Genomic DNA, 55,833 nt, shown 5'->3' with positions numbered 1-55,833 from the left:
CGCTCCGCCTTGTGCCGCAGCGGGAGTTGCAGCTCGGCCGGGAAGAGAGCGAGCGCGGTCGGCGCGGTGGAAAATTCGGTGGGCCGGGCCGCCCGCCCGCCCGTGGCGTGGGCGCGCTCGTAGTAGATCCGGGCCGCCGAACCGGCGGTCCCGGTCAGCCAGTAGAGCATCACGTTGGTCAGCAGCCGGTCCCGGTCCACGGCCTCCTCCGGCAGTTCGGCGGAGTCGGTCCACTCCTGGAACTTCTCGACGATCCAAGCGAGTTGGCCGACCGGCGAGTCGGTGAGCGCGTAGGCGAGGGTCTGCGGCCGCGTCGAGTGCAGGACGGCGTACCCGGTGCCTTCGCTCGACCAGGCGCTCCACCGCCGCCAGGACTCCAGGGCGCGCTCGCGTTCCGCGGGCCCGAGCGCGGCGAGCTCCTCCTCGGTCGGTTCGTGCGTGGCCTGCGCCCCCGGCAGCAGGTTGAGGTGGACGCCGATGATCCGCTCGGGGTGGGCGCGGCCCAGTTCCCGGGAGATCGCCGAGCCCCAGTCACCGCCCTGCGCGCCGAACCGCTCGTAGCCGAGGCGCGTCATCAACTCGGCCCACGCGTCCGCGATCCGGCCCGCCTCCCAGCCCGTGTCCGCGGGCGGCCCGGACAGCCCGAAGCCGGGGATGCTCGGCACGACGACATGGAAGGCGTCGGCCGGGTCGCCGCCGTGGGCCGCCGGATCGGTCAACGGGCCGACCACGTCCAGGAACTCGACGATCGAGCCCGGCCAGCCGTGGGTGATGATCAGCGGGGTGGCGTCCGGCTCGGGGGAGCGGATGTGGGCGAAGTGGACCGTCGACCCGTCGATGACGGTCGTGAACTGCGGCCACTCGTTCAGCCGTGCCTCGGCCGCGCGCCAGTCGTAGGAGTGCCACCAGTGGTGCACGAGTTCGCGCAGGTAGCTGGCTGGCACGCCGTACGCCCAGCCCGTGGCCGACAGGTCGTCGGGCCAGCGCGTGCGGTCGAGCCGATCGTGGAGGTCGTCGAGGTCGCTCTGCGGAATGTCGAGGCGGAAGGGCCGGACCAGGCCGGTGTGCTCTGTGGGCGCAGACGTCATGCCCGGATGCTAGTTCGCACAGGTGTATCGGCCACCTGGATCAGTGGCCCCCCGACCGATGAGTTCCGGGGCGAGGATCGGTCGACACAGGTGACGGACGTTCCCATGACCCAGGAGGTACGCATGGCCACCGACGGTTTCACCACTTGTCTCTGGTTCGACGGCCAGGCGGAGGAGGCCGCCCACTACTACGTCTCCGTGTTCAAGAACTCCAGCATCGGCGAGATCGCCCGCTACCCGGAGGGCGCGCCGCAGCCCGCCGGGTCCGTGCTGACCGTCGAGTTCACGGCGAACGGCCGGCAGTTCCTCGCGCTGAACGGCGGCCCCGAGTTCAAGTTCACCGAGGCGGTCTCCTTCATGATCTTCTGCGAGAACCAGGAGGAGATCGACTACTACTGGACCAGGCTCACCGAGGGCGGCGGCGAGCCCGGCCCCTGCGGTTGGCTCAAGGACAGGTACGGCTTGTCCTGGCAGGTCGTGCCGGACCGGCTCCAGGCCATGATCACCGACCCGGACCCGGCGAGGTCGGCCCGCGTGATGAAGGCGTTCATGGCGATGAGCAAGTTCGACATCGCGGCCCTGGACAAGGCATACGCGGGCGAGTGAGCCGCGAGCGGGCTCGGATCCCGGGGTTCGGATCCCCTGGACTCGGATCTCCCCTCAGGACGAGCCGATCACCCGTGTGATCTCCCGGGCCATCCGCAGGATGCCGGGGGAGCGGACCGGGCAGGGCCGGGGCGTGGACGTCGTGGGCGCCAGACAGAAGTGCAGGTAGTCCTTGTCGAGGTGCAGGGCGGTCCGGTCCCGGTCCGGCTGGGTGCAGTAGCCGGCGTGCTCGCGCTCGTCGGAGGTGCAGGGCAGGTACTGCACCCAGGTGTACCGGGATCCGCCGGGCGCCACCGTCGCACCCGCGTCCGCGACCACGTCCCCCGAGGCGGCCGCCTGCTCCTCGTAGAGCTCGTTCACACGCCGGACCCGGTCCGGGGTGATCGGGTCCGGGCCCTGCGCCACCCACACGATCCGCGGCCGATGCCCACCGCCCGCCGCCGCGATCTGGTCGGTCAGCCGGCGAAGGTCGGCCCGGTACCTGCTGAAGTACCTCTGCGGCGAGGCGGCATGGCTGATCCCGTCCATGCACCACGTGTAGCCCCACGCGTTGCCCCAGAACTGCAGCACCACGACGTCCGGGTGCCGCGCCCGGACCAGCGCGGCCGCCTTGTCGCGGTCGGGCACCAGCGACTTCTTGCCGGTGCCCTCCAGGTAGTCGCACGGCGTGGTCCCCGAGTACGGCGCGCTCGTGTACGTCGCCCGCAGCTCCCGGCGCAGCTCCTGCCCGAGGACCTGCTGGGCCTCCGTGGCGAGCGAGTCGCCGAGGTACAGCACCTTGGGGGCGACGACGGCCGCGGAGGCGCTCGGCGCGGACTGGGCGCGCTGGTGCGTGGTGGCCGCTCGCGAGACGTCCGGGGTCGGCGGCGCGGTCTCCGGTCCGTCCGAGGGGTCGCCGCAGGCGCCGAGCAGCAGGACTGCGGCCAACAACCCCACGATCCACGGTGTCCGCATGCGCGACTCCCGCCCCGGTCGCCGAAAAACGGTTCCCCAGGCAAGCACAGCCGGGCCCAGGGGGGAAGACGCACGGCGCGGTTTCAGTCGCCTTCCGGACGCTCCAGGACGTCCATCAGCTCGGTCAGCGGCAGCGGCTTGGTCAGATGGGCGTCGAACCCGGCCGCCCGGGACAGCGCCCGGTCGGTGCCCTGGCTGAAGCCGGAGACCGCGATGAGCCGCGGCCGCTCACCGCCCGGCCGGCCCCGTACCCGGCGGGCGACCGTGTAGCCGTCGATGTCAGACAACCCCAGGTCGCACAGGACGACGTCGAACGCCTGCGCCTCGGTCGCGGCGAGCGCGGCGGTCCCGGTGTGCACGGTCGACACCCGGTGGCCCTGCCGCTCCAGCAGCGTGTGGTAGGTCGCGGCCAGGTCCTCGTTGTCCTCCACGATCAGCACGGACAGCCGGCGGTGCACGGACCGGGCGGCCGTGGGCCGGGGGCGCGGCGGGGCCGTGCAGTCGGTCGTCGGCAGGACCACCGTGAACGTCGCCCCCCGGCCGGGCCCGTCGCTGCGCGCGCCGATCCTTCCGTGGTGCAGTTCCGTGATCGTCCGCGCTACGGCGAGCCCCAGACCCAGGCCCTCCGGCGTGTCGGGGCCGGCGGGGGCGGCCCGCATGAACACCCCGAACAGTTCCTCGGCCTGACCGGGCTCGAAGCCGATGCCGTCGTCCCGCACAGCCAGCCGCGCCTGACCGCCCCCGGCCGCGAGCTCCACCTCGGTGCGGCCGCCCGGCCGGGTGTACTTGAGCGCGTTCGACAGCAGGTTCGTCAGCACCTGCGCGAGCCGCAGCCGGTCGCCGTCCACGACGAGGGGAGCCGCGGGCAGCCGTACGTCGAGGGTGCGGTGCTCGTGCGCGAACAGGCCGCCGATGTCCGCGCAGGCGCCGTCCACGACCGAGCGCAGGTCGACCGGTTCCCGCACCAGTTCCAGCCGCCCGGTCACCGCCCGGGTGCCGTCCAGGAGGTCGTTGCTCATCCGGGCCAGCGTGCCGAGCTGCCGCTCCAGGACGGCCAGCGCCGGATGCCCCTCCGGCATGTCGAGGGCGAGCAGTTCGGTGGCCGCGGTCGCGGCCGCGAGGGGGTTGCGCAACTCGTGCGAGAGGGTGGCGATGAAGCGGTCCTTGGCCCGCTGCTCCTCCCGCAGCCTGCGGCCCGCCGCGTCCAGCTCGGCGTTGACCCGGCTCAGCTGCTCGTTCACCTCGCGGATCTCCCGCGCCCGCACGAACAGGTCGATCTCCATGCCCTCCGCGCGCATCTGCGCGTCGGCCACGGCCCGCTGCTGCTCCCGCCCCACCCGCCGCAGATGCACGAACTCCGTGACGTCCTCGACCCGGTGGATGATGTGCGTCACCCGCCCCTCGTCGTCCAGGACCGGCGCGTTGACCGGGCTCCAGTACCGCTCGGCGAAGGCACCCTCCTCGTCGCCCGGGATGTCGTAGCGCTGCAGGGCCATGGTGTCCGTACGGCCGCTCGCCACGACCGTCTCCAGGGAGCGCCGCAGATTGGCCACGCCGTCGGCCGAGGGGTCCTCGGGATTGTCGGGGAACACCTCGAAGACCGGCCTCCCGACGATGCCGCGCCCGGTGCGCGTGGCCGCCAGATAAGCGCGGTTGACCTCGACGATGACGAAGTCGGGGGTCAGCACGAGCAACGGGGACAGGTTCGAGTCGAACAGGCGCCGGAAGTCCGGGGCGTCGGGCATGGGCGGACCTCCTGGCCGGGTGTCTCGGAGCGCGCCGTCTCAGGGGTCGAGGCGGTAACCGTAGCCGCGGACGGTGGTGATCCGCGGGGCGAGGACGGACAGTTCGGCGAGCTTTCCGCGCAGTCGGTACACGTGTTCGACCACGGTCGCGGGCTGCTGCCAGGACGAACCCCAGATCCGCTCCAGGAGCTGCTCCGCCGAGAACACCCGGCCGGGCGCGGCGGCCAGCATCTCCAGCAGGGCGAACTCCTTGGGGCGCAGGGTCAGCGGGGTGCCGTCGACAAAGGCCTGCCGCGCCGCCGTGTCGACGACGAGCGAGCCTGCCTGGAACACCGTCGGGACGTCGGGCGGCCGCGAGCGGCGCAAGACGGCGTGGATACGGGCCACCAGTTCACGCTGGGAGAACGGCTTGACCAGGTAGTCGTCCGCGCCGATCTCCAGCCCCGCCACCCGGTCCGCCTCCGCGGCGCGGCCCGAGACCACGATGACCGGGAGCCGGCTCGTCGACCTGAGCGCCCGCAGCAGCTCGAGGCCGCTGCCGTCCGGGAGACCCAGGTCCAGGATCGCCAGGTCGACGCCGCTCTCGTGCAGCACGGACTTTCCGGCGCGGGCGTCCATGGCCCAGGTGACGGTGAATCCGGCCCGCTCCAGATAGGAACGGCACATCAGTGCGAAGTCGGGCTCGTCCTCGATCAGGGCGAGGTGCGGGCGCATTCCGCATCACCTGGCCCGCCCGGCACCCGCCCGTTGTGTCGCTGATGAGCGGGCGTTGATGCCCAGACCATGTGGCGAAGGTAGAACAGTAAGCACCACGGTTCAAGGGGGAGCCGCCCGGGGGAGTTCCGGCGCGGACACGTGCGGTGCGGGGATCGCGAAACCGCCGCACGCGTCCGCGCCGGAGCCAGGCCCCGACGAGCGGCCGGCACGACAGCGGGGACGGCACTGTGCACGACAACGATCTGAGCCCCGTCGTCACCGCCTCCTGGCCGCCACCGCCCGCCGGCCACGGCCTCCTGCGCGACGCGGACGGCCTGGTCCTCGCCGAACTCCACGGTGAGATCGACCTCGCCAACGCCCACCGACTGCGCTGCTGGCTCGACTCCCTCGTGGCCCTCGCCGCACCGGCGTACGTCGTCGACCTGCGCCCGGTCGCCTTCGTCGACTCCACGGGCCTCAACCTGCTGCTGCGCCTGCGCCGCCGGGTGCTGGAGGGCGGCGCGACGTTCTCCGTGCTGTGCACCCCCGGCACTCGGCGGCTGCTGGCCGCCCACGGCACGCTGGAGCTGTTCGACGCGCGGTAGGGCGCACCCGTGACTAGCGTGTGGAGTCGGACCGACCACCGATTCGGGAAGGGCCGCGATCATGGCCGTACAACCTGAGGGAACCCCCTGTTGGGCCGATGCGATGTTCAGTGACGTCGAGGGAGCCAAGAGCTTCTACGGCGACGTCCTCGGCTGGACCTTCGGCGACGCGTCGTCGGAGTACGGCAACTACACGCAGGCCTACGCGGACGGCAAGGCGGTCGCCGCCGTCGTTCCGCCGATGCCAGGACAGGAGGGCCAGTCGCAGTGGTGCCTGTATCTCGCCTCGCCGGACGCGGCCGCCACCGCCGGCAGGATCCGTGACCACGGCGGCGAAGTGCTCATGGAGCCCATGCAGGTCGGCGACTTCGGCACGATGTGCCTGGGGCGCGACCCGAGCGGCGTCGTCTTCGGTGTGTGGCAGGCGGGCACCCACGAGGGCTTCGAGGCGCCGCCGGAGCAGCCGGGCGCTTACTGCTGGGCCGAGATCTACACCCGTGACCCCGAGAAGTCCGACACCTTCTTCCCGGCCGTCTTCGGCTACACCGCCCGGCAGATGCAGGACGACGCGATCGACTTCCGCATGTTCAACCTCGGTGACCACACCGTGCTCGGCCGCATGAAGATGACGGACGACTTCCCGCCCGAGGTGCCGGCCTACATCAACGTCTACTTCTCGGTCCCCGACTGCGACGACGCGGTGGCCCGCGCCACCAAGCTCGGCGCCGTCCTGAGGTTCGGGCCGATGGACTCGCCCTTCGGCCGGTTCGCGGCCCTCAGCGACCCGCAGGGCGCGAGTTTCTCGGTGATCGACGTGACCACGACCCAGGGCGACATGCCCCAGATCTCCGACGTGCCCTAGCCGGAGCGCACCGCCGAGTGCGTCGACGGCATCACCGGGGCGCCGAGCTTCCCGTCGGGCGACCGCCCGTGGTCGCCGGGAGCGGACCGGGTCCAGCCACGCCTCACGGCTGCGCGCCCGGTCCCACTCGCAGCGCCACTCCTTCGGCTCGACGGATCCGTGAACGCCTCGAGGGTCCCTCGACCGCCGGGCGACAGACGGCCGCACAGGCGCCCGGGCCGGTTGTCCGTCCGGCTCCGGCCGAACGACAGGTCGGCAGGGCGCGGGCGGAGGCCTCGGTGGACGCCCCGGCCACGTCGTCCGCCGACTGGAAGGCGCTCCGGAAGAGGGCGTGCCGGAAGAGGGTGTGCCGGCCTCCGCCCGCAGCACCGGGGCGGCACCGGCGACCGGGCTGATCCAGAGCCGGACGCTCCCCGCCACGACGCCGTCGAACTCCCGGCCCGCCGCGGCCCAGCTGGGTGTCCTCGCACCGACACCGGTGTGGACGACCATGCGGTAGCGGCGGCCGGGGGCCGACTGACCGCTGCGCACCTGGTGGGGTGAACGGGCGGCCGTCCGCTCATGGCATGATCGAGCGCATGCGTGAACGACTGGTGGCCGCGTGCGACGGGGCTTCGAAGGGGAATCCGGGACCTGCGGCCTGGGCCTGGGTCATCGCCGACGAGTCGCAGACGCCCGAGCGCTGGGAGGCCGGCCCGCTCGGCCGGGCGACCAACAACGTCGCCGAACTCACCGCCCTGGAGCGGCTGCTGACCGCGACCGACCCGGACGTGCCGCTGGAGATCCGGATGGACTCCCAGTACGCCATGAAGGCCGTCACCACCTGGCTGCCCGGCTGGAAGCGCAACGGCTGGAAGACCTCCGCGGGTAAGCCGGTCGCCAACCAGGACCTCGTCGTACGGATCGACGAACTGCTCGACGGCCGTTCGGTCGAGTTCCGTTACGTCCCCGCCCACCAGGTCGACGGCGATCCGCTCAACGACTTCGCCGACCGCGCGGCCAGCCAGGCGGCGATCGTCCAGGAGCCCGCGAGCAGCGAACTGGGCTCGCCCCCTCCGCCGCCGTCGCCGGACACCCCGAAAAAGACCGACCGCCCCGCCCGGGCCAAGTCGCCCAAGCGGAGCGGTGGTTCGTCCTCACGTACGATCAAGGCCAAGTTCCCCGGCCGGTGTCTGTGCGGACGTCCTTACGCGGCGGGCGAGCCCATCGCCAAGAACACGCAGGGCTGGGGGCACCCGGAGTGCCGTACGGAAGCGGCCGGTTAGCGCCCGGTCGCAGCGTCGACGGGTTAGATGACCGCCCCGCGCCACTCGCCGGTCTCGCGGCCGCGCTCCTCGATGAACGTCTTGAAGCGCTCCAGGTCGCTCTTGGTCTGGCGCTTCACGAAGCCGAGCTTGTCGCCCACCTTCTCGGTGATGCTGTCCGGATGGAAGTCCATCTGGAGCATCACCTTGGTGTGGGTCTCGTCGAGCCGGTGGAAGGTCACCGCGCCGGCCTGCTTGGCATCGCCGGTGATCGTGGTCCACGCGACCCGCTCGTCCGGGATCTGCTCCGTGATCTCCGCGTCGAACTCCTTGTGCACCCCGTGGACGTTGGTCACCCAGTGCGTGAGCGTGTCGGTGCGCTGTTCGATGCGCTCGACCCCGCTCATGAACTCGGGGAACGTCTCGAACTGCGTCCACTGGTTGTAGGCGGTGTGCACCGGCACGCCGACCTCGATGGATTCCTCGACCTGCGACACGGGTGAATCCCTCCTTCGTCTTCTCGGTGTGCGGCGCGGGTACCGCGCGGCCTGGACGGCAAACCGACGCAAGACGACTCTTATTCGGTGTCGAAGGTGTAGTGGGGTGTGTGGTCGAGGAGGTCGGAGGGGCGCACGTCGTTCCACGGCCTCATGGTCTCGTCGAGATCGACGACATCGGGTGTTCCGGCGGCCGGCAGATAGCGGGAGTCCGGATGCCTGCGCTGCCACCGGGCCCACAGCTTGTCCACGAAGGCGTGGTGGAGCCAGAACACCGGATCGTTGGGGGAGACCCCGGTCGCCATCTGCCCGCCCACCCAGACATGGACCCGGTTGTGCAGATTGACCCCGCGCCAGCCCTCCAGATGGTTGCGGAAGCCGTCCGACGCGCTGTTCCAGGGCGCCATGTCGTACGTCGCCATGGACAGCACCGACTCCACCTCGGCCCGGGTCGGCAGGTCCCGTACGCCGGCGCCGAGGGAGCGTCTGAGATACGTACGGGCGTCGACCCGCACGTTGATGGGCCAGTCGCCGCTGTCGGCGGCGAACGGGCCGTCCGTCACCCGCCCGTCCCGGCTGCGCCCGGTGCCGCCGAGGAAGTCGGGACCCCACAGCGAGGCGCGCGGGCTGCGGTCGGTGCTCCAGTCCCAGTAGGGGAGTGCCACCGAGGCGTCCACCGACTGCAGGGCGCGCTCGAAGTCGAGCAGGAACCTGCGGTGCCAGGGCAGGAAGGAGGGCGAACGGTGACCGGTGCGCTCGCCGTTGTCGGTGTCGGACATGATGAAGCCGTTGTGCGTGGTGACGAACGTGTCGTAGCGGCCGCTGCGCTTCAGCTCCAGGACGGCGGCGACGAACCGCCGCTTCTCGTCGGCGGTCAGGGTGGCCTGGTTCTTGCGGACGGTCATGTGCGGGTGCTCCAAAGAGGCGTGCGGGGCGGTCAGTTGGCGGGGAACGGCAGCAGCCGTGCGCCCTGGAGCTCGTCGACGGCGGCCCGTGCGGCGGCGCGCGGGGTGGGTACCGGGTCGTAGTGGCTGACGACACTGATCCAGGTGCCGTCGGCGTTGCGCATCAGGTGCAGCTCCGCGCCGTCGACCGTCACCCGGTAGCCGCCGTGGTGGCCCCCGGTGGAACGGCCCTGTATCCGGCGGCCCTTGTAGACCTCGTCGAAGGGCTCCGGGGATCCGTGGTGGTGCTCCTCGGCGGACGCGTGCGGGGCGGCCACGGCCGTCGCCGCGAGGGCGGCCGTGGCGGTGAGCGCGGTACGGCGGGTGAGTTCCGGCATGCGGTGTACCTCCTGAGTTGACGGACTCCGCATGCCTATCGGCCCTGCCGAGAGCGGGAGAAATCGCTCGTGACCGGTTGGCTCCGATTCAGACAATTACCAACATGTCGTACAGCGTTGAACAAAGATGATCTTGCTGCTGGGAGGGCTTTCGCGAACCCGGACGGAGGAATTCCTTCTCGCGCCGACCGCCGATCCGATGATCCTTTGCGCGTGAACGCCCTGGTAGTGGCCCGCGTCACGCGCGGAGATCGACGTGATCCGGAACCCCGGCCCCGCACCCCCGGGCTGCTACTCTGCGTTGCCAATCGACCGCTTTGGGTAATTTCTAGGGGTGCGTGTGAAGGTCGCCTGCGTCGGCGGCGGGCCCGCCGGCCTGTATCTCTCGATCCTGCTGAAACGGCAGGACCCGTCCCACGACATCACTGTCCACGAGCGCGACCCGGAGGGCTCGACCTACGGCTGGGGCGTCACCTACTGGCGCGGACTGCTCGACCGGCTGCACGCGCACGACGCCGAGTCGGCCCGCGCGATCGAGGAGGCCTCGGTCAGCTGGACCGAGGGCGAGGCCCGGGTGCGCGACCTGGTCACCCGGCGCGGCAGCGACCAGGGCTTCGGCATCGGCAGGCACCGCCTGCTCGAGATCCTCGCCGCACGGGCCCGCTCTCTGGGCGTGCGGCTGGAGTTCGAGCACGAGATCACCGACGGGAACCTCCCCGAGGCCGACCTCGTCGTCGCCGGCGACGGTGTGCGCAGTGCCCTGCGGACCGCGCACGCCGACCACTTCGGCGCCGAGACCAAGGAGGGCCGCAACCACTACATCTGGCTCGGCACCAGCAAGGTCTTCGACTCCTTCACCTTCGCCTTCGTCGAGACCGACCACGGCTGGATCTGGTGCTACGGCTACGCCTTCAGCCCCGAGCGCAGCACCGTCGTCGTCGAGTGCGCGCCGCAGACCTGGACCGGCCTGGGGCTCGACCGCGCCGACGAGGCCGACGGGCTGGCCCTGCTGGAGAAGCTGTTCGCCGACATCCTCGACGGCCGGCCCCTGATCGGCCGCTCCGCCGGCTCGGGCAGCGCCCAGTGGCTGAACTTCCGTACCCTCACCAACCGCACCTGGCACCGCGGCAACCTCGTCCTCCTCGGCGACGCCGCCCACACCACCCACTACTCCATCGGCGCCGGCACCACCCTCGCCCTGGAGGACGCCATCGCCCTCGCCGACGCTCTGCACGCGCACACCGGGCTGCCCCAGGCCCTCGCCCGCTACGAGCGGCAGCGCAAGGCGGAGCTCCTCTCCATCCAGAGCGCCGCCCGCTACAGCGCCCAGTGGTACGAGAACCTGCCGCGCTACATCGACCTGCCCCCGGAGCAGATGTTCGCGCTGCTCGGCCAGCGCCACTCGCCGCTGCTGCCCTATGTGCCGCCGCAGCTCTACTACCGGATCGACAAGGCCGCCGGGCAGCTGGAGGCGCTGCGCAGGTTCAAGCGCTGGCTCGGCCCGAAGGTGGCGCGCAGCGTCCACGCGCGCGAGCTGGCCTCCCGCAAGTAGCTCACCGGGCCTGGAAACGGTGTTGGGTGAATGGCGATTCACCGCTAAAGTGAATTGTCATTCACCACCGTTTTCCCGTTGAATCCGGAGTGCCGATGGACCAGCAGGGCCCGATATCGCCGCCGCGTGGAGCACGTCTGCGGACCCGGCTCACCGTGCCGGTCCTGGCGATGTGCGGCACGCTCATGGCCGTCATGCAGACCGTGGTCGTGCCCCTGCTGCCGGACCTGCCCCGGCTCACCCACTCCTCGCCCGGCGCCGTCTCCTGGATGGTCACGGCGACCCTGTTGTCCGGAGCCGTCCTCACCCCCGTGCTCGGCCGCGCCGGCGACATGTACGGCAAGCGCAGGGTGCTCACGGCGTCCCTGGTCCTGATGACCGTCGGCTCCGTGATGTGCGCCCTGTCGTCCGACATCACCGTGCTCATCACGGCCCGTGCCCTGCAGGGGGCCGCCGCCTCCGTGGTGCCACTGTCGATCAGCATCCTGCGCGACGAACTGCCGCCCGAGCGGCGGGGTTCCGCGGTCGCGATGATGAGCTCCACGGTCGGTATCGGCGCCGCCCTCGGCCTGCCGCTGGCCGCGATGGTCGTCCAGTACGCCGACTGGCACACCATGTTCTGGATGACCAGCGTGCTCGGCGCCCTGGGAGTCACGGCCGTGTCGTGGGCGGTCCGCGAGTCGCCGGTACGACAGCCGGGCCGCTTCGACGTGCCGGGCGCCCTGGGGCTAGCCGTGGGCCTGGTCAGCCTGCTGCTCGGGGTGTCCCAGGGCGGCCAGTGGGGCTGGGGCAGTCCCCGTGTCCTCAGCCTCTTCGCGGTGTCCGTCGCCGTCCTGACCCTGTGGTGGTGGCGCCAGCTGCGCACCGAGCAGCCCCTGGTCGACCTGCGCCTGGTGACCCGGCCACGCGTCGGCCTGTCCCATGTGGCCGCCCTGCTGACCGGCTTCGCCTTCTACGCCAACTCCCTGGTCACGGCCCAGCTGGTCCAGGCGCCCGAGGCCACCGGCTACGGACTCGGCCTGTCGATCGTGGCCACCGGCCTGTGCCTGCTGCCGGGCGGCGTGACCATGCTGCTGTTCTCGCCGCTCTCGGCGCGGATCTCCGCCTCCCGCGGCCCCCGCGTCACCCTCGCCCTCGGCGCCGCGGTCATCGCGTGCGGCTACGCGGTACGCATCGCGGACAGCCGCCACCTGTGGATGATCATCCTGGGCGCGACCGTGGTCTCCACCGGCACCACCCTCGCCTACTCGGCCCTGCCCACCCTCATCCTGCGCGCGGTACCGGCCGAGCAGACGGCCTCCGCGAACGGTGTGAACGTCCTCATGCGCACCATCGGCCAGGCCACCTCCAGCGCGGCCGTCGCAGCGGTGCTCGTCCACCACACCAGCCCGGTCGGCGGCACGCCCGTCCCCACCCTGCACGGCTATCTGCTGGCCTTCGCCATGGCGGGCGCGGTGGCTCTCGCGGCCTGTGCGGCGGCGCTGACCATCCCCGGCGACGCCACGCCCGAGGGGACCCGCCGGACGGAGGGCCGCACCCGGGGCGCGCGGGACGGGGCGATGGAGGGAGCATGAGTGCCGTGAGCACTACGCCCCCCACGACCACGCCGGCCCGCCGGGACGCCGAGGCCACCAGGGCCGCCATTCTCCGGGCGGCCCGTTATCTCCTGGCCCGCACTCCGCACGCCGACATCACCCTCAAGGCGGTCGCCGAACGGGCGGGCGTCAGCCCGCCGTTGATCGTGAAGTACTTCGGCAACAAGGACGCCCTGTTCGCCCGCGTCATGTCCTTCGAGTCCGACGCGACGGCCCTGCTCGACGCGCCCCTCGACGAGCTGGGCCGCCACATGGTCCGCCACGTCCTCACCGGCCAGATCGAACGCGGCGCCGACCCGTTGCTGCGGATCGCCTTCGCCCCCGTCCAGGGCGAGCACGGCGACATCCTGCGCGTCAACTTCCGCGCACAGGTGGTCGACCGCCTCGCGGAACGCCTGCGCGGGGCCGACGCCGGCCTGCGCGCGGAGCTGGCGGTGGGCACCCTCCTGGGCCTGGGCGTGATGTACGGCATCGCCCGGGGCACCGAGCTGAGGGCGACCGCCGTGGAGGATCTGGTGGACCGCTACGCCCCCACGGTGCAGGCCCACCTGACGCCCTAGCGGAAGAGGCGGTCGAGGAAGGCGTTGCCGAACACGCCGTGCGGATCGAGCCGGTCCAGCACCCCGGCCGCCTGTCCCCACACCGCCTCTCCGAACGCCCCGGGAATCGTCGTCCCGAGCATCTCCTCGTCCGCCCACGCGGCCTCGTCCGTGTAAGCCCACCCCTTGGACCACTCGACGCGGGTGCCTTCGTAGCCGTCGACGAGGAACTGCTCGATCTCCCGCAGGAAGGACTCCGCATGGGGCGTTCCCGGCAGGGTGAGGATGTCCAGCCACACCGCGGTGTCCCGCTCGGGGCGGTCCGGATCCGCCCGCAACGCCGACAGCAGCGGGGCCCGCGCCCCGGCCACCTCCGCCTCGGCCGGATCGTCGAGGCCGGTCACCCTGATCTCCACCGTGCCGTTGACCGGGAACTTCCCCTGAGCGGTGTACGCGGCCAGCCGCTCGCGGTAGAAGTCCGTGAACTCGGAGACCACCCGCTGCACCTGGTCCCGGCGCGTCAGGACGGCGTACCCGTTCGCCGTCAACCGCAGGGTCGTCGGCCTGATGTACAGGAGCGAGTTCTTGGAGGGCCCCCAGATGTCCGCCGACAGGGTCGCCGTGAGCCCCACGGCCGCCACGTCGAGCTGCGCGTTCCCGAGCACCGGCGCCAGGTACCAGGCCGCGTCCGACACCATCCGCCCGGCCAGATCGGCCACCAGGGTCGGAACGTTGTCGGAGAAGGGGTAGTTGTACGGCGAGGTCACCCGCCGCGAGGTCAGCGGCCTGGTCGGCGCCACACTCCACACCTTGAGCCACGGGAACTCCGTGTAGGCGAACCAGATGGCCTCGACCCGCCCGGCCTCCTCCATGAAGCTCGCGAAGGTCCGCCCGTCACCGCCGGGCGCCGCGAAGAGCTCGGCCGCCGGGATGTCGAGCCGGCTCACACACCGCAGATTGCTGTTGGCCCCCACCCGCAGCACGACCTCGGTGACGAAGGCACGCCCGAGATGGGTGAGCAGGGCCGCGCTGTCGGCCTCGGCGCGGCTGAAGGTGCGCAGTGCGTACGCCCCGCCGTCCTCGTCCCACACCACCGCCGTCAGCGACAGGATGCGATTGCTGAGCGAGCCGTACGTCTGCCCCGGCAGCCGCCTCTCCCCGTCGGCCGGGACGGCGGTGCCGTGCGCGTCGACCGCCAGCGCGCCCCCCAGGGTCAGGTCACCGGGCGCGGGCGCGGCGGTGACCCCGAGCCCGTGCTCCTCCAGATAGGTGAGCAGCGCCTCCAGCGTGACGCCGGTGCCGGCCCGCACGGCGGAGGCGGAGTCCAGGGACAGGCCGGTGAGGTGGGCGGCGGTGTCGACCAGGAGAACGGGCGCGTCCGCCGCGGTGCCCTCCGTGACGGTGAGGGGCGACCAACCGTGCGAGGAGCCTCGCGCGCGGACCCGCCAACCGTGCCGCCACGCCCAGTTGACGATGTCGACCACCTGGTCCGGGCCGGTCGGCGCACAGGCCCACAGCCCGTCGGCGGTGATCTCGCCGACCCAGTTCCGGTACGCCGAGCGGTACAGGGCCACGCCGGCCGGGAAGTCGGGCAGCTCCTCGGCCGCGGCGGCCGGATCGGCGGGCAGCAGCACCGGTACGGCGGCGAGGGCGGCGGCGCTCATGAGAAAGCCGCGACGGGTCCAGGACGGGTTGTCCTGCGGGTGGTTGCTCACTGAACGATCTGTCACGGGGTCACGCTAGGCGGATGTTGACACGTGCATGCCTTACGTCGAAAGGTGTCACCCGTGTGAGTGAAACATTCACAGGCCCCGACCCGGAGCGACCAGTTCCGCGCAAGTCGGCGACGGATGACAGACTGACGTCATGGACGAGCGCACATTCGGCAGGTCGCAGCAGCACGCATCCGTCGTCGGACTCGGCACCTGGCAGCTGGGGGCCGACTGGGGAGACGTCGACGACAAGGAAGCCCTCTCCGTGCTGGAGGCGGCGGCCGAGTCGGGGGTCACCTTCTTCGACACGGCGGACGTGTACGGCGACGGACGCAGCGAGCAGACCATCGCCACGTTCCTGAGCGGCAGGCCCGACCTGCACGTGCTGGTCGCGACGAAGATGGGCCGCCGCGTCGACCAGATCCCCGAGAACTACGTCCTCGACAACTTCCGTGCCTGGAACGACCGTTCGCGCCGCAATCTCGGCGTCGACCGCATCGACCTGGTCCAGCTGCACTGCCCGCCCACCCCCGTCTACTCCACGGACGAGGTGTTCGACGCCCTCGACACCCTGGTCGAGGAGGAGCGCATCGCCCACTACGGCGTCAGCGTGGAGACCTGCGAGGAGGCCCTGACCGCGATCGCCCGGCCCGGTGTGGCGAGCGTGCAGATCATCCTCAACGCCTTCCGCATGAAGCCGCTGCGCGAGGTGCTGCCCGCCGCTCAGGAGGCGGGCGTCGGCATCATCGCCCGGGTCCCGCTCGCGTCGGGCCTGCTGTCCGGCAAGTACACCAGGGACACGGTCTTCCCGGAGAACGACCACCGTGCCTACAACCGGCACGGGGAGGCCTTCGACGTCGGCGAGACCTTCTCCGGCGTGGACTACACGACCGGTGTCGAGGCCGCCGCCGAGTTCTCCGCACTGGCCCCCGAGGGCTACACCCCGGCCCAGCTCGCCCTGCGCTGGATCATCGAGCAGCCCGGCGTCACCACCGTCATCCCCGGCGCCCGCAACCCCGAACAGGCCCGCGCCAACGCGGCCGCCGCCAAGCTGCCGCCGCTGTCCGAGGAGACCCTCACGGCCATCCGCGACCTGTACGACCGCCGGATCAAGGAGCAGGTCGAGAACCGCTGGTGACCCCGCCCGGCTCCGGGACGCGGCCCCGCGCCGCTTCCCGGAGCCGCGCTGTTTGAACGATCAGGCACCGGATACCTGTACGGCATGGTCGAGACGGAGAGACGGACGGGGCGCGACGAGACCGAGGAAGAGCGCGCGGACCGCAAATGGGCCGAGCTCATCCAAGAGGTCCGGGTGGCGCAGACGGGTGTACAGATCCTGTTCGGCTTCCTGCTCACCGTGGTCTTCACACCGAAATACCACGACCTGGCCCACGCCGACCAGGTCATCTACATAGTGACCGTCGTGCTGGGCGCCTGTGCGACCGGTGCCCTGATCGGACCGGTGTCGCTGCACCGCCTCGTCTCGGGGCAGCGCATGAAGCCCCAGGCCGTGCAGTGGGCCTCGCGCCTGACCTTCATGGGCCTGCTCCTGCTGCTGCTCACCATGACCTCCGCGCTCCTGCTGGTCCTGCGCGTCGCGACCCATGACGACTGGGTGCCCTGGCTCGTCACGGGAGTCGTGGCCTGGTACCTGCTGTGCTGGTTCGCGCTTCCGCTGTGGACCCGGCATCGCTACACGGCGAAGTGAGGCGCGGCCCGTCCAACTGCCGGTCGTGCAGGCGGCTCAGCACGAGCACGGACACCGTGGCGCCGATCAGCGCGCAGAACATGTCCCACTGGGTGTCCCACACATCGCCCTGCGTGGCCAGGAAGGCGTCCGCCGCCTGACCGCCGATCACGGCGGCCGCCCACTCCAGCATCTCGAAGACGGCGCTGAAGGCCAGACAGGCGCACACCGTCAGCGGCGCCAGCCAGCGGCTGCCCCGCAGCGGTGACGTACGGCTGAGCAGCTCCCGTACGAGAACCGCCGGCACGAAGCCCTGCATGAGGTGGCCGAAACGGTCGTACGGATTGCGGTCGAGCGCGAAGGTGTCGCGCACCCAGTCGCCGAGCGGGACCTGTGCGTAGGTGTAGTGGCCGCCGACGATCAGCACGAGCGCGTGGACCGCCAGCAGAACGTACAACAGGTCGGTCAGCGGGAAGCGGCGCCGGGTCAGCACGAGCAGCGGCAGCCCGGCCAGGACCCACGCGGTCTCCAGGAACCAGGTGGTGCGGTCGCGCGGGCCCCAGGCGGACAGGGCCAGCGCGGCGACCACGACCCACGCGAGCAGGACGGGCAGGGGCCGTCGCACAGCGGTCATGAGGTGCTCCTCGTCTCAGGAGCCCTCATCGTCGGGGCAGGGGGACGACGGCGGCATGAGTACGGCTGCTCAGGCCGCGTACGCACCGGCACCCGTCTCAGCCGCCCGCGAGGACCGAGGCCAGGAAGTCGTCCACGCTGACCTCCTCCTGCCCCGGCGGCACGATCTCGCGGGTCTCGCGCAGGAAGGACGCCAGCGCCGGGGCCCAGGCGAAGACCACGGCGTGCTGGCGGCCCCCGTCGGCGCGGGCGTCGCCGAAGAACTCCATGCGCAGTTCCTCCCAGACACCGGTCGAGACCGGGCGCAGCCGCACGTCCCCGACCCCGACCGGACCGCTCAGACCCTCGGCGAGCATCTCGCGGTCCAGCCGCCACCGCGCCAGCACCCGGCCGTCATGGCTGAACACCGCGGTGACGGCGAACGGGTCCGCCGCGTCGTACCCGAGGTGGGCGAGCACGGGGCAGCGGCCCGTGCCGCCCGCCTGGAGCTGCACGACGAGCGTCTTGTGCGCGGTCCTGTGGACGAAGGAGTTCACCTGGAGGCCTCCGGGGAGAACGACGTAGAGCCCTCTAGTACCCCTCCTACGGCCAAGATGCTCAGCCTTCCGGGTGATTCCCCTTCGCGCCCCGCAGCGCCGTGATGCACGAGGCGATGGCCTGCTGGAGTTCCTCCAGCTGCTGGACCATGTCGTCCTCGTAGAAGTCCTGGGCGTCGTCGAAGGTCAGCTCCTCGAAGGCCTTGGTCGCCTTCTGGAGACTGCTGTAGAACTTCGTCCGCCGTTCCTGGACGCGGAGTTCGGGATCGGCCTCCACGGCCTCGGCGACGAGGGACTTCATGGTGTCGAACGCCTCGGCCGCCCACTCGCCGGTGTCCTCGTCCTCCTCCAGCTCCTCGAGGAGGGACAGATGGCGCTCGGCCTCCTGGCGGAGGTCCACCGGGGCGTCGATGGTCTGCCCGGCCGGGGTCTTCACCTGGCCCGACTCGGCGATCTGGCGCACGTATCCGATGCGGTCGGCCGCCCTGCTCTCGGTGGCCACGGCCTTCTTCAGGTCGTCGGTGCGCACCACGTCCCGGGCCAGCGAGGCCTGCAGCTCCGGGTCCTCCTTGATCCGGTCGAGCAGCGCGCTGCGCGCGGCCCGGGCCGTGGAGGGGTCGGCGAGGATCGCGGCCCGCAGCGCGGTCGGGTTCTCCGCGACCTCCAGCGCCTTGGTCGGGCGGATGCCCTCGGCCTCGGCGGCCTCCGCGATGGCCGTGCCGCGGTCGGACGTGGCACTGCTGCGGGAGGAGTAGTAGCTCAGCCACACGTCCGAGTCCGGCAGCTCCACCTCCTGGCCGGGCGCCAGCGCCTCGAAGTGCGGGACCATTCCGTCGTCGGCGGCCCGGTCCCAGGCCTTGTAGTAGCGCATGACGCGCTCGGGCGAGCAGCCGGCGAGCTCGGCGAACTCCTTCGCGGACACCTTCGGCGTCTCGTCCGCGCTCTGGCCGCCGGGGCGGACACTGCGCGCCACCATCAGGCCGAAGGCCCAGCCGCCGGTCCGCGCGTAGACCCCGAACTCACGGGCGTCCCGCGCCACGAGGTCATGCAGGGGCGAGGGGGACGATTCGGCCGATGCCTGAACCGGCGTCTCCACCGGCCTCTCCACCGGCGTCTCAACCGACTGCTCGGCCGGAACGGGGCCCGACGCCTCGGACGGGTCGATCGCTAGGGTCACGGGTGTTTCTCCTGGGCAGGGCTGGTACGGACCGCACGACGTGCGGTTGGGAAGCCTATTGCACCCCTCGGTACCGCCCCGGCAGCCCGGCTCGCTCAGGCGAACGCGTCGCGCAGCGCGGGCAGCAGTGTCTTCTCCGACCAGTCCAGGAACTCCGGTTGCGAGTCGCCGCCGATCTGCACCAGGGCGATCTCGGTGAACCCCGCCTCCGCGTACGGCCGTACGGCCTCGACGAAGGCTTCGGGGTCGGCACCGCACGGGATCGACACCGCGACGTCGTCGGGTGTGACGAACTGAGTGGCCGACTCGAACGAATCCGGATGCGGGAGTTCGGAGTTGACCTTCCAGCCGTTCCCGAACCAGCGGAACTGGGAGTGCGCCCGCTTGATGGCGGTGTCCCGGTCGGTGTCGTAGCAGACGGGCAGCTGCCCCACCCGCGGCTTGCCCTCGCCGCCGTGCCGGTCGAACGCGTCCAGCAGGTCCGCCTTGGGCTCGGTGGCGATCACCAGGTCGGCGAGGCGGCCGGCCAGTTCGCACGACTGCTCGCCGGAGACGGCCAGACCGATCTGCGGCGGCTCGTCCGGCAGGTCCCACAACCGCGCCGACTCCACGTCGAAGTGGGTCCCGCGGTGGTTCACATGGCCACCCCGGAACAGCGCGCGGATGATCTCCATCGCCTCTTCCAGCATCTCGTGCCGTACGTCGGCCGACGGCCAGCCGCCGCCCACCACATGCTCGTTGAGGTTCTCGCCCGAGCCCAGTCCCAGCCGGAAGCGGCCCTCGGAGAGCAGCTGCATCGTCGCCGCCTTCTGCGCCACCACCGCCGGGTGGTAGCGGAAGGAGGGACACGTCACGTAGGTCATCAGCGGAATGCGCGAGGTGGCCTGGGCGGCCGCCCCGAGCACGCTCCACGCGTACGGCGAGTGTCCCTGCGACCGCAGCCACGGGAAGTAGTGGTCCGAGGTCACCGAGAAGTCGTAGCCCGCCTCCTCGGCCCGCACCACATGGCCCACCAGCTCCCGGGGGCCGGCCTGCTCGGTCATCATCGTGTATCCGATCTGCACCATGGGTTCCGGGTCCCCGGTGACCGGAGGGGAAAACGGGCTTCCCGGGCCCTCTCGATCAAGGCCGGTGAAGGGGGGAGGATGCCCGTATGAGTTCCCTGCCCACGAGCACTCCCGCAGCCCAGGGCGTCGACGCGGCCGGTATACAGGCCTTCCTCGACGCCCTCGAAGCAGAACCGAACCTTCACCCGCACAGCCTGATGCTGCTGCGGCACGGCCAGGTCGTGGCCTCCGGCTGGTGGGCGCCGTACGCCCCGGACCGGCCCCAGCTCCTGTACTCGCTCAGCAAGAGCTTCACCGCCACGGCCGCCGGGTTCGCCGTCGCCGAGGGGCTGATCCGACTGGACGACCCGGTGATCTCGTACTTCCCGGAGTTCGAGGCGGACATCACCGACCCGCGCAGCCGCACGATGCTGGTACGCCACGTGGCGTCCATGGCCAGCGGGCATGCCGAGGAGACGCTGGACCGGGCGCGCGCTCTGGACAGCGACGAACTCGTCCGGGGCTTTTTGCTGGTCCCGCCGGACCGGGACCCCGGCACCGTCTTCGCCTACAACCAGCCCGCCACCTACACCCTCGCCGCTGTCGTCCAGCGGGTCACGGGGCAGAAGCTCACCGAGTACCTGCGGCCCCGGCTGTTCGAGCCGCTCGGCATCGGCGAGGTGGCCTGGATCGCCGACCGCAGGGGCCGCGAGCTCGGCTTCAGCGGGCTGCACGCCACCACCGACGCGATCGCCCGGCTCGGCCAGCTCCATCTGCGGGGCGGGGTCTGGGAGGGCGAGCGGCTGCTGCCCGAGTCGTGGGTGGCCGAGGCGACACGCGTCCAGATCGCGCATGAGGCACCGGTGGTGGGCGGCTGGTCGGACTGGCAGCAGGGCTACGGCTTCCAGTTCTGGATGTCACGGCACGGGTACCGCGGGGACGGGGCCTATGGGCAGTTCTGCGTGGTGCTGCCCGAGCAGGACGCGGTGCTCGCGATCACGTCGGAGACCGTGGACATGCAGAAGGTCCTGGACCTGGCCTGGGAGCATCTGCTCCCCGCGTTCGGCGCCGGCCCGCTGCCCGGCGGTGAGGCGGCGGACGTGGCCCTGGCCGACCGTCTGACACGGCTCGCCGTGCCGTCCGCCGAGGGCAAGCCCGCCCCCGCCGACCGAGCGCAGGACCGGAACACCGTCTTCACGCCCCACGGCGGCACGTGCGTCGACCAGCCGACCCTGACCGCGATCGAGGTGGACCCGGGTGGCCGGGTGACCCTCGTGGACGACGGCGACCGGCTGGAACTGGCGCCGGCAGCCGGGGAGAGCGGCTGGACGGTCGTCGAGGAACCGGTGCCGGTCGCGGTGAGCGGTGGCTGGACCGACGCGGAGACCCTCGTCGTCGACGTGGCGTTCCTGGAGACACCGCACCACCTGCTGGTGACGTGCTCGCTCGGGGACCGCACGTTCACCGCGCGCTGGCGCACCCAGCCCCTGCACGCCGGTCCGCTGCGGCGGATGCGGGCGCCGGTTCAGTCCGAGGGCACGTGAAGGGTGCTCAGGAAGGTGTCCAGCGCCTGCCGGTTCGCGGTGTCCGCCCAGTCGGCCGCGGGCGTCGTCCAGCGCAGTGAGTAGCCGCGGCCCCCACCGATGAGGAATCCGCGGCCGAAGGTGCGCACCCGGGTGCCGTCGACCTCCTCGACCCACTGCATGTCGGCGGCCTCGCGGCCCTGGTAGGTCGTCGCGCGGATGTCACCGAGGCGCTCGTAGCCGGGGTTGTCCCGCAGCCCCGGTTCCACGTCGTCGCGCCACACCGCCACGGCGTCGTCGCCGACGGCCTTGCTGTAGGTCACGGCGAGCGTACGCGGGTCGCCGGGGGCGCCGAAGGTGACGCGGTACGCCAGGTTCTCCTGGCGCTGGGTCTCCAGCGGCTTCCAGCCCTTGGGGAGGGCCACGGAGAAGCCCTCGGGGGAGTGGTACTCGCTGTACCCGGGCGGCAGTCCCGTGCCCGCGGTGGGACCGACCGTCCTGCTCGGAGTGGGCTTGGGGGTGGGTGTCGGCGACGCGGGCGGCTCGGAGCGCTCGTCGGTGCGGTTTCCGGATGCCGTGACCGAGGGGGAAGGGAGCGGGGGCTGCGGCACGGGCGCGGAGGCCGTCGCGGACGGGGCGGTCGCCTCACCGGCCGTGGCACCGTCGCCGCCGGGCAGCGCCTTGGTCACCGTGAGGACGGCGGCGGCCACCGTGACGACGGCCAGCGCGGTCCCCGCGACCAGGAGACGGCTGCTGCGGCCGGGGGCCGCGCCGTGCAGGACGCGCAGCCGGGACCTGGACTCCTGCGGCGCCTCCGCCTCGTGGCCCTCGTCGAGGACCCGCAGCAGGGCGCTCCGCACGGCCGAGCGGCTCAGCCGCTCCTGGGAGCTCTTGCGCAGCAGCCCCTGCACGGTCTGGGTGAGCGGCCCGGCCCGCACCGGGGCCCTCAGCGGCAGCCGGTCGACCCCCTTCAGGGTGGCCGCGGGACGGTCGCGGTCGCGGAAGGGCGGACGTCCCTCCACGAGCGTGTAGAGGATCGCGCCGAGCGCCCACAGGTCCGCGGCCGGGCCGATGCGCTCGTCACGGGCCTGTTCGGGGGAGGCGTACGACGGTGCCGAGAGCCTCGGGGCCAGGGTCGCGCCGGCCAGGCCCCAGCCGGTGACGATGACGGAGCCCCGGTGGTGCACGAACACCTGGCCCGGGCTGAGTTCACCGTGGGTGATGCCCTCGCCGTGCGCCGCCTCCAGTACCTCCAGCAGCTCCAGGCCGATGCGGGCCGCCCGTACATGGTCGAACGTTCCCTGCCGGCCGAGGAGTTCGCCGAGCGGGACGCCGTCGATCGGCTCGGTGACGGTCCACAGGACGCCCTCCTGGGCCACCGCGTCGACGACGGCGGCGATCCGGCCGGGGGAGACCAGCCGCATGGTCTTGGACATCCGGACCACTCCCGCGGCGGTCCGCAGCGAGGTCTCCTCGTCGGTGCCGGCCGGCAGCACGATCTCGGTCAGCAGGCAGGGGCGTTCGGCCGCCGTGTCCTCGCCGTACCAGCAGGTCCGATTGGTCTCGCGGTGCAGGACGTCCAGGGGCCGGTACCGTCCGGCGACCAACTCGTGTGTGGAGACGTGCGCCTTGACCATGTCATCCCTCGCTGAACCCCTGGCTCTCACCTTTCACAGAGGTACGGGGGGTGCGGCGGGATATGTTCAATCACATCGTCAACCGTTGGAATCCGCTTTCTGGTTGCTCGGTTTCTGACTCAGAAGTCAGTGGAACGAACACGGTCGGACACGTCCCTCACCGCAGTCCGAACCGCCCGGCCCAGGCCATGACGTCCGTGGTGGTCGCGTTGCCCCCGCACACGACCAGGCCCAGCCGGCAGTCCTCGCCGACGCGCTCCAGCACCGTCCGGGCGGCGGGCAGAAGGCACCCGGCCGCTGGTTCGCCCCACACCTTGGCGTGGTCGGCGAGGTCGAGGCAGCCCCGCACGGCCTCCCGGTCGGGGACCACGAGGACCTCGGTGACCAGAGCCGCCACATGGTCGTAGGTCAGCTGCGAGACGGACGGGGCACTCAGCGTGGAGACCAGGGAGGACAGCGCGACCGGCACGGGTGCCCCCGCGGCGAGCGCCCGGGACATGGCCTCGGCGCCCTCGGTCTCCACGCCCCAGACCCGGACACCGGGACGCCGCGCCCGCAGTGCCGCAGCGACCCCGGCGATCAGGCCGCCGCCCCCGACGCTGACGAGGACGTCGGTGACGTCGCCCGCGTCCTCGGCGAACTCCAGCCCGACCGTCCCCTGCCCGGTGATCACCACCGGGTCGTCGAAGGGGTGGACCAGTGTCAGTCCCTCGTCCCGTAGCCGGTTCACCAGGGAGAAGGCGCCGTCCATGTCGTCGGTCAGCCGCAGCGAGGCTCCGGCCGCCGTCACGAGCTCCACGGACCGGGCGGGTGCCGAACGCGGCATGACCACCGTGGCCTTGACGTCGAGCGCCGCCGCCATGTGGGCGAGGGCGATCCCGTGGTTGCCGCCGCTGACCGCCACGACCCCGGCCGCCCGCTCCGCCTCGCTCAGCGACAGCAGCTTGGCCGTCGCCCCGCGCGCCTTGAACGAGCCGGTGCGCTGGAGCAGTTCGAGCTTGACGGTGACCGGAGCACCGAGCAGCTCGGACAGACCGGGGCTGGGCAGGGTCGGCGTGCGTACGACGTGTCCGGCGATCAGTCCGGCCTGCTGCTCGATGTCCTTGATCCCGATCAAGACGGTTCCTTCCGGCGGGAGAGCTCCTCTCGAACCCTGTCCCCACCGACCGCGCAGGTCAACTCGGTATCAGAGATCGCGCCGCAGGAGGTAGTCCAGCAGGGGCCGCAGCTCGTACGCCGTCTCCGCCGCCGCGAGACGACGGCGTGACTCGGCGAGGGCGGCCGCCCTGCCACCGCACTCCTCGACCAGGGCCGCGATCTCCTCGGGAGCCCCGTCCGACTCCAGGAGCCGCGCCAGGCGCGCCGCCGCGGGAGTCGGTGAGTCCAGGGCGGCAAGCACCGGGAAGGTCTTCTTGCGCTCCCGCAGATCGCCGTGCACGGGCTTGCCGGTGACCAGCGGATCGCCCCAGGTGCCCAGGACGTCGTCGACGATCTGGAACGCCACCCCCAGCTGCCGTCCGGCCCGGTCCAGCGCGGCGACCGCGGCCGGGGGTGCGCCGCCGAGCAGGGCGCCCAGTGCGGCCGCGCAGCCGAGCAGCGCCCCGGTCTTGTGCTCGGCCATGACCCGGTACTCGTCCGGCCGCACCCGTTCCGGCCCCCTCCAGGGGCGCGTGGCGAACAGGAGGTCGTCCGCCTGCCCGCGCACCAGGTCGGACAGTGCGGTGGACAGCAGGCGCACGGCGTCGGCGCCGGAGTCGGCGAGGGTCTCGACGGCGAGGGCGAACAGGGCGTCGCCCGCGAGGACGGCCGGTCCGGTGCCGTACGCCTTCCACACCGTGGGGCGGCCGCGCCGGGCCGGGTCGCCGTCCATGATGTCGTCGTGGAGCAGCGAGAAGACGTGCACCAGCTCCACCGCGACCGCCGCGGGCACCCCGGCCCGTCCGGGCGCGCCGGCCGCCTCGGCACCGAGCACGGCGAGCGCCTGGCGCACCCCCTTGCCGGCGGACGCCGCGGCCGGGGCGCCGCCGACCTCGCACCAGCCGAAGGAGTAGGCGGCCATCTCGCTCACCCAGGGGTGCAGCCGGCCGACCGCCTCCTGGAGCGCGGGCCGTACCAACTCGCGGCTGCGGGTGAGGACTTCGGGGGCAGTGAGGGTCGTCACGCTACCGCCGCCGTCCGCACGCCGAACTCCTCCTGCGCCCGCGCCACCATCTCCCGCGCGTGCCGCAGCCCCGTGCGCTCCAGCGTCCGGGCCAGATCGTCCAGTTCGGCGGCCGTCTCGGCGCGGTCGCGGCCCAGGCGGGCCAGGGACTTGGCGAGCCCCAGCCGGGCCAGCGCCTCGCCGCGCGGTTCGCTCATGGCGCGGAACTCGGCGAGCGCCTGCTCGTACAGGTCACGGGCTTCCTGGTAATGCCCGGCCCGGTAGTGGACGTTGCCGCGCATCTTGTGGTTGTAGGCCAGCGCGCTGGACAGGTTCATCTCCCGGCAGGTCGTCTCCGCCTCGGAGAGCAGGGCGAGGGCCCGGTCGGTGTCGCCGTCGCGCACCGAGACGAGGTCGGCGAGCCCCCGCAGTGCCCAGGCGTGACCGCGCCGGTCCTCGGCGCCCGCGGCGATCTCGGCCGCCTCCTCGAACATGGCGAACGCGGTGTCGTAGGACCCGGTGTTGCGGTGCATCTGCGCGATGCCCGACAGCGCCCAGACCGTGTGCCGTGCCTCGCCGCGCCGCCTGGCCTCGGCGAGCAACTGCTCGTGCAGCCGGCCGACGGCCTCGTAGTCGCCCTGGATACGGCCGGTCTCGGCGAGGCCTGCCAGCGAGTAGCCGCGCACGACGACGTCCCCGCCGCGCTCGCCGAGTTCGGCCGCGAGTCCCAGCAGCCTTCGGGCCAGGGCGAATCCGCCGCGCTGCCGGGCCAGGGTGCCGCCGCTCCACAGTGCCCAGGCCATGCCCGCGGTGTCCCCGGCCCGGCGGGCGGCCCGGTAACTCGCCTTCCAGGTCCGGTCGGCGTCGGCCACCCGGCCGAGCCTGCGCTGCGCCTCGGCGACCGCGAGTCCGGAGCGCGCCGCCTCCCCGTGCCGTCCGGCCCGCTCTGCTGCTCTCAACTGCTCGGTGCCGGTGGCCAGGACCTCGTCCAGGGAGGAGTTCACGGAGAGAGTGGTGAGCGCGCCCTGGTACTCCGGGGCGAATGCCTTGCCGTACATGCGTGCCTTTCCGTCCGTATACACCTCATCTATACCTGCTGTGTATACATGGTGTGCATAGTGCCTCGAAAAATGAGCCCCGGCCCGGGAGCCGGGGCGTCATCCGTTGCCGGTCAAGACGTGGACGGAGCCGGACGGGTTGCCTGTGAGGCGCAGATCACTGCCTGGAACTCCGCAGTGCCGCAACACTGTTGCGGGGCGCTCAGTGCTGCTGCGCCTTCTGCGGGGTCGCCTCGCTCGGTCGTACGACGACGTAGCCCGAGCCCTGCAGCATCAGCTGCACCGCCTCGCCGGAACCGCCGCGCAGCATCGACCCTATGGACTGCGAGCGGTGCAGCGAGGTGTTGAGGCCCGCCGTCCAGCCGACGACCGCGTCCGTGTCGACGTACACTGGGAACTCCGGCGAGACCGGGATCACCAGGGGGTTGCCCTCGCAGACCAGGCCGAGCCTGCCGTGGCCGGTGAAGACACTGTTGAACAGACCGCCGCCGGCGATGCCCGCGCCCTTCACGGTCGAGATGCGGTAGGCCAACGAGGCGTCGAAACACAGGACGTTGCGGCCGTTGACCGTGAACTCGTCGCCCGGTTCCACATCCACGATGAAACAGTTCTGCGCCTCGTGCGCGAACCAGGCCTCGCCCTGCCCGCGCACCGCCATCAGGGGCAGTCCCTCGCCGGTGACGGCCCGCTTGAGCATGCCCCCGACGCCCTGGCCCTTGCGCTCGAACTGGAGATTGCCGCGATAGGCGACCATCGCCCCCTGGCGGGCGAGCATCTCGCCGTGCACCGCGTACCGGATGCACTTGGCGTTCTCGACCGTCATGCCCGGCGCGGTGGCCGGCTGCACCATGTGCTCATTGGAAAAGAGGTCACCCTTCATGGGGGCATCCTGGCCCGGAGGGATCCCCTCCGCCAAGATCCCGTGCGATACGCGCATCAGGCGCCGAACATCTGGGTCCAGTACGTGCCCGCGGGGCCCCCGCCCGCGAAGCCGATCCCGATGTGGGTGAACGCGGGCTTGAGGATGTTGGCGCGGTGCCCCGGGCTGTTCATCCAGCCCTCGACGACCTCGGCGGCGGAGCGCTGGCCGCACGCGATGTTCTCCCCGATCGAGCGGCGGTCGCAGCCCGCGGCGGCCGCCCGGTCCCAGGGCTGGGTGCCCTCGGGCGAGGTGTGGGAGTAGAACGCGCGCACCGCCATGTCCGTGCTGTAGGCCTGCGCGGCACGGGCCAGAAGGGGGTCGACGGCGAGAGGCCGCAGGCCCGCCCCGGCGCGCTCGCGGTTGGTGAGGCCGACCACCTCGTCGACCGTCCGCGTCAGGTCCGCGGGCGTGAGCGGCCTGGCCCACAGCGCTGTCCAGTAGGTGTCGCCGGAGCGCCCGTCGGCGGCGCGGGCCAGGCCGACGTGGCTGAAGGCCGGGTCGTGCAGGGTCCGCCGGGGCTGTTCGGTGCGCAGACAGTACTCGACGAGCTCGGCCGGACCCCGGGGCCCTGAGACCAGGTGCTCGCCGACGGTGATGTACGCGTACCCGGTGGCGGTGAGCCGCTGGAACACCGAGACGCCGTCGGGGCTCTCGACACCGAGCCGGCCCGCCGACGCCATGGCCGAGGCGTGGGCGCGGGCGGCGTCGCCGAGCCGGGAATCGAGCGTGACGGCGGGCGAACCGGCCCTGGAGCGAGCGGAGTTGACCAGGGCGAGGAAGGCGGCCGGCTCGGGCGCGGGGGAGGGCGACGTCAGCGGTACCGGCCGGGGCGCCGGTGATCCCGAGGACGCCCGGAAAGCGGGAGCGGGAGCGGTCCGCGGCCCTGATGCCACGGGCGTCCGGGCCGCGGGTGTCCGTACCGGGGGAACGGCGGACCGGGGTGTCCCCGGTGCCGTGAGCGACGGGGCAGGAGCCGTGGCCGTCGGCGGGTCGTCCACGACATCCACCCCGAAGTCCCGCGCCAGCCCCGCGAGTCCGTCCGCGTACCCCTGCCCGAGCGCCCGCAGCTTCCAGCTGTCGCCCCGCCGGTAGATCTCCGCGAGCAGCAGCACGGTCTCCTGGCGGGGGCGCGCCGGCGTGAACCGGGCCAGCGCACGGCCACCGGCGCCCGTGACCTGCAGGACCGGCGCGGGCAGCCGGCCCAGGGGAGTGCCGGGGTCGGCCGGGCTGACGACCACCGTGACCCTGCTCGCACCCGCGCGCAGCCGCCGGGGATCGACGGTCAGCGCATCGCCGGAGAGCCGGGCTCCGGGGGCGGAGGGCTGGTTGTAGAACACGAAGTCCGCGTCGCCCCGGACCCTGCCGCCGTCGTCCGTGACGAGGGCGGACACGTCGAAGGGGCCGGGCACCCGTACGGTGACGGCCCCTTCGGGAAGGGGCAGATTGCCCCCGGGGACCAACTCGCTCATCGCGCCGCCCTGGTGTCGTCGTTCGCGGGAAGAACGCACACCGGGGCGCGGGGGTTCCCGGGGCGCGGTCAGTCCAGCGCGACCGCCGGCGCCATGTCCTCGTGCCGCTCCAGCGGAGCCCTGCCGCGCGGGGCCTTGCCCAGGGGGGCCTTGACCGACTTGCCGCAGAACGCGGAGTCCAGGGTGCGCAGCATCGTGTTGAGGACCGTGCCGTTGTTGGACGTGTTGGCGACCGCGGCGAGCGTGCGCCTGCCGTCCTTCGAGGCGAACGCGTAGGTGTAGAAGCCCTGCACGGCACCGGTGTGGCCGTACACCGAGACCCCGCACGACAGATCGCGGCGGCGCAGCCCGAGTCCGTACGCCTGGGCGGTCCCCGACGGCATCCACCGCTCCATCTGCGCCAGTTGTGCGGCCGAGGTGAGCCGCCCCCCGAGCAGCGCGGACAGGAAGGTGTTCAGGTCCCGGGTGCTGGAGACGAGCGCGCCCGCGCTCTGCGCCCACGACACGGTCTGTTCGGTCGCGTCGACGAGCGGGGCGCCCGCCTCGTCCGGGGTGAGGTAGCCGCGGGCGTGACGGCCGGGGATCTTCATGCCGGGGTGCACGTAGAACGTGTCGCCGAGCTTCAGCGGCCCGATGATGCGGTTCTCGTACTCGGTCCGCACGGGATTGCCGGTCAGCTTCTCGATGAGCATCCCGGCGACGACGAAGTTGGTGTTCGAGTACGAGTACGCCGCGCCCGGCGCGTTCGTGCGCGGTTGGCGCAGCGAGCGCCGCACCAGTTCCGCGGGTGTGAAGACCTGCTTGCGGACCGCCTCGAACCCCGGGACCGTCTTGGCGAACATGGCGTTGGTGTAGTCGTACAGGCCGCTGCGGTGACCCAGGACGTGCCGCACCGTGATCCGGTCGTCCGGCAGCAGCCCGGGCAGGTAGCGGTTGACCGGCGCGTCGAGCTTCAGCTTCTTCTCGTCGACCAGTTGGAGCAGGACGACGGCGGTGAAGGTCTTGGTGACGCTGCCGATGCGGAACCGGTCGGCCTCGCCCATCGCCCGCTTGCTCCCGCGGTCCGCCACGCCCACCGCGGCCCGGAACACGGTGCCCCCGTCGTCGACCCGTGCCATCGACCCCGGCGCGCCCTGCGCCTGCGCGGTACGCAACACGCTGCGCAGACCCGCGAGGTCCACCGCCGGGGCCGCGGACGTTCCGGCGTGGGCGGGGACCGTGAGAAGGGGCAGCAGGACCGCCCCGGCCACCGTCCCGACCACCACTCGTGCTGATGTCATACGGCTCTTCTCCTTGGCTGATCACAGCAACGGCACAGGCAATCCTGCTTCTTTTATTGACGTCGGAAAAGAATCCCCCTAGGTTCCCGACCATGCGCACGACCTCAAGCGCCGAGACCTTTCCCGCCAACACCCCTGCCGCCTCACAGGTGTTCACCGCCGTCCTCTCGCACGGGCCGCTCGCCCGTCTGGAGGTCGCCCGGCGTGTCGGACTGTCACCGGCCGCCGTCACCAAGGCGGTCCGGCCCCTCATCGAGGCCGGCTACCTCGTCGAGGGCGTGGACGAGGACGCCCGCCCGGCCCTCGGCCGGCCCGCCAGCCTCGTGCGGGTCGACGGCGGACGGGCCCTGTTCATCGGCGTCAAGGTCACCGGCGACGAGATCATCGGTGTCCTCACCGACCTGTGCTGCCGCATCCGCGTCGCCCGCCATCTGCCGCTTGCCGACCGCGAGCCGAGGACGGTCCTCGCGGGCATCGCGGAGATCACCCGCGAGCTCCTCGCAGAGACGGACGGTTCCACGGCTCCGGTCCTCGGCCTCGGCATCGCGGTCTCCGGCGACGTCGACAGGGGCGAGGGCACCGTCCGCTACTCGCCGTTCCTGGAGTGGCGCGACGTCCCGCTCGCCGAACTCGCCGCCATGACCACCGGGTTGCCCGTCACCGTCGACAACGACGTACGCGCCCTGACCGTCGCCGAGCAGTGGTTCGGCGCCGGTGCGGGCCTGTCCGACTTCGCCGTGGTCACGGTGGGCGCCGGCATCGGCTGCGGCCTGGTGGTGCACGGCCGGGTCGTCGCGGGGGCGCACGGAGTGGCCGGGGAGATCGGCCATGTGACCGTCGATCCGTCCGGCCCGCTCTGCCACTGCGGCAACCGGGGCTGCGTCGAGGCGATCGCCGGGGAGGCCGCGATCGTCCGGCAGGTCCGGGAAGCCACCGGTGCCGAACTCCCCGACGCCGCGGCCGCCCTGGCCCTGGCACGCGCAGGGGTCGCCGGAGCCCGGGACGTGTACGCCCGCGCCGGTGAGGCGATCGGCCGGGGAATCGCCACCGTCGCCAACCTCCTCGGCCCCGAACGCGTGATCATCTCCGGCGAGGGACTCGCCGCCTACGACCTGTTCGCCGAACAGATCCGCGACGCCTTCGTCGCGGCCGCCTTCGGCTCCGCCGCCCAGTGCGACGTCCGCACCCGCCCGCTGCCCTTCGACGAGTGGGCCCGCGGCGCCGCAGCCACCGCCATCCAGTCCTTCATCGCCCCGGACACGAGCCGGTAAGCACCCGCGCAGCCGACAAGAACCCGCACCCCATTGGAGGTACGACCCATGCGGTCATCCTCGTACTTCGCCATGCCCGCCAGAGCCCTGCTGGTGCTCGCCCTGACCGCGGTCGCCGTCCCCACGGCCCACGCCGCCGACACCGCCCCGACCGCCGCCCTCGCCGCCAAGCCCTACATGGGCTGGTCCAGCTGGAGCATGCAGTCCTCCAAGTACCCCGGCCTCAACCCCGACGGCGACTACAGCTACCTCACCGAGGCCAACGTCCTCAAGCAGACCGACGCCCTGGCCGCCAAGCTGAAGAAGTACGGCTACGAGTACGTCAACATCGACGCCGGCTGGTGGATGGACAAGACCTGGAAGTCCGGGTTCGACCAGTACGGCCGCCAGAAGCCCGACCCGATCCGCTTCCCCCACGGCATGAAGGCCGTCGCCGACCGCATCCACGCCAAGGGCCTCAAAGCCGGCATCTACCTTCCGGCCGGCCTGGAGAAGGGGGCGTACGGCGACGGGAAGACCCCGATCTGGAACGCCGACGGCTGCACCACCGCCGACATCGTGTACGACGACCTGCGCACCACCAACGGCTGGGACAGCGCCTACAAGCTCGACTTCTCCAAGCCCTGCACCAGCAAGTACATCGACTCCCAGGCCCGGTTGATCGCCGACTGGGGCTACGACTTCCTCAAGCTGGACGGCGTCGGCCCCGGCTCCGGCAAGAGCGGCGACCAGTACGACAACGTTGCCGACGTGGCCGCCTGGAACAGTGCGATAGCCGGCACCGGCCGCCCGATCCACCTCGAGCTCTCCTGGTCCCTCGACATCGGACACGCCGCCGACTGGAAGAAGTACTCCCAGGGCTGGCGCGTCGACACCGACGTCGAGTGCTACTGCAACACCCTCGTCAGCTGGGAGAACTCCGTCGACGACCGGTGGGACGACACACCCGCCTGGACCCGGCACGCAGGACCGGGAGGCTGGAACGACCTCGACTCCCTCGACGTCGGCAACGGACAGATGGACGGCCTGACCAAGGCCGAACGGCAGAGCTACGCCACCCTGTGGGCCATCGCCAAGTCCCCCCTCTACACCGGCGACGACCTCACCCGCCTCGACTCCTACGGTCTCTCCCTCCTGACCAACCGCGAGGTCATCGCGCTGAACCAGGGCCCCAACCCGCCCGCGCACCCGGTCACCCCGTCCGACCCCCAGCAGGTCTGGGCCTCGAAGAACCCCGACGGCACCTACACCGTCGCCCTGTTCAACCTCGCCGACGCCCCCGCCGCCGTCACCGCCGACTGGAGCACCCTCGGCTTCACCGGCAGGGCCGCCGTCCGTGACCTGTGGAACCACGAGAACCTCGGCACCCACCGGAACAAGGTCACCCAGGCCCTGCCCGCCCACGGCTCCCGTCTGTTCACGGTCACCCCGCACGGCAGCGCGCTCACGTACACCGGCCACGAGGCCGAGTCCTCCGCGAACACCCTCGGCGGCAACGCCTCCGTCGCCGACTGCTCCGCCTGCTCGAACGGAAAGAAGGTGGGCAACTTGTACCTCGGCGGCAAGCTGACCTTCAACGACGTCATGGTCGCCAAGGCCGGCACCTACCAGATCAAGGTCTCCTACATCAGCGGTGACGCCCGCTCGGTGGACGTCTCGGCGAACGGCGGCGGCGCCACCCGCCACAAGCTCCCCGCCACCGGCGACTGGGGGACCGTGTCCAGCGTGTACGTGCCCGTGACCCTCAAGGCCGGCGCCAACACGATCACCTTCGACAGCGGCACCGGCTACGCGCCGGACATCGACCGGATCGACGTACCGAAGTCCTGACCGAGCCACCAGGAGCCGCCATGACCCCCGCCCCCTCGCGCCGCGGAGTCCTCGCCCTGACCGCCGCGCTCGCCGCCCTGCCCACCTTCAGGGCGACCGCCGCCCCGCACAGACCCACCGACTCCACCGCCCCCGGCACCGACACCCGCCACCAGTTGTGGTGGCAGGCCCCCGCCGACGAGCACTCGATGATCGAACAGGGCCTGCCCGTCGGCAACGGCCGCCTCGGCGCCCTCACCAGCAACGACCCCGGCCGTGAACTCCTCCTCGTCACCGACGCCACGATGTGGACCGGCGGCCTCAACGACACCCTCGACGCCGACGGCCAGTTCCCCTACGGCCGTCAGGACTTCGGCTCCTTCACCCTGCTGGCCCGGCTCACCGTGGACATCCCCGACCACGACCTGTCCGCCGTCTCCGGCTACCGCCGCACCCTCGACCTCGCCCGGGGCGTGAACGAGACGTCGTACGTCCGCTCCGGCGTGACCTACCGGCGGCAGATCTTCGCCAGCCACCCCGACGACGTCATCGTCCTGCACTTCACCCAGAGCGGGGGAGGCCGCTACACCGGCACCGTCACGCTGGAGGGCACGCACGGCGAGGAGCCCGCGGTCTCCTTCGGGGCCGCCCTCCCCAACGGCCTGAGATACGGAGCCGCCGTCACGGCGTACGGTTCCGGCGGCAGCGTCACCGTCGAGGGCCCGCACATCGGCTTCACCGGGTGCCGGGACCTCACCGTCGTGCTCAGCGGGGGCACCAACTACACCCCCGACGCCGCCGCCCGCTTCCGCGACCCCGACCTCGACCCGCGCACGCTCGCCCGCACCAAGGTCCGTGCGGCCGCCCGGCATTCGGCGGCGGCCCTGCTGCGCACGCACACGGCCGACCACCACACGCTGTTCGGGCAGCTGGACGTCTCGCTCGGCACCTCCTCCGCCGAGCAGCGCTCCCTCGACACCTGGGAGCGGCTCCACGCACGCGCCCGGGACGGGGCGCCCGACCCCGAACTGGAGGCCCAGTACCTCCAGTTCGGCCGCTACCTGATGATCGCGGGCTCACGCGGCAGCCTCCCGCTCAACCTGCAGGGACTCTGGCTCGACGGCAACGACCCCGACTGGATGGGCGACTACCACACCGACATCAACATCCAGATGAACTACTGGGCGGCCGACCGGGCGGGTCTGTCCCCGTGCTTCGACGCCTTCACCGACTACTGCGTCGCCCAGCTCCCGTCCTGGACCGACCTCACCCGCAGGCTGTTCAACGATCCCCGCAACCGCTACCGGAACTCGACGGGCAAGAACGCCGGCTGGACGGTCGCCATCTCCACCAACCCCTTCGGCGGGGGAGGCTGGTGGTGGCACCCGGCGGGCAACGCCTGGCTGTGCAACTCCCTCTACGAGCACTACGAGTTCACCGCCTCCCGGGCCCATCTGGAGAAGATCTACCCCCTCCTGAAGGGCGCCTGCGAGTTCTGGGAGGCACGGCTGCTGACCACGACCCTCCCGGGCACCACCCGGGAGGTCCTCGTCGCCGACAGCGACTGGTCGCCCGAGCACGGCCCCCTCGACGCCAAGGGCATCACCTACGCCCAGGAACTCGTGTGGGCCCTGTTCGGCAACTTCTGCACGGCCGCGGCCGAGCTGAGGAAGGACACGGAGTTCGCCGCCACGGTCGCCGGCCTCCGCAAACGCCTCTATCTCCCGCAGGTCAGCCCCACCACCGGCTGGCTCGAGGAGTGGATGTCCCCCGACAACCTCGGCGAGACCACCCACCGCCACCTGTCCCCGCTCGTCGGGCTCTTCCCCGGCGACCGCATCCGCCCCGACGGCTCCACCCCCGCCGAGATCGTCGAGGGCGCCACCGCCCTGCTCACCGCCCGCGGCATGGAGAGCTTCGGCTGGGCCAACGCCTGGCGCGCGCTGTGCTGGGCCCGCCTGAGGAACGCCGACAACGCCTACCAACTGGTGGTGAACAACCTGCGGCCCTCCAGCAAAGGCAGCAACGGCACCGCCTTCAACCTGTTCGACATCTACCAGGTGGAACAAGGGCGCGGAATCTTTCAGATCGACGCGAATCTGGGTACCCCTGCGGCAATGATCGAGATGCTGCTCCACTCCCGCCCCGGCCACCTGGAACTCCTGCCCGCCCTGCCCGACGCCTGGGCCGCCTCCGGCTCCCTCAGCGGAGCGAACGCCCGCGGCGGCTTCGTCGTCGACCTACGCTGGCGGAATGGGAAACCGACCGAAGCACGGATCCGCAGTGTCGGCGGCCGCACCACGACGGTCGCCCACGCCGGAAGCGCGCGCACGGTGACACTGAAACCCGGAGCCACCGTCACCCTGAAGGGCTTCGACCGATGAGGCACCGGACGGTCCGAGGGGCGCGGCTGCTCGCCGTGACGGTCGCGGCCGCCGTGCTCCAGGCCACCCCCGCACCGGCCGCCGTCAGCCCGCCCGACGGGGTGATCACCTGGGGCACCAGTGCCTACCGCATCGGCGAGTCGGCCGCCGACCGCGGCTACCGCATGGTCGTCCGCACCAGCGTCGGCGGCCGCGACCCGCGGATCCGGCTCTCCAACGCCTTCGGGGACCGCCCGGTGACCTTCGACAGCGTCTACGCCGGCCTCCAGCTCAAGGACGCCCGGCTGGTGTCCGGCAGCAACCGCCGGCTCACCTTCGACGGCTCCTCCTCCGTGATCGTGGAACCCGGCTCCACCGTGTACAGCGACCCGCTGCCCGGCAGGCTGGCCGCCGGGTCGAACCTGGTCGTCAGCCTCCACTCCCCGGACGCGGCGGGCCCGGTCACCGGGCACTGGATGGCCCTGCAGACCTCGTACGCCACCCGGGGCGACCACACCGCGGAGGAGAGCGGCGCGCACTGGACCGAGAGCATCGGATCGTGGTTCTACCTGGACGCGGTCTCGGTGCGCACGCCCTCCGCCACCGGCGCCGTGGTCACGCTCGGCGACTCCATCACCGACGGGTGGCAGTCCACGACCGACCTGAACCGCCGCTGGCCCGACTACCTCGCCCGCCGCCTCCAGAAGGCGGACACCGTGGTCAAGGGCGTGGCCAACGAGGGGATCTCCGGCAACAAGGTGCTCGCCGACGGCGCCGGGCCGAGCGCCCTGAACCGGCTGGAGCGGGACGTCCTCTCCCAGCCGGGCGTGCGCACCGTGTTCCTCTTCGAGGGCGTCAACGACCTCAAGGCGCACACCGGTGTCACCGCACAGGACCTGATCGGCGGCTACCGCCAGATCGTCGACCGGGCCCACGACGCCGGCAAGTGTGTCGTCGTCTCCACCATCGCCCCCTTCAAGGGCTGGCCGGAATGGGACCCGGCCGCCGAGGCCGTACGACAGGAGGTCAACGACTTCATCAGGAGCCACGGCGACGAGTTCGACGCGGTCACCGACTTCGACCGCGTCCTGCGCAGCCCCTACGACCACGAGCGGATGCTCCCCTTCTTCGACGGCGGGGACCACATCCACCCGGGCGACAAGGGCATGCAGGCGATGGCCGACGCCGTCGACCTGAAGAGCCTGGACTGCAAGCGCCGTTGAGGGACCGTCAGCCGTCGGCCGCCGTCTGCGGGGCGATCAGCCCCTCGCGGTAGGCGACGGCCACGGCCTCGGTGCGGCTCGCCGCACCCAGCTTGGCGAGGATGTTGGAGACGTGCACGCTGGCCGTCTTGCCCGTGATGAACAGCTCCTCGCCGATCTGGCGGTTGCTGCGCCCCCGGGCGAGCAGCCGCAGCACGTCCTGCTCGCGAGCCGTCAGAGGTGACGCGGTGGCGGCCGGGGAGTCGGCGAGACGGCCGCGCCGGATCAGTGCGTCCGCCTGCTCCAACAGCACCTCGGCGCCCAGCCGGGCGAACACCTCGCGAGCGGCCCGCGCCTCGACGGCGGCCTCCTCGCGCCGATCGGCCGCGAGCAGGGCCTCGGCGTACCGCAGCCGGCACCGCGCCGGTTCGTACACGTCACCGAAGTCGAACGCGGCGACCGCCTTCGCCCAGGCCTGCACGTCCGGCCCCGAGGTGGCCCGCGTCCACTCCGCCTCCGCCCGGGCCAGCCAGGCCTGCCCCTCCGGGCCCTGCGGTATGCCGCCCTCGCCCCGCACGGTGGCGGTCCTGGCCGGCTCCACCAGTTCGGTCGCGGTCTCCGCCCAGCGAAGCGCCCCGGCCAGATCCCCCTTGAGGCGCAGCTCGGCGGCCCGGTCGGCGACCGCGGACAGCGCGAGGGCGGCCAGCCGGACGGTGACGTGAGGAGGCGCGCCGGTCTCGTCGGTCAGTGCCGCGACGGTGGACCGCATCCGCTCCACGGCCTCCTCCGCATCGCCCCGCAGCGCCGCCGCGTCGGTCAGCACGATGCCCGCGACGAGCGTGGCCATCCAGTCGAACGGCCCCTCCAGCAGCACCCGGGCCCGGTCCGCGGCACTGAAGTCGCCGCGCGCGAGCGCCACGTACAGCGCGGGCGCCATCGTGTACCCGCCGGCCGCGGGCAGCACCTCGGCGTCGGTGTTCGCCGCCCGGACGCAGTCGTCCCAGCGGCCCAGCGTGTACAGCACCAGCAGCCGCAGATAGCGCATCTCCATCGGATACGGCGACGACAGCAGCCCGGCCCGGCGGGCGCGGTCCAGGCCCTCGGTGATCCAGGGCAGGCACTCCTCGAGATGCCCGGACTCGAAGGTGCCCACGGCGAGATTGAACAGCGCCCGCATCTCCACCGGCGCGTTGCCCGAGCTCCGGGCCAGCTCCCGGGCCTGCCGCAGCCGCTCCCGTCCCTCCGCCGTGCGTCGGCCGCCGCCCTCGAGGATCGCCAGGGAGATCAGCAGGTCCGCCCGGGCGTCCGTGACGCTCAGCTGCTCCGCCCTGCCGAGGGCGTGCCGGGCGATCCGCAGCGCGGTCTCGTTCTCCCCGACATGACGGGCCGCCAGCACATGGGTCGCCGCGGCCCACACCCAGGTACGGGACGGGGGATCGGCGGGGATCATGGCGAGCGCCTCGCTGCTGTAGGCGAAGGCCGCGGTGAGGTTGTCGACGCTCATGAGGTTCCCGGCCAGGGTGTAGCGGACCCGGGCGGCGAGCTCGGAGTCCGCCTCCTGGCCGACGCCGGCGAGCGCGGCCCGCGTGAGGGAGACCGCCCGGTGCAGTTCGCCGGTGTGCGCGGCGGCGGCCGAGGCCCGCAGCATCAGCCGGACCTGGTCGACCCCCTCGGCCTCGGGCCGCGCGGCCGGTTCCACCGCCGACCACAGGTCGAGGGCCGCCTCCAGATGCCGTAGCTCCTCGGCGGGCGCCCCCACCCGCTCTGCGTGGTCCGCGGCCTCCAGCGAGGCGGCGAGCGCGGGGGCCAGCTCGTGGCTCTCGCGGTAGTGGTGGGCCCGCTCCGCCGCGCTCTCGGCCCGATGGCCCCGCCCGTCGAGCAGCCGGGCGAACGCTCCGTGCAGCCTCGCCCGTTCGCCCGGCAGGAGATCGGCGTACACGGCTTCCCGGGCCAGGGCGTGCCGGAAGGAGTACGTGTCCCCCTCGCCGGGCACCAGCAGCTGCCGCCCGATGGCCTCGCGCAGGGCCGCCTCCAGTTCCTCCTCGGGCAGGCGCACGGCGTCCCGCAGCAGGTCGTGCTCGACACGCCGCCCGGCGACGGCGGCGGTGCGCAGCACCTGCTGAGCGGTGTCGGACAGCTGCTCGAAGCGGATCAGCAGCACATCGGCGAGCCCACTGGGCATCCCGCCGTCCCCGCTCCCCGTGGCGGCGAGCAACTCCTCGGCGTAGAAGGCGTTGCCCTCGGCCCGCTCGACGATCCGCCGCACCGTGGTGTCCGGCAGCGGCCCCTCGCGCAGCGCCCGCACCAGCCGGGCCACCTCGCCGTCGGCCATCGGCCGCAGCTCCAGCCGCTCGACACCGGGCAGCCGCACCAGCTCGGCGAGCAGCGGCCGCAGCGGATGTCGTCGGTGCAGATCGTCGGCGCGGTAGGAGGCGAGTACGGCCAGCCGATGTGTGGGCGCTCCTCCCGCCGACCGCTGCAGGATCCCGCGGCTGAGCAGGAACCGCAGCAGGTCCCGGGACGACTGGTCGGCCCAGTGCAGATCCTCCAGGACGAGCAGCAGGGGATGGGCGTCGGCGAGGTCGGCGAGCAGCCCGGCGATGCCCTCGAACAGTCGGAGCCGGCCACCGGAGTCCCCGGCGGAGCCGCCCCCCAGCAACCGCTCCACCACCGGATGGGCGGTGAGGGCCGCGGCGAACCGCTCGTCCTGCGCGAGCGCCCCGAGCACCTCGGTGAACGGCAGGTACGGCAGTCCGACATCACCGAGATCGACACAGTGACCGGTGAGCACGGTCATGCCGCTTCGGGCAGCCCTGCGGGCCACCTCGTCGAGGAGCCGCGTCTTGCCGACCCCGGCGTCCCCGGCGACGAGCACGGCCCGCGCCTCTCCACCCCGAGCCCGCTCCAGCACCCCGGAAAGCCGGACGAGCTCGTCTTCTCGCCCGATGAGGGGCGTACTGATGGAGATCTGCGACACGCGTACATCCTGGCACTTCGCACGGCCGGCCGCGCGACCCGCCCGGGGTCAGACCGGCCGGCCCCGGCTCATCGGCGCAAGGTGCGAGCCCAGTCCGCCGGCACCCGCCCCTCGGGCCCGGGCGCCGGCTGCGACTGCGGATGACTCCCCGGCCCCGCCAACTCCGGCCCCGCCTCGAACATCTCGTTCGTCTCGAAGTTCCAGAACCATTCCTCGCCCGGCTCGAAGCTCTGCACCAGAGGATGCCCGGACTCCCCGAAATGGCCGGTGGCGTGCTGACCGGGCGAGGAGTCGCAGCACCCCACGTGCCCGCACTGCGCACACCGCCGCAGATGGAACCACCATCCACCCATCGCGTCGCACTCCACACACCCGTCCCCGCTGGGCGGCACGCTCGGGTCGATCCCCTTGATGTCGGTCACTCCGGCTCCTCGGTCGTCTCGTCGTTGTCCACGGCGGTCAGCGGAAGCAGCACCTGGAAGCGGGTGTCGCCCGGCGACGACTCCACCTGGAGCGTCCCGTGGTGCTTGTTGACCACGATCCGCCAGGAGATGTCGAGCCCGAGACCCGTCCCCTCGCCCACCGGCTTGGTGGTGAAGAAGGGATCGAAGATCCGTCCGCGGATGTCCGGCGGCACCCCGGGCCCGGTGTCCCGGAACTCCACCAGCAGCCGGTCGTGGTCGAGGGCGGTGCGGACGGTCAACGTGCCCTCCCCGCCCACGCTGTTGATGGCCTGCACCGCGTTGTCGATCAGGTTGGTCCACACCTGGTTGAGCTCGGCGGGGTAGGCCGGGATCCTCGGCAGTGTCCGGTCGTACTCCTTGACGACCTTGATCTGCTGACCGATCTTCCCGGACAGCATCAGCAGCGTGCTGTCGAGGAGTTCGTGCACGTCGGCCACCTGATAGGGCGCGCGGTCCAGCTGGGAGTACTGCTTCGCCGCGTCGACGAGGTGCGAGATCCGGGCCGTGGAGTCGTTGATCTCGTCCATCAACAGCTCGGTCTCGACGGTGTAGTTGAGCCAGCCGATCGCGTTCGGCAGCATCTCCTCGTCGAGGGCGGCCGCGACCTGGTCCAGCCAGTCGACGTCCAGGCCGGCCTGGACGAAGGTGGGCGCGATCCGCCAGCCCTCCTGGATGCCGTGGTCGTCGAGCCAGTCGGCGAGGGTGTCCTCCCGGTCGGAGGCCTCCAGAGGGCTCAACGTCGGCGCCTTGGCGACGCGTTCGGCGGTGCGCTCCTGGATGTCGATCAGGTTGGCCATGACCTCGGGGCTGTAGGAGCCCTGGGCGATGATGCCGAGCTTGTGGCGCATCTTGCCCACCCGCTCGCGCAGCGTCGACGTGGCCCGTACGGCAGCCGCCGCCGGGTTGTTGAGCTCGTGCGTGAGACCGGCGGACAACGAGCCGAGCGCCAGCAGCCGTTCCCGCTGCCCGATGGCCCGCTGGGTGTTCTTCGAACCGAAGAAGAGCCCCTCCAGCAGATGGACCGCCATCGGGAACCATTCCTGCATGAAGGCCGAGAACGTCTCCGCGGGCAGCACGAAGAACCGTGAGGGCTCGGTGACCCGCATGGAGCCGTTGTACGTCTGCTGCACGCGGTCGCCGAGGTACGCCTGCATGGATCCCGCGTAGACCCCTGGCTGCGAGGTGCGACTGATCTCCACGTCGTCACCGCCGACCCGGCGGGAGAGGACGACCGTGCCCTCGATCATCACGTAGAAGCAGGTGGCGGGTTCACCCTCGGTGTACACCGGACCGGGTTCGAACCGCTCCACCCGGCCCCCGGCGCACAGCTGCCCGAGCTGCTCAGGGGTGAGCTTCTCGAACAGGAACAGCGACCCGATCTCCCCGGGGCTGCACGGCATCAACTGCCCGCTCACGACTGCTCCAGATACCGGTGGACGAGCATCACGGCCATGGCTCCCTCTCCGACGGCGGACGCGACCCGCTTCGCGGACTCGGCGCGCGCGTCGCCCGCGACGAAAACGCCCGGAACATTGGTCTCCAGGTGGTACGGCGGCCGGTCCAGCTCCCAGTCCGCAGGCGGTCGCCCGTCGGCGGTCAGGTCGGGCCCGGCCAGGATGAACCCGTGCTCGTCCCGGAGCACCGTGCCGTCCAGCCAGCCGGTCAGCGGGGCCGCCCCGATGAACACGAACATCCACTGCGCGTCGACGAGTTCGGTCTCACCGGTGTCCACGTCGCGCAGGGTCAGCTGCTCCAGATGGTCCGAGCCGTGCGCCGACTCCACGACGGTACGCGCGCGGACCGAGATGTTGGGCGCCTCCTCGATCTGCTGGATCAGGTAGTGCGACATCGACGCGGCGAGGTCGGGACCGCGCACCAGCAGGGTCACCGACTTGGCGCCCCGGGACAGGTACATGGCCGCCTGTCCGGCCGAGTTGGCGCCGCCGACGATGTAGATGTCCTGCCCCTGGCAGGAGGCCGCCTCGGTCAGCGCCGAGCCGTAGTACACCCCGCACCCGGTCAGGTCGGTGCAGCCGGGCGCCTCCAGCTGCCGGTAGGACACACCGGTCGCCAGGATCACGCTGTGCGCGGCCACCGCCGACCCGTCCGAGAAGCGCACGGTGCGAGCCGCGCCGTTGACCTCCAGGCCGGCCACCTCACGCGCGGTGAGGATCTCGGCGCCGAACTTGGTCGCCTGCCGTCGGGCCCGGTCGGTGAGCTGGGCACCGGACACACCGTCGGGGAAGCCCAGGTAGTTCTCGATCCGGGAGCTCTGCCCGGCCTGTCCGCCGGTCGCGGAGCGCTCCACGAGCACGGTCCGCAGCCCCTCCGAGGCCCCGTACACCGCCGCACCGAGCCCGGCGGGGCCGCCGCCGATGACGACGAGGTCGTAGAAGTCGGCGGTCGGGGTCGTGGCGAGCCCCACGTGCGCGGCCAGGTCGGGGGCCTCCGGCTCGACAAGGGGAGTGCCGTCCGGGGTGATCACCACCGGCAGCCGCTGTCCGTCCTGCGCCGCGGCCGCCAGCAGCCGCTGCCCCTCGGGCTCGTCGGTGGAGTACCAGCGGTACGGCACCTGGTTGCGGGCCAGGAACTCGCGCACGTCCGAGGAGCGCGCCGACCAGCGGTGCCCGATCACCTTGGTGGCGGGCACGGGCCGGTAGTCGCTGCAGCGCCACGCCTCCAGGAGGTCGTCGAGGACCGGGTAGAGCTTCTCCTCCGGCGGGTCCCAGGGCTTGAGGAGGTAGTGGTCGAGGTCGACGACGTTGATCGCGTCGATCGCCGCGTTGGTGTCCGCGTACGCCGTCAGCAGCACGCGGCGGGCGCCCGGATACACGTCCAGGGCCTGTTCGAGGAACTCGATGCCGTTCATCTGCGGCATGCGGTAGTCGGCCAGGATCACCGCCACGAGGTCGCCGCGCAGCTTCAGCTCCCGCAGCGCCTCCAGCGCGGACTCCCCGGACTCCGCGCGCACGATCCGGTACGACTCGCCGTAGCGCCGCCGCAGGTCGCGGGCGACGGCACGGGAGACCCCCGGGTCGTCGTCCACGGTCAGGATGACGGTCCGCGCCGATTCGGCGGCCTGTGCCATGCGTCTCCCCACCCCGGGCGGTCGGTCGGGGCATGACGCCCCCCGTGGGCACCGGCCCGGTCCCGCCCATCGTATGTTCGATCGCCCGGCTTCGCGCAGGTATGGCAGACCCTGCCGGGGTCAGGCTCGGCGCTCGCCCAGCACACAGAACTCGTTGCCCTCGGGGTCCACCAGCGTCACCCAGGACTGCTCGCCCTGCCCGATGTCCGTGTGCCGCGCGCCCAGGGCGAGGAGGCGGGTGACCTCGGCGTCCCGGTCGTCGGGCCGGAAGTCGAGATGGAGCCGGTTCTTGACGGTTTTCGCCTCCGGCACCGGCACGAACAGCAGTCCCGGCATCCGGTCCTTGTCGGGGCGGATCTCGAACTCGTCCGGGGCGTCCCCGACCACCACCCAGCCCAGCGCCTCGGCCCACCAGCGCCCGAGGGCGACGGGATCGGCCGAGTCCACGATGACTTGTTCCCATTCCAAGGCCATACGAGCAGCGTAGTGAAGACTGGACCTGACGCACGTGACCGCGAACAGGGAGGCCACCGCATGACCCGCCCGATCACCGCAGGCATCGACGGAACCGAGGAGAGCCTCGCCGCACTGGGCTGGGCGGCCCGGGAGGCGGTCCGGCGAGGGACGGGACTGCGGGTGGTCCACGCCTGGCGGTTCCAGCCGTACGAGGGGATCGACGCGGGGGACCGGGACACCCAGGCAGGCTGGGCGCGGGACGCCATGGCCGAGGCCGTCCGGACCGTCACGGGGCGGCACATCGGACTCGACGTGGACACCGACCTGGTGGAGGGCGGCAGTGTCGACGTGCTGGTCTCCGCCGCGGCCGATGCCGAGTTCCTGGTCCTGGGCTCCCGCGGGCACGGGCCGGTGGTCGGCTTCCTGGTGGGCTCGGTGGGCCAGCAGGTGATCGCCGAGACGACGCGGCCCGTGGTGCTGGTGCGGGCGGGGGACCAGGCCACCGCGGAGGTCTCGGGGCGCGAGATCGTGGTGGGTCAGGAGGGCGACCCGGAGGACAGCGCGGAGACCCTGCGGTTCGCCTTCGAGACGGCGGCGGCCCGGGGCGCGACCGTGCGTGCCGTGCGGGCCTGGACGCTGCCGCCGGTGTTCGCCTACAGCCCGGGCTCGCTCAAGCTGCTCGACGAGGCCGGCGGTCTGGAGCCGTACGAGAAGAAGGCCCTGGCCTCGGCGCTCCAGCCGTGGCGGGAGCGCTTCCCCGACGTGCCGGTCGTCGAGCACGTGGAGATGGGCAGCGCGGGGCAGGTGCTGCTGTCGGTGACGGCACGGGCCCAGTTGATGGTCGTGGGCCGCCGGGCCCGCCGTACCGCCGTGGGCGCGCGGATCGGCTCGGTCGCCTACGGCGTGCTGCACCACGCGGACTGCCCGGTGGCCGTGGTGCCGCACAACTGAGTCACTCCGTGCTTGCGGGCGTGGGCTGGAGCGTCTCCCGGGCCTTGGGAAGGATGTTGGTGATGTAGTCGTCGACGGCGGTGTCCAGCCCGATGTCGTGCTGGGCCCGCTCGGACAGGTACCAGCGGTGTTCGAGCAGCTCGTGGTAGATCTCCGCCGGGTCCATCGACCCGCGCATCTCCAGCGGCACGGCCCGCACGGTCGGACGGAAGACGTCCCGCACCCACCGGTGCGCGAGCACCTCGGGGCGGGCGCCGAGCGGGTCCCCCGGGGCGTAGTCGTCCTGGGTGGCCATCCAGCTCTCCAGGTCGTTCAGCAGCCGCCGGGCCTGGTTCTCCTCGGTGTCCAGTCCCGTCAGGCGCAGGAGCTGGCGCTGGTGGTGACCGGCGTCCACGACCTTCGGCACGAAGGTGACCGTGTCGCCGTTCGGCGCGTGCTCGATCTGCATCTCGGCCACGTCGAAGCCGAGGTCGTTGAGCCGGCGGATCCGGCGCTCTATGAAGTGGTACTTGCCCGCCGGGTAGACGGACCTGCGGGTCAGTTCCTCCCACAGGCTGCCGTAGCGGGAGCAGATCTCCATGCCGAACTCGATCGCGTCCACCGAGGGGTGCAGCGCCCCGGACGCCTCCAGGTCGAGCAGCTCGCCGCTGATGTTCACGCGCGCGAGGTCGAGGTCGTAGTCCCGCTGTCCGGGGCTGAGCTGGGGATGCAGGTCGCCGGTCTCGGCGTCCACCAGGTAGGCGGCGTAGGCGCCCGCGTCCCGTCTGAAGAGGGTGTTGGACAGGGAGCAGTCGCCCCAGGCGAACCCGGCCAGGTGCAGACGGACCAGGAGGACGGCCAGCGCGTCCATCAGGCGGTGCATGGTGGCGGGCCGCATGGTCGTCTCGAACATCGAGCGGTACGGCATCGAGCCGCCCAGGTGCCGGGTGACCAGCACCGACTCCAGCGGGGCTTCCTCGGCGTCGGTGCGCCCGGTGACCACGGCGAGCGGGTCGACGGCCGGGATGCCGAGCCGGTCCAGATCGCGCAGCAGCTCGTACTCGCGCAGTGCCGGGCGCTCGGCGAGCTCCTTGACGGCGATGACCTCGTCGCCGGCGCGGGCGTAGCGCACCACGTGGCGGGATATGCCGCGCGGCAGCGGGACCAGGACCTCCTCCGGCCACTGCTCCAGGGGCAGGTGCCACGGCAGTTCGAGCAGGAGCGCGGGATGCTCCGGGTTCGTCGCGCTGATCTGCAGTGCCATCGGTGCTCTGTCCTTGCCTGGGCGGTGATCGTCACCTCACCTTAGAGCGCCCGGTCCCTGGCCTGAAGTGCCGCTTCACGGACTGGACCACGGTGTGCCGGACCGTGTCCCGGCAGCAGCAGATCGCCGTCCAGCTCCGCGTACACCTCCAGCGAGGCCACGGCACGCGCGCGCTCGTGGTGGAACATGTCCGGCAGCAACTGGGGCCCCTTGACGCGCGAGGTGGGATGACCGCTGACCAGGCCGTCACCGGAGATCACCACGCCGCGCTCGGGGAGGTGGAAGGCGCAGTGCCCGTCGGTGTGGCCCGGCGTGTGCACGGGCACCGGGCCGCCCGGCAGATCGAGAGCGCCCTCGGCCGGGAACGGCTGCGGGGAGACCACCGGCACATGGGCCGTGCCGCCCACGCGGATCGCGTGCACCGCCCACGGCAGCACGCCGGGGCGCCAGCCGTTCTTCAGGACCGTCCCGACGGACACCTGGTGCAGGAACTCGCGCCGCGCGTGCGGTACTTCGGCCTCGTGCAGGTAGACGGGCGTGCCGTAGGCGCTGCGCAGGTACTCGGCGGAGCCCAGGTGGTCGTTGTGGGCGTGGGTGATGAGCACGGCGGTGACCGCCTCCGGTGAACTCCCCACCTCCGTCAGGGAGGCGAGGACCTGTTCCCGGTCGCCGGGGTAGCCGGTGTCGATCAGCGTGGCGGAGCTTCCCTCGGTGAGGATCACCCAGTTGGTGTTGCTGCCCTGCACCAGATAGGTGCCGTCCGCGACTTGCTGCACGCCTGCGCTCATGATCGCCCCGCCCGATGAGTCCCTGCACGACGGCACACAGCAAAGCAGACGCTCAGGCGATCCGGAGCGGCGGGTACCGGTCTTCAAGCGGTCAACTTCCCCTGGACTCAAGCCTCCGGCTCCCGGCGGGACGAGGCTGCCTCCGGCACCGTCCGCCGGAGGCAGCCCCCGCGTGCCCCCGAAGCGGCCGCCTCTCCGCCTCGGTGCACGCCGCGCGGGGCGCCGGTGCACGCCGTGCGGTGCCTCAGTGCACGCCGCGCGTTCGGAACTGGACGCTGATGCGCGGTCCCGTCGCGCGCGTGGACTTCGGCACGGCGTGCTCCCAGGTGCGCTGACAGGAGCCGCCCATCACGATCAGGTCGCCGTGGCCGAGCGGCCTCCGGACCGTCTCACCGCCACCGCGCGCCGGCCGCAGCAGCAGGTCGCGCGGGGCACCCACGGAGACGATCGCGACCATGGTGTCCTGGCTCGCGCCCCGCCCGCCCCGGTCGCCGTGCCAGGCGACGCTGTCCCGGCCGTCGCGGTAGTAGCAGAGCCCGGCCGTGGTGAACGGCTCGCCGAGTTCGTCGGCGTAGTGCGCGGTGAGCGCCTCCCGCGCCTCCGTCAGCACCGGATGGGGCAGCGTGTCCTCGACGCCGTAGAAGGCCAGCAGTCGCGGTACGTCGACGACATGGTCGTACATCGTGCGGCGCTCCGCCCGCCACGGCACCTCGGCGGCCAGTCGTTCGAACAGGGCGTCCGAGCCGCCGAGCCATCCGGGCACTACGTCGATCCAGGCGCCGAGGCCGAGGACGGTACGGCGGATCCCGTCGAGGGGGCCGAGCCGGAGCTCGTCGGTCTGGTCGAACAGGGAGCCCTGGAGGTGCGCGGTCATGAGTCCAGCGTACTCCGGATTCGAAAATCTGTTCCCATGAAATTCGCTGACGTGTGCGACTCTTTCGATACATCGCTGTATCGGATACATTCCCGTATCGAACGGAGGCCGACATGGTGGTGGAGGACACGACCAGGCGCGTGACCAGGCGCCGGGTCCGCACGCGTGCCAAACTCCTGGACGCCGCCTTCGCGGTGTTCGCCGCCAAGGGCTTCGGGCGGGTGTCGATCGAGGAGGTCTGCGAGGCCGCCGGATACAGCCGGGGCGCCTTCTACTCGAACTTCGACAGCCTCGACGAGCTGTTCTTCGCGCTCTACCAGCAGCGTGCCGACCTGATCGCGGAGCAGGTCTCCGGGGCCCTCGCCCTCGACGGACCCGGACTCGACGTACCGGCCGCCGTGGACCGGGTCACCGAGGTGCTGCTCCTCGACCGGGACTGGCTCCTGGTCAAGACCGACTTCCTGGTGCACGCCGCCCGCGCCCCCGAGGTCGCCCGCACCCTGCTCGAACACCGGGCCCGGCTCAGGCGCGCCATCGCCGAACGGCTGGCCCACGCGCGCGGGCACACCGGACTGCCCGACGTGCTCCACGACGTCGAGGGCGCCGCCCACGCCGTGGTCGCCGCCTACGACGGGGTCACCGTCCAACTCCTGCTGGACCGGGACGTCGAGCGCGCCCGCGTCTGGCTGGGGCAACTGCTCACCGCGCTGCTCACCGACGGCAGCGACACCACCGCATGAGGGAAGGGACGGTCGCCATGGATGCCGACGTCATCGTCGTCGGAGCGGGGCTCGCGGGCCTGGTTGCCGCGCACGAGCTCACCAGCCGCGGCAGGAGGGTCGCGCTGGTCGACCAGGAGAACGCCGCCAACCTCGGCGGCCAGGCCTTCTGGTCCTTCGGCGGGCTCTTCCTCGTCGACAGCCCGGAGCAGCGCCGCCTCGGCATCAAGGACTCCTTCGACCTCGCCTGGAGCGACTGGCAGGGCAGCGCGCAGTTCGACCGCGTCGACGACGAGGACTCCTGGGCGGTGCGCTGGGCGCGGGCCTACGTCGAGTTCGCGGCGGGGGAGAAGCGGTCCTGGCTGGAAGGCCACGGCATCAAGTTCCTGCCCACCGTCGGCTGGGCCGAGCGCGGCGACCTCACCGCCCACGGACACGGCAACTCCGTGCCCCGCTTCCATGTCGCCTGGGGCACCGGCACCGGAGTGGTCGAACCCTTCGTGGGGTACGCCAAACAGGCCGCCCGCGACGGACTGCTGACCTTCTACCACCGCCACCAGGTCGACGAGCTCGTCATCGAGGAGGGCGCCGCGCGGGGCGTACGCGGGACCGTGCTCGCCGCGGACGACTCCGCGCGCGGGGTCGCCTCCAGCCGCGAGCGCATCGGCGACTTCGAGCTCACCGCCCGGGCCGTCGTCGTCACCACCGGCGGCATCGGCGCCAACCACGACATCGTCCGCCGCTACTGGCCCGAGCGGCTCGGGACCCCGCCCGCGGAGATGGTCACCGGCGTGCCCGCCTACGTCGACGGCCGCATGCTCGACATCAGCGCGGGCGCGGGCGTGCGCCTGGTCAACCGCGACCGCATGTGGCACTACACCGAGGGCATCCAGAACTGGGACCCCATCTGGCCCGGCCACGGCATCCGCATCCTGCCCGGCCCGTCCTCGATGTGGTTCGACGCCCTCGGCCGCCGGCTGCCCGAGCCGTGTCTGCCCGGCTACGACACCCTCAGCACTCTCCGGCACCTGCGCACCACCGAGGACATCGCGGAGCACGACCACTCCTGGTTCATCCTCACCCAGAAGATCATCGAGAAGGAGTTCGCGCTCTCGGGCTCCGAGCAGAACCCCGACATCACCGCCAAGGACCGCGCCGGCTTCCTCAAGGAGCGTGTCCTGGGCAAGGGCGCCCCCGGACCCGTCGACGCCTTCCTGCGCAAGGGCGCGGACTTCGTGACCGCCCCGAACCTGGAGCAGCTGGTCGAGAAGATGAACGGGCTCACCGGCAAGGCGCTCCTCGACGCCGGCTCCATCCGCCGCCAGATCGAGGCCCGCGACCTGCAGATCGCGAACTCCTACAGCAAGGACGCCCAGGTGCAGGGCATCCGCAACGCCCGCCGCTACATCGGCGACCGCCTCGGCCGGGTCGCCGGCCCGCACCGCATCCTCGCCCCCGCCGCCGGCCCGCTGATCGGCGTCAAGCTGCACATCCTGACCCGCAAGACCCTCGGCGGCATCCAGACCGACCTCGACTCCCGCGCCCTGGGCGCCGACGGCAAGCCCCTGGAGGGCCTGTACGCGGCGGGCGAGGTCGCCGGCTTCGGCGGCGGCGGGGTCCACGGCTACAACGCGCTCGAGGGCACCTTCCTCGGCGGCTGCCTCTTCTCGGGGCGCGCGGCAGGGCGGGCGGCTGCCAAGCAGGTCGGCTAGGACTCCAGCAGGCGCACCAGCACGGTGGCGTGGCTCCGCTCCGGCGTCTTCGACGCGGTCAGCAGGGTCACGTCACCCTTGCGCGCCAACTCCCGGACCCGGTCGAGGAGTCCGGCCGCCTCGGGATCGGCCAGCTCTGCCTCGTACCGCTCGGCGAACTCCTCGTACGACCCCTCGCCCGCGTGGTACCAGCGGCGCAGCTCGGTCGACGGGGTCAGCGCCTTCGGCCACTCGTCGACACGGGCCGCCTCCTTGGACAGACCGCGCGGCCACAACCGGTCGACCAGGACGCGGACGCCGTCCGCGGGCTCGGGGGGTTCGTAGACACGGCGGATGCGCACGCTCACGAGCGGCCTCTCGACGAAGGGGTCGGTGCGTGCGGAGCGTACTGCCGGGCCCGGCCCGTCTTGACCTGATCAAGGGTGAGTTGCTCGAGAGGGGCCTTTAGTGTGAAGCAGTTGTCCACCCCCCGAACTGTAGGAGCGCACGTGCCGAAGGCCGTCAGACGCACCTTCGTCGTCGTCAGCACCCCCGTCGCCCTCGTGGCGCTGCTCGGGGCCGCCGCGCCCGGGCCGACGGGCTCTTCCGGAGCCGGTGACCCCTACTTCCCGCTGGCCGGAAACGGCGGATACCACGTCGGGCACTACGACCTGACACTCCGTTACGACCCCGGCAGCCGCCACCTCGACGGGAAGGCGGTGATCACCGCCCGCGCCACCCAGCGCCTGACCCGCTTCGACCTGGACTTCAAGGGGCTGACCGTCACCGCTCTGACGGTCGGTCACGCCAAGGCCGGGTTCCGCCGTGACGGCCAGGAACTCGTCGTCACCCCTCAGCGCGCCCTGCGCAAGGGGGAACGATTCACCGTCACCGTGACCTACCAGGGGAAGCCCGGCCCCGTCACCGACCCCGACGGTTCCCTCGACGGCTGGATCCCCACCGACGACGGCGCCTTCGTCGCCGGGGAGCCGCAGGGCGCGATGACCTGGTTCCCGGCGAACAACCACCCCACGGACAAGTCGTCGTACGACTTCACCATCACCGTCCCCCAGGGACGCACCGCGGTCGCCAACGGGGTCCTCCTCTCCCAGCGGACCACGCACGGGAAGACCACGTTCCGCTGGCGCCAGAGCGAACCGATGGCCGCCTACCTGGCCACCGCGACCGTCGGGAAGTTCAAGGTGGAGCAGTTCACCACCAGGAACGGCATCCGCGTCTACAACGCCGTCGATTCCCGCGAGGCCGCCGCCGCGGCCCCCGTCCTCAAGAAGCTGCCCTCCGTCCTGGAGTGGGAGAGCAAGCTCTTCGGGCCCTACCCGTTCCGGGCCGCCGGATCGATCGTGGACCACGCCCCGAACGTCGGCTACGCGCTGGAGACCCAGTCCCGTCCGGTCTACGACCGGGCACCCGACCTGAGCACCCTCGTCCACGAGAACGCCCACCAGTGGTTCGGCGACTCCGTCTCGCTCACCTCCTGGAAGGACATCTGGCTCAACGAGGGCTTCGCGACCTACGCGGAATGGCTCTACGCCGAGCAGCACGGCGGGGACAGCGCCCAGAAGGCCTTCGACGACCTCTACGCGAAACCCGCGAGCGACGACCTGTGGGAGTTCCCGCCCGGTGATCCCGGCAGCGGAGCCAACATCTTCGGCACCCCTGTCTACGCCCGCGGCGCCATGACCCTGCACGCGCTGCGCAAGGCCGTCGGCGACCGGGCGTTCTTCCTGATCCTGCGCGCCTGGGCGACCGGGCACCGCGACGGCCACGGCACCACCGCGCAGTTCGAGCGCCTCGCGGAACGGGTCTCGGGCAAGAACCTGGACAGCCTGTTCCACACCTGGCTCTACGCGCCGGGCAAGCCGAACAGGCCCTAGAAACTGACGAGTTCCTCACAAGTGTCGGCCAGAGTCATTCCATGATCACACGCAGAACCCATGTGGCCCTGCTCGCCGCATCCCTGCTTCTGACCGGATGCGGCGGCGGTGCCGTGGCCAGCACGGAGAGCATGCCCGCCCCGTCCAGGGAGCCTTCGCCGACCACCCCCTCGCCGGAGATCTCCGTCGAGGTCGCTCCCCAGCAGATACCCGGCCTCGGCCCCAGGACATGGGCGAAGGTACCGGCCGACGCCCGGCAGGCCGTCGTGGTCACCGGGCGCGGCCGCGACTCGTCGGCCTCCACCGTGGTGCTCCACGAGCGCACCGAGGCCGGCTGGCGGGCCGGCGCGAGCTGGCCCGCGCACAACGCCCTCAAGGGCTGGACCGACCACCACACGGCGGGCGACCTGCGCTCACCGATCGGCGTCTACACCCTCACGGACGCCGGCGGACTGCTGAAGAACCCCGGCACCAAGCTCTCCTACGACCGCGGTTCCGGCTTCACCGCGCCCGGCACGGGCTTCGAGGGCGAGCCGCTGGCCGGGTCCTTCGACTACGTGATCGCCATCAACTACAACCGGCGGCCCGGCACCTCACCCCTGGACTGGACCCGCCCGCTCGGCGCGGGCCGCGGCGGCGGGATATGGCTGCACGTCGACCACGGCGGGCCCACCCACGGCTGTGTGAGCATCGCCGAGAAGCACATGAAGGAGCTGCTGCTCACCCTGGACCCGGCCCTGCGTCCCGTCGTCGTCATGGGCGACGCGAAGTCCCTGAACCGCTGAGCGCCTAGGATCCGCCGGGTGTGCGCACATGTGCTGGTCGCCGAGGACGACGAGATGCAGGCCGAACTGATACGGCGGTCCCTGCTCGCGGAGGGTCACACCGCCACCGTGGTCCACGACGGGCGGGCCGCCCTGGACGCGGTAAGGCGTGCGGCCCCCGACCTCGTCGTCCTGGACCTGATGCTGCCGGTGATCGACGGCTTCGGGGTGTGCCGGGTGATCCGCAGGGACGCGGACATCCCCGTCGTGATGCTCACCGCACGCTCCGACGAGGACGACGTCCTGCTGGGCCTGGAACTGGGCGCCGACGACTACATGACCAAGCCGTACAGCCCGCGCGAGCTGATGGCCCGCATCCGGACCGTGCTGCGGCGCAGCGGACGGGGCGCCGCCTCCGACCGGCGCGAGGACCCCGTCGTCCGCGCCGCGGGCCTCGCCGTCGATCCCGTACGGCACGAGGTCCGCTGCGACGGGGCGCCGGTGGAGTGCACTCCGGCCGAGTTCGAGATCCTGACGGCCATGGTCGCCGAGCCCGAACGGGTCTTCTCGCGGCGGCAGCTGCTGGAGGTCACCCGGGGCACCGACCGGGCCTCCACCGAACGGGCCGTGGACGTGCACATCATGAACCTGCGCCGCAAGATCGAGGCCGATCCGCGCCGCCCGGCCAGACTCCTGACGGTGTTCGGCGTGGGCTACAAGCTCAGCGGCGGCCGCGGATGAGCGCGCGGACACCGCCGGGCCGCCGGATACCTCTGCACAAGCGGCTGCTGGTCCGTCTGCTGATCACGTCCGGGCTCATCGCCGTGTGCTCGGTGGCCGCGACGGCCTGGCTGGCCGTGGCGACCACCACCCAGGCCCTGCGCGAGGAGCAGGGGCAGGCGCTCGCCGACGACATGGACGTCCTCGCCGAGCTCAGCGGGTACGCGGCGACCCACCCGGACTGGTCCCATGTGGCGCGTACCGTGAGGGAGTTGTCGGCGAAGACCGGCCGCCGCATCGCCCTGACCGCCACGGACCGCCGGGTCATCGCCGACTCCGCGCCGCCCGGCACCTCCCTGCCACCGGGCGCGGCCGCCGCCGTCGACCCCCTGCACACCGACACCTACAGCGAGCGCGGCGCCCAGATCTCCGGCATCGACCCGCGAGCGGTGGGCCCGTTCCGGCTCACCGAGGCGGAACGCGTCAAGGTCGACGCCCTGGCCCGCAAGCGACAGCTCTGCTTCGAGCGGTTCGGTGTGGAGACACGCCTGAGCCGTGGCCCGAGCGGGCGGACCGTCCTGACCGACCAGGACACCGGCTCCGTGCCCGACTACGTGCCCGACGCCTGCGCCGACGGACTGCTCAACACACCCACCCCGACCGAGGAGAAGGCGGTCAAGGCCCTCCAGGGGCTCACCCGCGACTGCCTCACCAAGGCCGGTCTGGATCCCACGCTGGCCGCGCTGGTGGGGAACGAACCGACCGGGCTGGACCTGCGCGGTCCCCTGTCCGGCAAGCTCGCCGCCAAGGAGGCGCGCCTGGTCCAGCCCTGCCTCGACCAGGCCCGCCGCGCCCAGCTCGACCCGTACGTGGCACCGGCGGCCGAACTCTTCCTGGGCACCGGGGACACCCCCGCCGTGCTGTTCGACATGTCCCCGGCCAACAAGGCCAAGGTCGTCGGCACCGCGGGTCTCGTGCTCGCCGTCACCGTGGCCGCCACCGCCCTGGTCGCGACCCGTCTGGTGCGGCCGCTGCGCGCGCTCACCGCGGCCGCCCAGCAGCCGCCCGAACTCCATGTGCGCGTCCCCGTCACCACCCGGGACGAGACCGGCATCCTCGCCGTCGCCTTCAACGACCTGACCGAACGCCGCGAGCGCCTCGAAGCCCAGCGCAAGGCGATGGTCAGCGACATCGCCCACGAACTGCGCACCCCGCTCACCAACATCCGCGGCTGGCTGGAGGTCACCCGGGACGGCGTCGTCGACCCCGACCCGCCCCTGCTCGCCTCCCTGCACGACGAGGCGCTCGTCCTCCAGCGCGTCATCGACGACCTCCAGGACCTCGCGGACGCCGACGCCGGCACCCTGCGGCTGCACCGGGAGCCCGTCCGCTGCGACGAGCTCCTCCAGCAGGTCGCCGCCGCCCACCGGGTCGCCGCCGACGCGGGCCGGGTCGGGCTGAGCACCGACGTCGACGGTGAGCCCTGGCTGGACGCCGACCCGGTCCGGATGCGCCAGGCGCTGGGCAACCTGGTCTCCAACGCGCTGCGCCACACCCCGGCCGGCGGCACGGTCACCCTGTCGGGGCGCAGGGACGGCGACGACGTCGTCCTTGCGGTCACCGACACCGGCACCGGGATCGCGCCCGACGACCTGCCGCACGTCTTCGACCGGTTCTGGCGCGCGGAGAAGTCCCGCAGCCGTCGTACCGGAGGCTCCGGCCTGGGCCTCCCCATCGTCCGCCACCTCGTCGCGGCCCACGGCGGAACAGTCGAGGCGACGAGCGAACCCGGCACGGGCAGCGCCTTCACCCTGCGACTGCCCGGGGGGCCCGGGCCCCGGGCGGACGCCTGAACCTTCGCGGGCGTGCGGTTGTCCCGTGGCCCTGCGAAGGATCAGACGTGTCGCACGGGCTGCCGGTGGTGTGGGCACTCACCGAGCCGGTGCCTGACCGAACGACCCGAGCGGCGGTACGTCCGCCCGTCGCGCGCGGGTCCGGGCGGACGGCCCCGCTGTGGGGCCGGACCGGTCAGCCGGACCTTCTGCGCGCGGCACTCGCGCGCCGTGCGATCGCACGGCGTTCCGTCTCACTGGTGCCGCCCCACACGCCGATGCCCTGTCCCGTGTCCAGTGCCCACTGAAGACACTGCTCCTGGACGGGGCAGCGCCTGCAGACCGACTTGGCCTGCTCGGTCTGTACCAGTGCGGGGCCGGTCGTGCCGATCGGGAAGAAGAGATCCGGGTCCTCGCGGCGGCACGCGGCATGGTCTCGCCAGTTGTCCATCAAAGTCACCTGCGATCTAGTCGTACGTGCCCTCGTGGATGCCTTACTCGTTTTCGGGTCACCTGTCGATGCGTGGCGAAACAACCGGGTCCTGTGGGACTCGCCCGGTCACTGCTCCCTGACGCCCCACGGGGAGCCGTACGCGGTCAGCAGATCCAGGAAGGGCCGGGCCGGGAAGGCCTCGGGACCG

Annotated in this window: 52 protein-coding genes (2 of these 52 cut by a window edge); 22 read left to right on the top strand and 30 right to left on the bottom strand. The window is 72.0% G+C overall.

All coding sequences use genetic code 11. The features are described from left to right. Positions 1–1,088 carry the 5' portion of an epoxide hydrolase family protein gene (locus tag IOD14_RS25020; protein WP_212671577.1) on the bottom strand. Its footprint begins 124 nt before the window's first position, so the window shows 1,088 of its 1,212 coding nt (coding positions 1–1,088); its start codon is at positions 1,086–1,088; its stop codon lies off the left edge, out of view. Positions 1,089–1,211: 123 nt separating this feature from the next. Here IOD14_RS25020 and IOD14_RS25015 point away from each other — a divergent pair, with 123 nt between their 5' ends. After that, the gene (locus IOD14_RS25015) at positions 1,212–1,694 is read left to right on the top strand and encodes a VOC family protein (RefSeq protein ID WP_123987053.1); all 483 of its coding nucleotides are present in this window, start codon (positions 1,212–1,214) and stop codon (positions 1,692–1,694) included. 54 nt (positions 1,695–1,748) lie between these two features. On the opposite strand, the gene IOD14_RS25010 is transcribed toward IOD14_RS25015, so the two are convergent. From IOD14_RS25010 to IOD14_RS25000, 3 genes are all read right to left on the bottom strand, one after another. Further along, entirely contained in the window at positions 1,749–2,648 is a 900-nt protein-coding gene (locus tag IOD14_RS25010) for an SGNH/GDSL hydrolase family protein (RefSeq protein WP_123987052.1), read from the bottom strand. An 83-nt stretch (positions 2,649–2,731) separates the two neighbouring features. Beyond that, on the bottom strand, positions 2,732–4,393 hold the full coding sequence (locus tag IOD14_RS25005) for an ATP-binding protein (protein WP_212671576.1): 1,662 nt from the start codon (positions 4,391–4,393) through the stop codon (positions 2,732–2,734). Positions 4,394–4,432: 39 nt separating this feature from the next. Then, the gene (locus tag IOD14_RS25000) at positions 4,433–5,107 is read right to left on the bottom strand and encodes a response regulator transcription factor (RefSeq protein WP_123987050.1); all 675 of its coding nucleotides are present in this window, start codon (positions 5,105–5,107) and stop codon (positions 4,433–4,435) included. Positions 5,108–5,337: 230 nt separating this feature from the next. Here IOD14_RS25000 and IOD14_RS24995 point away from each other — a divergent pair, with 230 nt between their 5' ends. The 4 genes from IOD14_RS24995 (at position 5,338) to IOD14_RS24980 (ending at position 7,821) form a co-directional block, all read left to right on the top strand. Further along, complete coding sequence (locus IOD14_RS24995) at positions 5,338–5,694, top strand: STAS domain-containing protein (protein WP_123987049.1); 357 nt, start codon at positions 5,338–5,340, stop codon at positions 5,692–5,694. A 61-nt stretch (positions 5,695–5,755) separates the two neighbouring features. Continuing rightward, on the top strand, positions 5,756–6,556 hold the full coding sequence (locus tag IOD14_RS24990; RefSeq protein ID WP_123987048.1) for a VOC family protein: 801 nt from the start codon (positions 5,756–5,758) through the stop codon (positions 6,554–6,556). Positions 6,557–6,887: 331 nt separating this feature from the next. After that, complete coding sequence (locus tag IOD14_RS24985; protein ID WP_212671575.1) at positions 6,888–7,055, top strand: hypothetical protein; 168 nt, start codon at positions 6,888–6,890, stop codon at positions 7,053–7,055. A gap of 67 nt (positions 7,056–7,122) precedes the next feature. Continuing rightward, positions 7,123–7,821, top strand: a complete 699-nt coding sequence (locus IOD14_RS24980; RefSeq protein WP_123987047.1) for a ribonuclease H — start codon at positions 7,123–7,125, stop codon at positions 7,819–7,821. Between the two features lie 23 nt (positions 7,822–7,844). On the opposite strand, the gene IOD14_RS24975 is transcribed toward IOD14_RS24980, so the two are convergent. The 3 genes from IOD14_RS24975 to IOD14_RS24965 form a co-directional block, all read right to left on the bottom strand. Then, positions 7,845–8,297 carry an SRPBCC family protein gene (locus IOD14_RS24975; protein ID WP_123987046.1) on the bottom strand — a complete coding sequence of 151 codons (453 nt, stop codon included), beginning with the start codon at positions 8,295–8,297 and terminating at the stop codon, positions 7,845–7,847. A gap of 80 nt (positions 8,298–8,377) precedes the next feature. Further along, positions 8,378–9,202, bottom strand: coding sequence for a tyrosinase family protein (locus IOD14_RS24970; RefSeq protein ID WP_123987045.1), 825 nt, complete (start codon positions 9,200–9,202; stop codon positions 8,378–8,380). Between the two features lie 32 nt (positions 9,203–9,234). Continuing rightward, positions 9,235–9,579 (bottom strand): tyrosinase cofactor, encoded by a 345-nt coding sequence (locus IOD14_RS24965; protein ID WP_123987044.1) that lies wholly within the window; start codon positions 9,577–9,579, stop codon positions 9,235–9,237. Positions 9,580–9,919: 340 nt separating this feature from the next. On the opposite strand from IOD14_RS24965, the gene IOD14_RS24960 reads away from it, so the two are divergent. From IOD14_RS24960 to IOD14_RS24950, 3 genes are all read left to right on the top strand, one after another. Then, on the top strand, positions 9,920–11,131 hold the full coding sequence (locus IOD14_RS24960) for an FAD-dependent monooxygenase (protein ID WP_212673391.1): 1,212 nt from the start codon (positions 9,920–9,922) through the stop codon (positions 11,129–11,131). Between the two features lie 95 nt (positions 11,132–11,226). Then, entirely contained in the window at positions 11,227–12,705 is a 1,479-nt protein-coding gene (locus IOD14_RS24955) for an MFS transporter (protein ID WP_212671574.1), read from the top strand. Beyond that, complete coding sequence (locus tag IOD14_RS24950; protein ID WP_123987041.1) at positions 12,702–13,286, top strand: TetR family transcriptional regulator; 585 nt, start codon at positions 12,702–12,704, stop codon at positions 13,284–13,286. The genes IOD14_RS24955 and IOD14_RS24950 overlap by 4 nt, the downstream gene beginning before the upstream one ends. On the opposite strand, the gene IOD14_RS24945 is transcribed toward IOD14_RS24950, so the two are convergent. Continuing rightward, positions 13,283–14,929, bottom strand: coding sequence for a cholesterol oxidase substrate-binding domain-containing protein (locus IOD14_RS24945; protein WP_249126300.1), 1,647 nt, complete (start codon positions 14,927–14,929; stop codon positions 13,283–13,285). The two genes, IOD14_RS24950 and IOD14_RS24945, sit on opposite strands and share 4 nt — an antisense overlap. Before the next feature lie 202 nt (positions 14,930–15,131). On the opposite strand from IOD14_RS24945, the gene IOD14_RS24940 reads away from it, so the two are divergent. Together IOD14_RS24940 and IOD14_RS24935 are read left to right on the top strand one after the other, a co-directional pair. Further along, entirely contained in the window at positions 15,132–16,115 is a 984-nt protein-coding gene (locus IOD14_RS24940; protein ID WP_212671573.1) for an aldo/keto reductase, read from the top strand. Positions 16,116–16,199: 84 nt separating this feature from the next. Beyond that, entirely contained in the window at positions 16,200–16,685 is a 486-nt protein-coding gene (locus IOD14_RS24935) for a DUF6328 family protein (protein ID WP_123987039.1), read from the top strand. On the opposite strand, the gene IOD14_RS24930 is transcribed toward IOD14_RS24935, so the two are convergent. From IOD14_RS24930 to IOD14_RS24915, 4 genes are all read right to left on the bottom strand, one after another. Next, entirely contained in the window at positions 16,606–17,298 is a 693-nt protein-coding gene (locus IOD14_RS24930; RefSeq protein WP_212671572.1) for a DUF2238 domain-containing protein, read from the bottom strand. The two genes, IOD14_RS24935 and IOD14_RS24930, sit on opposite strands and share 80 nt — an antisense overlap. Before the next feature lie 97 nt (positions 17,299–17,395). Further along, positions 17,396–17,833, bottom strand: coding sequence for an SsgA family sporulation/cell division regulator (locus IOD14_RS24925; protein WP_123987037.1), 438 nt, complete (start codon positions 17,831–17,833; stop codon positions 17,396–17,398). A 61-nt stretch (positions 17,834–17,894) separates the two neighbouring features. Further along, positions 17,895–18,929: a hypothetical protein gene (locus tag IOD14_RS24920; protein ID WP_212673389.1), complete on the bottom strand. Its 1,035-nt coding sequence runs from the start codon at positions 18,927–18,929 to the stop codon at positions 17,895–17,897. Between the two features lie 176 nt (positions 18,930–19,105). Continuing rightward, on the bottom strand, positions 19,106–20,077 hold the full coding sequence (locus IOD14_RS24915; protein WP_212671571.1) for an LLM class F420-dependent oxidoreductase: 972 nt from the start codon (positions 20,075–20,077) through the stop codon (positions 19,106–19,108). A gap of 86 nt (positions 20,078–20,163) precedes the next feature. Between IOD14_RS24915 and IOD14_RS24910 the strand changes: the two genes are divergently transcribed. Beyond that, positions 20,164–21,600 (top strand): serine hydrolase domain-containing protein, encoded by a 1,437-nt coding sequence (locus tag IOD14_RS24910; RefSeq protein ID WP_212671570.1) that lies wholly within the window; start codon positions 20,164–20,166, stop codon positions 21,598–21,600. On the opposite strand, the gene IOD14_RS24905 is transcribed toward IOD14_RS24910, so the two are convergent. The 7 genes from IOD14_RS24905 to IOD14_RS24875 all read right to left on the bottom strand — a co-directional run bounded on the left by IOD14_RS24905 (position 21,582) and on the right by IOD14_RS24875 (position 30,085). Then, positions 21,582–23,216, bottom strand: a complete 1,635-nt coding sequence (locus IOD14_RS24905) for a serine/threonine-protein kinase (protein WP_123987034.1) — start codon at positions 23,214–23,216, stop codon at positions 21,582–21,584. The two genes, IOD14_RS24910 and IOD14_RS24905, sit on opposite strands and share 19 nt — an antisense overlap. A 157-nt stretch (positions 23,217–23,373) precedes the next feature. Further along, positions 23,374–24,333 (bottom strand): threonine/serine dehydratase, encoded by a 960-nt coding sequence (locus IOD14_RS24900; protein ID WP_212671569.1) that lies wholly within the window; start codon positions 24,331–24,333, stop codon positions 23,374–23,376. Positions 24,334–24,402: 69 nt separating this feature from the next. Next, positions 24,403–25,377 carry a polyprenyl synthetase family protein gene (locus tag IOD14_RS24895; RefSeq protein WP_212671568.1) on the bottom strand — a complete coding sequence of 325 codons (975 nt, stop codon included), beginning with the start codon at positions 25,375–25,377 and terminating at the stop codon, positions 24,403–24,405. Continuing rightward, positions 25,374–26,414 carry a tetratricopeptide repeat protein gene (locus IOD14_RS24890; protein ID WP_123987031.1) on the bottom strand — a complete coding sequence of 347 codons (1,041 nt, stop codon included), beginning with the start codon at positions 26,412–26,414 and terminating at the stop codon, positions 25,374–25,376. Before IOD14_RS24890 ends, IOD14_RS24895 begins: the two co-directional genes overlap by 4 nt. A gap of 202 nt (positions 26,415–26,616) precedes the next feature. Beyond that, positions 26,617–27,294, bottom strand: a complete 678-nt coding sequence (locus tag IOD14_RS24885) for an AIM24 family protein (protein WP_123987030.1) — start codon at positions 27,292–27,294, stop codon at positions 26,617–26,619. 56 nt (positions 27,295–27,350) lie between these two features. Further along, positions 27,351–28,805, bottom strand: a complete 1,455-nt coding sequence (locus IOD14_RS24880; protein WP_212671567.1) for a CAP domain-containing protein — start codon at positions 28,803–28,805, stop codon at positions 27,351–27,353. Between the two features lie 68 nt (positions 28,806–28,873). Continuing rightward, positions 28,874–30,085 (bottom strand): serine hydrolase domain-containing protein, encoded by a 1,212-nt coding sequence (locus tag IOD14_RS24875; RefSeq protein WP_174269041.1) that lies wholly within the window; start codon positions 30,083–30,085, stop codon positions 28,874–28,876. Between the two features lie 92 nt (positions 30,086–30,177). Here IOD14_RS24875 and IOD14_RS24870 point away from each other — a divergent pair, with 92 nt between their 5' ends. From IOD14_RS24870 to IOD14_RS24855, 4 genes are read left to right on the top strand one after another with little or no spacing between them, the layout of a single operon-like run. Further along, positions 30,178–31,356 carry an ROK family transcriptional regulator gene (locus IOD14_RS24870; RefSeq protein ID WP_212671566.1) on the top strand — a complete coding sequence of 393 codons (1,179 nt, stop codon included), beginning with the start codon at positions 30,178–30,180 and terminating at the stop codon, positions 31,354–31,356. A 48-nt stretch (positions 31,357–31,404) separates the two neighbouring features. After that, positions 31,405–33,186, top strand: coding sequence for a carbohydrate-binding protein (locus IOD14_RS24865; RefSeq protein WP_123987027.1), 1,782 nt, complete (start codon positions 31,405–31,407; stop codon positions 33,184–33,186). 20 nt (positions 33,187–33,206) lie between these two features. Further along, positions 33,207–35,549: a glycoside hydrolase N-terminal domain-containing protein gene (locus IOD14_RS24860; RefSeq protein WP_123987026.1), complete on the top strand. Its 2,343-nt coding sequence runs from the start codon at positions 33,207–33,209 to the stop codon at positions 35,547–35,549. Further along, positions 35,546–36,751 (top strand): SGNH/GDSL hydrolase family protein, encoded by a 1,206-nt coding sequence (locus IOD14_RS24855; RefSeq protein WP_123987025.1) that lies wholly within the window; start codon positions 35,546–35,548, stop codon positions 36,749–36,751. The genes IOD14_RS24860 and IOD14_RS24855 overlap by 4 nt, the downstream gene beginning before the upstream one ends. Positions 36,752–36,758: 7 nt before the next feature. Here IOD14_RS24855 and IOD14_RS24850 read toward each other — a convergent pair whose 3' ends face one another. The 5 genes from IOD14_RS24850 to IOD14_RS24830 all read right to left on the bottom strand — a co-directional run bounded on the left by IOD14_RS24850 (position 36,759) and on the right by IOD14_RS24830 (position 43,733). After that, the gene (locus tag IOD14_RS24850; protein WP_212671565.1) at positions 36,759–39,707 is read right to left on the bottom strand and encodes a helix-turn-helix transcriptional regulator; all 2,949 of its coding nucleotides are present in this window, start codon (positions 39,705–39,707) and stop codon (positions 36,759–36,761) included. 68 nt (positions 39,708–39,775) lie between these two features. Next, entirely contained in the window at positions 39,776–40,129 is a 354-nt protein-coding gene (locus IOD14_RS24845) for a UBP-type zinc finger domain-containing protein (protein WP_123987023.1), read from the bottom strand. Beyond that, on the bottom strand, positions 40,126–41,586 hold the full coding sequence (locus IOD14_RS24840) for an ATP-binding protein (RefSeq protein WP_212671564.1): 1,461 nt from the start codon (positions 41,584–41,586) through the stop codon (positions 40,126–40,128). The genes IOD14_RS24845 and IOD14_RS24840 overlap by 4 nt, the downstream gene beginning before the upstream one ends. Then, the gene (locus IOD14_RS24835; RefSeq protein ID WP_123987021.1) at positions 41,583–43,259 is read right to left on the bottom strand and encodes an FAD-dependent oxidoreductase; all 1,677 of its coding nucleotides are present in this window, start codon (positions 43,257–43,259) and stop codon (positions 41,583–41,585) included. Before IOD14_RS24835 ends, IOD14_RS24840 begins: the two co-directional genes overlap by 4 nt. 120 nt (positions 43,260–43,379) lie before the next feature. After that, on the bottom strand, positions 43,380–43,733 hold the full coding sequence (locus tag IOD14_RS24830; protein WP_123987020.1) for a VOC family protein: 354 nt from the start codon (positions 43,731–43,733) through the stop codon (positions 43,380–43,382). 60 nt (positions 43,734–43,793) lie between these two features. On the opposite strand from IOD14_RS24830, the gene IOD14_RS24825 reads away from it, so the two are divergent. After that, entirely contained in the window at positions 43,794–44,666 is an 873-nt protein-coding gene (locus IOD14_RS24825) for a universal stress protein (RefSeq protein WP_212671563.1), read from the top strand. 1 nt (position 44,667) lies between these two features. Here the strand turns inward: IOD14_RS24825 and IOD14_RS24820 are convergent, their stop codons facing one another. The 3 genes from IOD14_RS24820 to IOD14_RS24810 all read right to left on the bottom strand — a co-directional run bounded on the left by IOD14_RS24820 (position 44,668) and on the right by IOD14_RS24810 (position 47,571). Continuing rightward, complete coding sequence (locus IOD14_RS24820; protein WP_123987018.1) at positions 44,668–45,909, bottom strand: DUF4032 domain-containing protein; 1,242 nt, start codon at positions 45,907–45,909, stop codon at positions 44,668–44,670. A 41-nt stretch (positions 45,910–45,950) separates the two neighbouring features. Then, positions 45,951–46,697: an MBL fold metallo-hydrolase gene (locus tag IOD14_RS24815; protein WP_212671562.1), complete on the bottom strand. Its 747-nt coding sequence runs from the start codon at positions 46,695–46,697 to the stop codon at positions 45,951–45,953. Positions 46,698–46,941: 244 nt separating this feature from the next. Then, positions 46,942–47,571 (bottom strand): alpha-ketoglutarate-dependent dioxygenase AlkB, encoded by a 630-nt coding sequence (locus tag IOD14_RS24810; protein ID WP_212671561.1) that lies wholly within the window; start codon positions 47,569–47,571, stop codon positions 46,942–46,944. Positions 47,572–47,684: 113 nt separating this feature from the next. Here IOD14_RS24810 and IOD14_RS24805 point away from each other — a divergent pair, with 113 nt between their 5' ends. Continuing rightward, complete coding sequence (locus IOD14_RS24805) at positions 47,685–48,311, top strand: TetR/AcrR family transcriptional regulator (protein ID WP_212671560.1); 627 nt, start codon at positions 47,685–47,687, stop codon at positions 48,309–48,311. Positions 48,312–48,328: 17 nt separating this feature from the next. Then, positions 48,329–50,002 carry an FAD-binding dehydrogenase gene (locus IOD14_RS24800; protein ID WP_212671559.1) on the top strand — a complete coding sequence of 558 codons (1,674 nt, stop codon included), beginning with the start codon at positions 48,329–48,331 and terminating at the stop codon, positions 50,000–50,002. Here the strand turns inward: IOD14_RS24800 and IOD14_RS24795 are convergent. Further along, positions 49,999–50,349, bottom strand: a complete 351-nt coding sequence (locus IOD14_RS24795) for a DUF488 family protein (RefSeq protein ID WP_123987013.1) — start codon at positions 50,347–50,349, stop codon at positions 49,999–50,001. The two genes, IOD14_RS24800 and IOD14_RS24795, sit on opposite strands and share 4 nt — an antisense overlap. A gap of 141 nt (positions 50,350–50,490) precedes the next feature. Here IOD14_RS24795 and IOD14_RS24790 point away from each other — a divergent pair, with 141 nt between their 5' ends. From IOD14_RS24790 to IOD14_RS24775, 4 genes are read left to right on the top strand one after another with little or no spacing between them, the layout of a single operon-like run. Continuing rightward, complete coding sequence (locus IOD14_RS24790; RefSeq protein ID WP_212671558.1) at positions 50,491–51,876, top strand: M1 family metallopeptidase; 1,386 nt, start codon at positions 50,491–50,493, stop codon at positions 51,874–51,876. 41 nt (positions 51,877–51,917) lie between these two features. Further along, positions 51,918–52,661, top strand: coding sequence for a L,D-transpeptidase family protein (locus IOD14_RS24785; RefSeq protein ID WP_123987011.1), 744 nt, complete (start codon positions 51,918–51,920; stop codon positions 52,659–52,661). 18 nt (positions 52,662–52,679) lie between these two features. Continuing rightward, positions 52,680–53,381, top strand: coding sequence for a response regulator transcription factor (locus IOD14_RS24780; RefSeq protein ID WP_123987010.1), 702 nt, complete (start codon positions 52,680–52,682; stop codon positions 53,379–53,381). Further along, the gene (locus IOD14_RS24775; protein ID WP_212671557.1) at positions 53,378–55,213 is read left to right on the top strand and encodes an ATP-binding protein; all 1,836 of its coding nucleotides are present in this window, start codon (positions 53,378–53,380) and stop codon (positions 55,211–55,213) included. The genes IOD14_RS24780 and IOD14_RS24775 overlap by 4 nt, the downstream gene beginning before the upstream one ends. A 175-nt stretch (positions 55,214–55,388) precedes the next feature. Here the strand turns inward: IOD14_RS24775 and IOD14_RS24770 are convergent, their stop codons facing one another. Both IOD14_RS24770 and IOD14_RS24765 read right to left on the bottom strand, forming a co-directional pair. Further along, a complete protein-coding gene (locus IOD14_RS24770) occupies positions 55,389–55,643 on the bottom strand; it encodes a WhiB family transcriptional regulator (RefSeq protein WP_123987008.1) in 255 nt (84 codons plus the stop codon). Positions 55,644–55,751: 108 nt separating this feature from the next. After that, positions 55,752–55,833, bottom strand: partial view of a saccharopine dehydrogenase C-terminal domain-containing protein gene (locus IOD14_RS24765; RefSeq protein WP_123987007.1) — the 3' portion only. 1,139 nt of this gene lie beyond the right edge of the window; the window shows 82 of its 1,221 coding nt (coding positions 1,140–1,221); its start codon lies beyond the right edge, outside the window — the gene reads right to left on this strand; its stop codon occupies positions 55,752–55,754.

The organism is Streptomyces sp. A2-16 (genome assembly GCF_018128905.1).
Taxonomy (GTDB): domain Bacteria; phylum Actinomycetota; class Actinomycetes; order Streptomycetales; family Streptomycetaceae; genus Streptomyces.
Note: the sequence above shows the minus strand (reverse complement) of the source record. Positions and strands in the feature narration are given on the sequence as shown.

Coding starts and splice junctions, on each gene's coding strand:
- IOD14_RS25000 (WP_123987050.1), bottom strand. CDS start 5,107: ATGCGCCCGCACCTCGCCCTGATCGAGGACGAGCCCGACTTCGCACTG.
- IOD14_RS24815 (WP_212671562.1), bottom strand. CDS start 46,697: ATGAGCGCAGGCGTGCAGCAAGTCGCGGACGGCACCTATCTGGTGCAG.
- IOD14_RS24770 (WP_123987008.1), bottom strand. CDS start 55,643: ATGGACAACTGGCGAGACCATGCCGCGTGCCGCCGCGAGGACCCGGAT.
- IOD14_RS24825 (WP_212671563.1), top strand. CDS start 43,794: ATGACCCGCCCGATCACCGCAGGCATCGACGGAACCGAGGAGAGCCTC.
- IOD14_RS24950 (WP_123987041.1), top strand. CDS start 12,702: ATGAGTGCCGTGAGCACTACGCCCCCCACGACCACGCCGGCCCGCCGG.
- IOD14_RS24860 (WP_123987026.1), top strand. CDS start 33,207: ATGACCCCCGCCCCCTCGCGCCGCGGAGTCCTCGCCCTGACCGCCGCG.
- IOD14_RS24905 (WP_123987034.1), bottom strand. CDS start 23,216: ATGGTCAAGGCGCACGTCTCCACACACGAGTTGGTCGCCGGACGGTAC.
- IOD14_RS24830 (WP_123987020.1), bottom strand. CDS start 43,733: ATGGCCTTGGAATGGGAACAAGTCATCGTGGACTCGGCCGATCCCGTC.
- IOD14_RS24880 (WP_212671567.1), bottom strand. CDS start 28,805: ATGAGCGAGTTGGTCCCCGGGGGCAATCTGCCCCTTCCCGAAGGGGCC.
- IOD14_RS24785 (WP_123987011.1), top strand. CDS start 51,918: ATGATCACACGCAGAACCCATGTGGCCCTGCTCGCCGCATCCCTGCTT.
- IOD14_RS24915 (WP_212671571.1), bottom strand. CDS start 20,077: ATGGTGCAGATCGGATACACGATGATGACCGAGCAGGCCGGCCCCCGG.
- IOD14_RS24775 (WP_212671557.1), top strand. CDS start 53,378: ATGAGCGCGCGGACACCGCCGGGCCGCCGGATACCTCTGCACAAGCGG.
- IOD14_RS24940 (WP_212671573.1), top strand. CDS start 15,132: ATGGACGAGCGCACATTCGGCAGGTCGCAGCAGCACGCATCCGTCGTC.
- IOD14_RS24800 (WP_212671559.1), top strand. CDS start 48,329: ATGGATGCCGACGTCATCGTCGTCGGAGCGGGGCTCGCGGGCCTGGTT.
- IOD14_RS24990 (WP_123987048.1), top strand. CDS start 5,756: ATGGCCGTACAACCTGAGGGAACCCCCTGTTGGGCCGATGCGATGTTC.
- IOD14_RS24805 (WP_212671560.1), top strand. CDS start 47,685: ATGGTGGTGGAGGACACGACCAGGCGCGTGACCAGGCGCCGGGTCCGC.
- IOD14_RS24855 (WP_123987025.1), top strand. CDS start 35,546: ATGAGGCACCGGACGGTCCGAGGGGCGCGGCTGCTCGCCGTGACGGTC.
- IOD14_RS25010 (WP_123987052.1), bottom strand. CDS start 2,648: ATGCGGACACCGTGGATCGTGGGGTTGTTGGCCGCAGTCCTGCTGCTC.
- IOD14_RS24955 (WP_212671574.1), top strand. CDS start 11,227: ATGGACCAGCAGGGCCCGATATCGCCGCCGCGTGGAGCACGTCTGCGG.
- IOD14_RS24980 (WP_123987047.1), top strand. CDS start 7,123: ATGATCGAGCGCATGCGTGAACGACTGGTGGCCGCGTGCGACGGGGCT.
- IOD14_RS24930 (WP_212671572.1), bottom strand. CDS start 17,298: ATGACCGCTGTGCGACGGCCCCTGCCCGTCCTGCTCGCGTGGGTCGTG.
- IOD14_RS24965 (WP_123987044.1), bottom strand. CDS start 9,579: ATGCCGGAACTCACCCGCCGTACCGCGCTCACCGCCACGGCCGCCCTC.
- IOD14_RS24910 (WP_212671570.1), top strand. CDS start 20,164: ATGAGTTCCCTGCCCACGAGCACTCCCGCAGCCCAGGGCGTCGACGCG.
- IOD14_RS24810 (WP_212671561.1), bottom strand. CDS start 47,571: ATGACCGCGCACCTCCAGGGCTCCCTGTTCGACCAGACCGACGAGCTC.
- IOD14_RS24875 (WP_174269041.1), bottom strand. CDS start 30,085: ATGACATCAGCACGAGTGGTGGTCGGGACGGTGGCCGGGGCGGTCCTG.
- IOD14_RS24890 (WP_123987031.1), bottom strand. CDS start 26,414: ATGTACGGCAAGGCATTCGCCCCGGAGTACCAGGGCGCGCTCACCACT.
- IOD14_RS25005 (WP_212671576.1), bottom strand. CDS start 4,393: ATGCCCGACGCCCCGGACTTCCGGCGCCTGTTCGACTCGAACCTGTCC.
- IOD14_RS24820 (WP_123987018.1), bottom strand. CDS start 45,909: ATGGCACTGCAGATCAGCGCGACGAACCCGGAGCATCCCGCGCTCCTG.
- IOD14_RS24865 (WP_123987027.1), top strand. CDS start 31,405: ATGCGGTCATCCTCGTACTTCGCCATGCCCGCCAGAGCCCTGCTGGTG.
- IOD14_RS24835 (WP_123987021.1), bottom strand. CDS start 43,259: ATGGCACAGGCCGCCGAATCGGCGCGGACCGTCATCCTGACCGTGGAC.
- IOD14_RS24970 (WP_123987045.1), bottom strand. CDS start 9,202: ATGACCGTCCGCAAGAACCAGGCCACCCTGACCGCCGACGAGAAGCGG.
- IOD14_RS24870 (WP_212671566.1), top strand. CDS start 30,178: ATGCGCACGACCTCAAGCGCCGAGACCTTTCCCGCCAACACCCCTGCC.
- IOD14_RS24885 (WP_123987030.1), bottom strand. CDS start 27,294: ATGAAGGGTGACCTCTTTTCCAATGAGCACATGGTGCAGCCGGCCACC.
- IOD14_RS25015 (WP_123987053.1), top strand. CDS start 1,212: ATGGCCACCGACGGTTTCACCACTTGTCTCTGGTTCGACGGCCAGGCG.
- IOD14_RS24935 (WP_123987039.1), top strand. CDS start 16,200: ATGGTCGAGACGGAGAGACGGACGGGGCGCGACGAGACCGAGGAAGAG.
- IOD14_RS24945 (WP_249126300.1), bottom strand. CDS start 14,929: ATGAGCGCCGCCGCCCTCGCCGCCGTACCGGTGCTGCTGCCCGCCGAT.